Origin of the sequence: Eubacterium ramulus ATCC 29099 (genome assembly GCF_000469345.1) — a bacterium.
Classification (GTDB): domain Bacteria; phylum Bacillota; class Clostridia; order Lachnospirales; family Lachnospiraceae; genus Eubacterium_I; species Eubacterium_I ramulus.
Genome location: NZ_KI271153.1, coordinates 11,922 through 69,592, shown reverse-complemented (window position 1 = coordinate 69,592; position 57,671 = coordinate 11,922). Strand labels below are relative to the sequence as shown.

General features: G+C 43.4%; 56 protein-coding genes and 1 tRNA gene (1 of these 57 only partly in view). 12 read left to right on the top strand and 45 right to left on the bottom strand.

Translation table 11 applies throughout. The features are described 5' to 3' along the window. The 11 genes from dxs to HMPREF0373_RS16095 form a co-directional block, all read right to left on the bottom strand. A protein-coding gene (dxs, locus tag HMPREF0373_RS10975; protein ID WP_021739789.1) for a 1-deoxy-D-xylulose-5-phosphate synthase crosses the window boundary here: on the bottom strand, positions 1-1,182 show its 5' portion. 681 nt of this gene lie to the left of the window's left edge; only the first 1,182 of its 1,863 coding nucleotides appear in the window; its start codon is at positions 1,180-1,182; its stop codon lies off the left edge, out of view. A gap of 9 nt (positions 1,183-1,191) precedes the next feature. Next, positions 1,192-2,079, bottom strand: coding sequence for a polyprenyl synthetase family protein (locus tag HMPREF0373_RS10970; RefSeq protein WP_044964026.1), 888 nt, complete (start codon positions 2,077-2,079; stop codon positions 1,192-1,194). A 13-nt stretch (positions 2,080-2,092) separates the two neighbouring features. Continuing rightward, positions 2,093-2,320: an exodeoxyribonuclease VII small subunit gene (xseB, locus tag HMPREF0373_RS10965; RefSeq protein ID WP_021739787.1), complete on the bottom strand. Its 228-nt coding sequence runs from the start codon at positions 2,318-2,320 to the stop codon at positions 2,093-2,095. A 4-nt stretch (positions 2,321-2,324) separates the two neighbouring features. After that, positions 2,325-3,539, bottom strand: coding sequence for an exodeoxyribonuclease VII large subunit (xseA, locus tag HMPREF0373_RS10960; protein ID WP_021739786.1), 1,215 nt, complete (start codon positions 3,537-3,539; stop codon positions 2,325-2,327). Then, positions 3,536-3,931, bottom strand: a complete 396-nt coding sequence (gene nusB / locus HMPREF0373_RS10955; RefSeq protein WP_022036410.1) for a transcription antitermination factor NusB — start codon at positions 3,929-3,931, stop codon at positions 3,536-3,538. Before nusB ends, xseA begins: the two co-directional genes overlap by 4 nt. Before the next feature lie 87 nt (positions 3,932-4,018). Continuing rightward, the gene (locus tag HMPREF0373_RS10950) at positions 4,019-4,402 is read right to left on the bottom strand and encodes an Asp23/Gls24 family envelope stress response protein (RefSeq protein ID WP_021739784.1); all 384 of its coding nucleotides are present in this window, start codon (positions 4,400-4,402) and stop codon (positions 4,019-4,021) included. Between the two features lie 81 nt (positions 4,403-4,483). Further along, positions 4,484-5,956, bottom strand: coding sequence for a chromate transporter (locus tag HMPREF0373_RS16100; RefSeq protein WP_021739783.1), 1,473 nt, complete (start codon positions 5,954-5,956; stop codon positions 4,484-4,486). Between the two features lie 43 nt (positions 5,957-5,999). Next, complete coding sequence (gene ligA / locus HMPREF0373_RS10940) at positions 6,000-8,021, bottom strand: NAD-dependent DNA ligase LigA (RefSeq protein WP_021739782.1); 2,022 nt, start codon at positions 8,019-8,021, stop codon at positions 6,000-6,002. Next, on the bottom strand, positions 8,022-8,801 hold the full coding sequence (locus HMPREF0373_RS10935; RefSeq protein WP_081695259.1) for a pseudouridine synthase: 780 nt from the start codon (positions 8,799-8,801) through the stop codon (positions 8,022-8,024). A gap of 89 nt (positions 8,802-8,890) precedes the next feature. After that, positions 8,891-9,343: a hypothetical protein gene (locus HMPREF0373_RS10930; protein ID WP_021739780.1), complete on the bottom strand. Its 453-nt coding sequence runs from the start codon at positions 9,341-9,343 to the stop codon at positions 8,891-8,893. 126 nt (positions 9,344-9,469) lie between these two features. Then, complete coding sequence (locus HMPREF0373_RS16095; protein ID WP_021739779.1) at positions 9,470-10,897, bottom strand: SH3 domain-containing protein; 1,428 nt, start codon at positions 10,895-10,897, stop codon at positions 9,470-9,472. A 174-nt stretch (positions 10,898-11,071) separates the two neighbouring features. On the opposite strand from HMPREF0373_RS16095, the gene HMPREF0373_RS10920 reads away from it, so the two are divergent. Then, positions 11,072-11,143 (top strand) — tRNA-Arg (locus HMPREF0373_RS10920). A gap of 64 nt (positions 11,144-11,207) precedes the next feature. Then, positions 11,208-11,492, top strand: a complete 285-nt coding sequence (locus tag HMPREF0373_RS16520) for a PqqD family protein (RefSeq protein WP_167618686.1) — start codon at positions 11,208-11,210, stop codon at positions 11,490-11,492. Between the two features lie 51 nt (positions 11,493-11,543). Here the strand turns inward: HMPREF0373_RS16520 and HMPREF0373_RS17355 are convergent, their stop codons facing one another. Genes HMPREF0373_RS17355 through aroD form a run of 4 tightly spaced genes read right to left on the bottom strand, consistent with a single transcriptional unit; the run spans position 11,544 to position 14,892 of the window. Next, entirely contained in the window at positions 11,544-11,690 is a 147-nt protein-coding gene (locus HMPREF0373_RS17355; RefSeq protein WP_242831207.1) for a hypothetical protein, read from the bottom strand. Positions 11,691-11,695: 5 nt separating this feature from the next. Beyond that, positions 11,696-13,552, bottom strand: coding sequence for an NAD-dependent epimerase/dehydratase family protein (locus HMPREF0373_RS10915; protein WP_021739776.1), 1,857 nt, complete (start codon positions 13,550-13,552; stop codon positions 11,696-11,698). Between the two features lie 30 nt (positions 13,553-13,582). After that, positions 13,583-14,095, bottom strand: coding sequence for a shikimate kinase (locus HMPREF0373_RS10910; RefSeq protein ID WP_021739775.1), 513 nt, complete (start codon positions 14,093-14,095; stop codon positions 13,583-13,585). A gap of 32 nt (positions 14,096-14,127) precedes the next feature. After that, on the bottom strand, positions 14,128-14,892 hold the full coding sequence (gene aroD, locus HMPREF0373_RS10905) for a type I 3-dehydroquinate dehydratase (RefSeq protein ID WP_022036402.1): 765 nt from the start codon (positions 14,890-14,892) through the stop codon (positions 14,128-14,130). A 209-nt stretch (positions 14,893-15,101) separates the two neighbouring features. On the opposite strand from aroD, the gene aroE reads away from it, so the two are divergent. Beyond that, positions 15,102-15,971, top strand: a complete 870-nt coding sequence (gene aroE / locus HMPREF0373_RS10900) for a shikimate dehydrogenase (protein WP_167618684.1) — start codon at positions 15,102-15,104, stop codon at positions 15,969-15,971. 12 nt (positions 15,972-15,983) lie between these two features. Next, positions 15,984-17,015 (top strand): 3-deoxy-7-phosphoheptulonate synthase, encoded by a 1,032-nt coding sequence (locus HMPREF0373_RS10895; RefSeq protein WP_021739772.1) that lies wholly within the window; start codon positions 15,984-15,986, stop codon positions 17,013-17,015. Between the two features lie 176 nt (positions 17,016-17,191). On the opposite strand, the gene HMPREF0373_RS10890 is transcribed toward HMPREF0373_RS10895, so the two are convergent. The 14 genes from HMPREF0373_RS10890 to HMPREF0373_RS10825 form a co-directional block, all read right to left on the bottom strand. Continuing rightward, the gene (locus HMPREF0373_RS10890) at positions 17,192-17,818 is read right to left on the bottom strand and encodes a hypothetical protein (protein WP_021739771.1); all 627 of its coding nucleotides are present in this window, start codon (positions 17,816-17,818) and stop codon (positions 17,192-17,194) included. A 27-nt stretch (positions 17,819-17,845) separates the two neighbouring features. Beyond that, on the bottom strand, positions 17,846-18,388 hold the full coding sequence (locus HMPREF0373_RS10885; protein ID WP_021739770.1) for an NUDIX hydrolase: 543 nt from the start codon (positions 18,386-18,388) through the stop codon (positions 17,846-17,848). A gap of 101 nt (positions 18,389-18,489) precedes the next feature. After that, the gene (gene queF, locus HMPREF0373_RS10880; protein WP_022036398.1) at positions 18,490-18,987 is read right to left on the bottom strand and encodes a preQ(1) synthase; all 498 of its coding nucleotides are present in this window, start codon (positions 18,985-18,987) and stop codon (positions 18,490-18,492) included. Between the two features lie 107 nt (positions 18,988-19,094). Further along, positions 19,095-19,781 carry a 7-cyano-7-deazaguanine synthase QueC gene (gene queC / locus HMPREF0373_RS10875; RefSeq protein WP_021739768.1) on the bottom strand — a complete coding sequence of 229 codons (687 nt, stop codon included), beginning with the start codon at positions 19,779-19,781 and terminating at the stop codon, positions 19,095-19,097. A gap of 129 nt (positions 19,782-19,910) precedes the next feature. Then, the gene (gene folE / locus HMPREF0373_RS10870; protein WP_021739767.1) at positions 19,911-20,489 is read right to left on the bottom strand and encodes a GTP cyclohydrolase I FolE; all 579 of its coding nucleotides are present in this window, start codon (positions 20,487-20,489) and stop codon (positions 19,911-19,913) included. 18 nt (positions 20,490-20,507) lie between these two features. Next, on the bottom strand, positions 20,508-21,176 hold the full coding sequence (gene queE / locus HMPREF0373_RS10865; protein WP_021739766.1) for a putative 7-carboxy-7-deazaguanine synthase QueE: 669 nt from the start codon (positions 21,174-21,176) through the stop codon (positions 20,508-20,510). Positions 21,177-21,245: 69 nt separating this feature from the next. Further along, entirely contained in the window at positions 21,246-21,665 is a 420-nt protein-coding gene (locus HMPREF0373_RS10860) for a 6-pyruvoyl trahydropterin synthase family protein (RefSeq protein ID WP_021739765.1), read from the bottom strand. Between the two features lie 208 nt (positions 21,666-21,873). Further along, entirely contained in the window at positions 21,874-22,869 is a 996-nt protein-coding gene (locus tag HMPREF0373_RS10855) for an SseB family protein (RefSeq protein ID WP_021739764.1), read from the bottom strand. 13 nt (positions 22,870-22,882) lie between these two features. Beyond that, positions 22,883-23,347 (bottom strand): hypothetical protein, encoded by a 465-nt coding sequence (locus tag HMPREF0373_RS10850; protein ID WP_021739763.1) that lies wholly within the window; start codon positions 23,345-23,347, stop codon positions 22,883-22,885. A 121-nt stretch (positions 23,348-23,468) separates the two neighbouring features. After that, positions 23,469-24,167, bottom strand: a complete 699-nt coding sequence (locus HMPREF0373_RS10845; protein WP_044964055.1) for a S1 RNA-binding domain-containing protein — start codon at positions 24,165-24,167, stop codon at positions 23,469-23,471. A gap of 143 nt (positions 24,168-24,310) precedes the next feature. Beyond that, positions 24,311-24,937 (bottom strand): signal peptidase I, encoded by a 627-nt coding sequence (gene lepB, locus HMPREF0373_RS10840; protein ID WP_021739761.1) that lies wholly within the window; start codon positions 24,935-24,937, stop codon positions 24,311-24,313. 52 nt (positions 24,938-24,989) lie between these two features. Continuing rightward, positions 24,990-25,748 (bottom strand): exodeoxyribonuclease III, encoded by a 759-nt coding sequence (locus tag HMPREF0373_RS10835; protein ID WP_022036392.1) that lies wholly within the window; start codon positions 25,746-25,748, stop codon positions 24,990-24,992. A 170-nt stretch (positions 25,749-25,918) separates the two neighbouring features. Next, on the bottom strand, positions 25,919-27,076 hold the full coding sequence (locus tag HMPREF0373_RS17650; RefSeq protein ID WP_022036391.1) for a GNAT family N-acetyltransferase: 1,158 nt from the start codon (positions 27,074-27,076) through the stop codon (positions 25,919-25,921). Positions 27,077-27,092: 16 nt separating this feature from the next. Next, complete coding sequence (locus HMPREF0373_RS10825) at positions 27,093-27,746, bottom strand: DUF1847 domain-containing protein (RefSeq protein ID WP_021739758.1); 654 nt, start codon at positions 27,744-27,746, stop codon at positions 27,093-27,095. A gap of 198 nt (positions 27,747-27,944) precedes the next feature. On the opposite strand from HMPREF0373_RS10825, the gene HMPREF0373_RS10820 reads away from it, so the two are divergent. After that, positions 27,945-28,757: an MBL fold metallo-hydrolase gene (locus tag HMPREF0373_RS10820; protein WP_021739756.1), complete on the top strand. Its 813-nt coding sequence runs from the start codon at positions 27,945-27,947 to the stop codon at positions 28,755-28,757. 643 nt (positions 28,758-29,400) lie between these two features. Here HMPREF0373_RS10820 and prfA read toward each other — a convergent pair. The 5 genes from prfA to rho all read right to left on the bottom strand — a co-directional run bounded on the left by prfA (position 29,401) and on the right by rho (position 34,250). After that, positions 29,401-30,474 (bottom strand): peptide chain release factor 1, encoded by a 1,074-nt coding sequence (gene prfA / locus HMPREF0373_RS10815; RefSeq protein WP_021739754.1) that lies wholly within the window; start codon positions 30,472-30,474, stop codon positions 29,401-29,403. Positions 30,475-30,477: 3 nt separating this feature from the next. Continuing rightward, entirely contained in the window at positions 30,478-31,314 is an 837-nt protein-coding gene (gene prmC, locus HMPREF0373_RS10810) for a peptide chain release factor N(5)-glutamine methyltransferase (protein WP_021739753.1), read from the bottom strand. Continuing rightward, entirely contained in the window at positions 31,311-32,312 is a 1,002-nt protein-coding gene (locus tag HMPREF0373_RS10805; RefSeq protein ID WP_044964019.1) for a DUF1385 domain-containing protein, read from the bottom strand. Before HMPREF0373_RS10805 ends, prmC begins: the two co-directional genes overlap by 4 nt. Before the next feature lie 78 nt (positions 32,313-32,390). Further along, positions 32,391-32,591 carry a 50S ribosomal protein L31 gene (gene rpmE, locus HMPREF0373_RS10800; protein ID WP_021739751.1) on the bottom strand — a complete coding sequence of 67 codons (201 nt, stop codon included), beginning with the start codon at positions 32,589-32,591 and terminating at the stop codon, positions 32,391-32,393. 144 nt (positions 32,592-32,735) lie between these two features. Next, positions 32,736-34,250: a transcription termination factor Rho gene (rho, locus tag HMPREF0373_RS10795; protein WP_021739750.1), complete on the bottom strand. Its 1,515-nt coding sequence runs from the start codon at positions 34,248-34,250 to the stop codon at positions 32,736-32,738. A gap of 294 nt (positions 34,251-34,544) precedes the next feature. On the opposite strand from rho, the gene HMPREF0373_RS10790 reads away from it, so the two are divergent. From HMPREF0373_RS10790 to HMPREF0373_RS10780, 3 genes are all read left to right on the top strand, one after another. Further along, complete coding sequence (locus HMPREF0373_RS10790) at positions 34,545-35,699, top strand: NAD(P)-dependent malic enzyme (RefSeq protein WP_022035239.1); 1,155 nt, start codon at positions 34,545-34,547, stop codon at positions 35,697-35,699. 5 nt (positions 35,700-35,704) lie between these two features. Beyond that, positions 35,705-36,622 carry a TIGR01212 family radical SAM protein gene (locus tag HMPREF0373_RS10785; protein WP_021739748.1) on the top strand — a complete coding sequence of 306 codons (918 nt, stop codon included), beginning with the start codon at positions 35,705-35,707 and terminating at the stop codon, positions 36,620-36,622. 64 nt (positions 36,623-36,686) lie between these two features. Then, positions 36,687-37,202 carry a DUF4364 family protein gene (locus tag HMPREF0373_RS10780; protein WP_021739747.1) on the top strand — a complete coding sequence of 172 codons (516 nt, stop codon included), beginning with the start codon at positions 36,687-36,689 and terminating at the stop codon, positions 37,200-37,202. A gap of 84 nt (positions 37,203-37,286) precedes the next feature. On the opposite strand, the gene HMPREF0373_RS10775 is transcribed toward HMPREF0373_RS10780, so the two are convergent. The 11 genes from HMPREF0373_RS10775 to nifJ form a co-directional block, all read right to left on the bottom strand. Beyond that, the gene (locus tag HMPREF0373_RS10775; RefSeq protein WP_022035241.1) at positions 37,287-37,850 is read right to left on the bottom strand and encodes a flavin reductase family protein; all 564 of its coding nucleotides are present in this window, start codon (positions 37,848-37,850) and stop codon (positions 37,287-37,289) included. A 37-nt stretch (positions 37,851-37,887) separates the two neighbouring features. Next, entirely contained in the window at positions 37,888-39,543 is a 1,656-nt protein-coding gene (locus HMPREF0373_RS10770; RefSeq protein ID WP_044964016.1) for a putative manganese-dependent inorganic diphosphatase, read from the bottom strand. Positions 39,544-39,638: 95 nt separating this feature from the next. Continuing rightward, positions 39,639-40,754 carry a PucR family transcriptional regulator gene (locus HMPREF0373_RS10765; protein WP_021739744.1) on the bottom strand — a complete coding sequence of 372 codons (1,116 nt, stop codon included), beginning with the start codon at positions 40,752-40,754 and terminating at the stop codon, positions 39,639-39,641. Between the two features lie 133 nt (positions 40,755-40,887). Next, positions 40,888-42,000: an ABC transporter ATP-binding protein gene (locus HMPREF0373_RS10760; protein WP_021739743.1), complete on the bottom strand. Its 1,113-nt coding sequence runs from the start codon at positions 41,998-42,000 to the stop codon at positions 40,888-40,890. Positions 42,001-42,238: 238 nt separating this feature from the next. Then, entirely contained in the window at positions 42,239-42,673 is a 435-nt protein-coding gene (locus HMPREF0373_RS10755; protein ID WP_044964014.1) for a dUTP diphosphatase, read from the bottom strand. Between the two features lie 128 nt (positions 42,674-42,801). Beyond that, positions 42,802-43,692, bottom strand: a complete 891-nt coding sequence (locus HMPREF0373_RS10750; protein ID WP_021739741.1) for a hypothetical protein — start codon at positions 43,690-43,692, stop codon at positions 42,802-42,804. Positions 43,693-43,814: 122 nt separating this feature from the next. Continuing rightward, positions 43,815-44,822 (bottom strand): NAD(P)H-dependent glycerol-3-phosphate dehydrogenase, encoded by a 1,008-nt coding sequence (locus HMPREF0373_RS10745; RefSeq protein WP_021739740.1) that lies wholly within the window; start codon positions 44,820-44,822, stop codon positions 43,815-43,817. 194 nt (positions 44,823-45,016) lie between these two features. Further along, positions 45,017-45,661: a glycerol-3-phosphate 1-O-acyltransferase PlsY gene (gene plsY, locus HMPREF0373_RS10740; RefSeq protein WP_021739739.1), complete on the bottom strand. Its 645-nt coding sequence runs from the start codon at positions 45,659-45,661 to the stop codon at positions 45,017-45,019. Beyond that, positions 45,661-46,986 (bottom strand): ribosome biogenesis GTPase Der, encoded by a 1,326-nt coding sequence (gene der / locus HMPREF0373_RS10735; protein WP_021739738.1) that lies wholly within the window; start codon positions 46,984-46,986, stop codon positions 45,661-45,663. The genes plsY and der overlap by 1 nt, the downstream gene beginning before the upstream one ends. A 207-nt stretch (positions 46,987-47,193) precedes the next feature. Further along, complete coding sequence (locus HMPREF0373_RS10730; protein WP_021739737.1) at positions 47,194-48,621, bottom strand: DUF512 domain-containing protein; 1,428 nt, start codon at positions 48,619-48,621, stop codon at positions 47,194-47,196. A gap of 166 nt (positions 48,622-48,787) precedes the next feature. Then, on the bottom strand, positions 48,788-52,324 hold the full coding sequence (gene nifJ / locus HMPREF0373_RS10725) for a pyruvate:ferredoxin (flavodoxin) oxidoreductase (protein ID WP_044964012.1): 3,537 nt from the start codon (positions 52,322-52,324) through the stop codon (positions 48,788-48,790). Between the two features lie 601 nt (positions 52,325-52,925). Here nifJ and HMPREF0373_RS10720 point away from each other — a divergent pair. The 4 genes from HMPREF0373_RS10720 to HMPREF0373_RS10705 all read left to right on the top strand — a co-directional run bounded on the left by HMPREF0373_RS10720 (position 52,926) and on the right by HMPREF0373_RS10705 (position 57,508). Continuing rightward, positions 52,926-54,566 (top strand): ABC-F family ATP-binding cassette domain-containing protein, encoded by a 1,641-nt coding sequence (locus tag HMPREF0373_RS10720; RefSeq protein WP_021739734.1) that lies wholly within the window; start codon positions 52,926-52,928, stop codon positions 54,564-54,566. Positions 54,567-54,851: 285 nt separating this feature from the next. Further along, entirely contained in the window at positions 54,852-55,697 is an 846-nt protein-coding gene (locus HMPREF0373_RS10715) for a transporter substrate-binding domain-containing protein (protein ID WP_022036435.1), read from the top strand. 323 nt (positions 55,698-56,020) lie between these two features. Further along, positions 56,021-56,704, top strand: a complete 684-nt coding sequence (locus HMPREF0373_RS10710; protein ID WP_021739732.1) for an amino acid ABC transporter permease — start codon at positions 56,021-56,023, stop codon at positions 56,702-56,704. A 15-nt stretch (positions 56,705-56,719) separates the two neighbouring features. Beyond that, complete coding sequence (locus tag HMPREF0373_RS10705; protein ID WP_021739731.1) at positions 56,720-57,508, top strand: amino acid ABC transporter ATP-binding protein; 789 nt, start codon at positions 56,720-56,722, stop codon at positions 57,506-57,508. The last annotated feature ends 163 nt before the right edge of the window (positions 57,509-57,671 follow it).

Here is a 57,671-nt window from a genome sequence, read left to right as displayed (position 1 = left end):
AAATCCGCGCTGCAGGAAAGAAGAGTACACTGCAAACACCGGATGCATTCCGGCTGCTGCCAGTCCGGCTGCAAACGTCACGGCATGTCCTTCTGCAATTCCCACATCAAAAAAGCGCGCCGGATATTCCGCCCGAAACCGCTTCAGCCCGGTACCGTCCGCCATAGCTGCTGTGATTGCAACCACCCGGTCATCCTTTGCCGCAATCTTCGTAATAACCGTGGAAAACACATCAGTATAGTTCGGTTTTTCCTTTTTCACCAGTGGCTGTCCACTTGGAATATCAAAAGGTCCTGTACCATGAAACCGATCCGGATGTTCCTCTGCAGGTTGATATCCACGGCCTTTTTCCGTCTGCACATGTACAACCACCGCACCGTTAACTTTTTTTGCCTCCCGCAGAATCCGTACCAGATCCATCAGATTATGTCCATCCACCGGTCCCAGATAAGTGATTCCCATATTTTCAAAAATCATGCCCGGAATCAGCAGCTGTTTCAAACTGCTCTTTGTCTTTCGGATTCTGCGGACCACACGTTCTCCGTAAGGCAGACGCTCCAACGAATTGTGTACGCCGGACTTGAACTCCTGGTATGCTTCCGCAGTTCGCAAAGAGGCCAGATGCTGAGATAATCCTCCTACATTTTCCGAAATAGACATTTTATTATCATTCAGCACAATAATCATGTTGGTCTGAAGTTCTGCCGCATTGTTCAGAGCTTCAAAAGCCGGTCCACCCGTCAATGCACCATCACCAATAACAGATACCACATGATAGTCCTCTCCCAGAAGATCTCTGGCTCTCGCATATCCAAGACCTGCTGAGATAGAAGTAGAACTGTGTCCGGTGTCAAAAGCATCACAATCACTCTCAGAGCGTTTCGGAAAACCGCTTATGCCATCCAGCTGCCGCAAATGCTCAAATTCCCGCTTTCGTCCTGTCAGGATTTTATGAGTATAAGACTGATGTCCTACATCCCAGATCAGCTTATCCTCTGGAAAATTCAGTACCAGATGCAGCGCCATAGTAAGTTCCACCACACCAAGATTGGAGGCCAGATGACCACCTGTTTTTGAAATATGTTCGATCAGGAACTGTCGGATTTCTCCCGGCAGTTCCTCCAGCTGTGCCTCATTTAAATATTTTATATCATTCGCCTGATTGATTCGATCCAGTACCATTTTTATCCCCTATTTTTTTCTGTGAATTAAATATCTGATCAATTCATTCAGGAATACATTTTTCTCTGAAAGCGATGCCACTCCCTCTAATGCACGCTCAGATATTTTTTCGACATCCTTTTGGGCTTGTGCAAGCCCACGGATCGTCACATAAGTCGTTTTGTGATTTTTCTCATCACTACCAATAGGTTTTCCAAGTGTCTCCATGTCACTGGTCACATCCAGAATATCATCCTGAATCTGAAAGGCCAGCCCCACATCTTTTGCCACCTGCAAAATCACCTGCTGTTCTTTCTCAGAAGCACCTGCCAGCACTGCGCCGATCAGCATGGAAGCTTCTATAAGTGCACCTGTTTTTAAATCGTAGATAAAATCCAGTTTTTCCCGCTCCAGCGGTTGTCCCTCCGATTCCACATCTACCACCTGACCGCCCAGCATGCCATAGATACCGGCTTTCTGCGCCAAGATCTGAACAGCTCTTGCCACCGCAGGATTACCGACATCCTGCATCAGGCCTTTGCACGCTGTCTCAAAGGCAAAATTCAGCAGTGCATCTCCTGCAAGGATTCCCATTGCTTCACCATAAACCACATGGGTTGTTTTTCTTCCACGACGATAATCATCATTGTCCATCGCCGGAAGATCATCGTGAATCAGAGAATACGTATGGATCATCTCAATCGCAGCCATAAATGGTTCAATAATATCAGAGCTTCCGCCAAACAGCCTGTAAGTCTCCTGCATCAGCATTGGCCGCAGCCGCTTACCTCCTGCCAGAAAACTGTAATTCATGGCTTCCATAACTGTTTTCTGATATCCGCTCTCTTTCGGCAGATATTTTGTTATGATTGCCTCTACCTGAGTGGTATGCTCTGCAATTTCTTTGTTGATATCCATCATTCGCACCTCTCTATTCAAAGGGAACTTCTGTCCCGTCTTCTGTAATCTGAAGCATCTTCTTTTCTACAGTATCCAGCTTCTGATTGCAACGTTGTATTTTTTTCATTCCCTGTTCATACAGCATAAATGCATCCTCCAGAGAAAGTTCCGGATTTTCCATGTCCGCAAGAATATTCCCCAGCTGTTCAAACAGTTCTTCTAATGATTCTTTTGATTCCGTCGGTTCCATTGTTTCCATCTCTCTACACTACTCCGTTTTCTTCGGTTCTACAGACTATTGCCGTAATCTTTCCGTCCAGCAGTTGTGCCTGGATCGTATCATCCACCTGCACTTGCATCACGGACTGAATCGGTCTTCCATCCATCCTGCTCAAAAAAGCATACGAGCCCTGCAGCTTTTTCAGCGGTGAACATCCATCCAGCTTGGCTGCATACATTTCCAACTGATGTCGTTTTTTCTGCAAAAATTCCTGCATCTGCCGTTCCAGTTCTTCCTCCAGATCCGTCAGATACTGCCGCTTCTGCAATAGCTGATTTTTTGGATGCAATGCTTTTAACTGCAGCTGATACTCCCGGATTCTGCCTCTGGCAAATTCCATCCGTTGTTTCATCTGGTGGAACATTCTCTGTGCACTCATATCCAGCCGTTCCCGCACCTGTTCATAATCAAAAACCGCCAATTCCGCTGCAGCAGAAGGCGTCGGTGCACGTAAATCTGCCACATAATCGGCAATTGTGTAATCTGTTTCATGTCCTACAGCTGATATCACCGGAACCGAACATTCAAAAATAGCCCGTGCGACAATTTCTTCATTAAATGCCCACAGGTCCTCCATTGATCCACCGCCTCGTCCGACGATGATCACATCTACATTTTTCTGTTCCATCGCATAAATACCCTGCACGATGGATGCGGCTGCTCCTTCACCCTGCACAAGTGCAGGATACAGCAACAATTGTACATACGGATTCCTTCGATGGGAAATATTCTGAATGTCGCGGATCGCAGCTCCCGTAGGAGCAGTTACAATACCGACTCGTGACGCATAACGGGGAATGTCACGCTTATACTCCTGCGCAAACATTCCCATCTCCTCAAGTTCTTTCTTCCGCTCCATAAATTTCTGATACAGAATTCCAACACCATCACGGGTCACCTGCTGTGCATACAGCTGATACTGTCCGTCACGCTCATAGATGCGGATTTCTCCCAGCACGACCACACGGTCTCCCACATCCATATGAAAAGTAAGACCTTTGTCCACACTTCCGCGAAACATTACCGCTTTCAGTACACCGGTTTCATCTTTCAGGGTGAAATAAATATGCCCGGAACTGTGATATTTGCAGTTCGAGATTTCTCCGCGAACTGCAATATGTCCCATCATAAAATCCTGTGCAAACATGTTCTGAATATAAGAATTTACCTGTCCGACAGAATAAACATTCCTTCTCATGCCAGTCCGGATAAAATTCCGTTTACAAATGCCGGTCCCTGATCAGAACCATATGCTTTTGCCAGTTCAACTGCTTCATTAATGGAAACAGACACCGGAATATCTTCTTCATATTTAATCTCGTAGGCTGCCAGACGCAGAATTGAAAGCTCTGCTTTTGCCATACGGGTTGTCTTCCAATTTTTAGATGCAGCATTTAAACTGGAATCCAGATCATCCAGATGTTCCACAATGCTGTGTACCTTATTTAAAATATAGTCAGCTTCTTTCTGACGAATTTCTCCAAGTTCTTCCATGTACAGTGCAATCTGTTCATCCAGTTCCTCCGCACTGTGAAATTCTACTCCAAACAGAATTTTAAAAATCTGCTCTCTCTGTTCTCTTCGGCTCATGTTATCCTCCATCTATTATCTCCATCGGGAATCTGTTCCCGCGGCTGCCAAAAGGCAAATCTTTACTCACAAATCGAGTAGGTTGCCCTACTCGACTGCACTCTTCATGTCAACATCTGCGATTCTGACATTTACACCGGATACCTCAAGCCCTGTCATATTCTCAATTGCTGCTTTCACTTTTTCCTGTACGTTGCCGGATACCGCCGGAATTGCATAACCGTAAGCAATGTTAATCGTTACAAATACTTCAATCTTGCCTTCCTCTGTTACTTCCACACGGACACCTTTGGACAGGTTCTTCATTCCAAGACGGCTTACCAGCTCTTTTGTGATATTTCCGCCCATAGAGCATACACCCTCTACCTCAGTGGCAGCAAGACCTGCGATGATCGTGATGACTTCTTCTGCTATCTGCACTTCACCAAGTCCGTCTTCTTTGATTTTTAATCCTTTTCTATCTTCAGCCATGGAAAAACCTCCTATTTAAAATTCATTTTTAGATATTATTTATTAGTATACCAAATTATTTTCCATTTGAAAACTTATTTTTTACGGGATTGATGCAAACACATTACACATGGCCAGAGAAGCAGCCGCGGAAAACAGCACACTCTGCAACGGACGTACCACGCCACGTCTGCGCCAGAAAACATTCAATAAAATCACACCTATTGTCAATAATGCCATTCCGGCTTTCGGCCAGCCATACCATCCTGCAAGATTCACATTCTGATACAGCATGGAAGTACTGACAGATAAAAGCAAACCAGCTACAATCGGACGCATATACGTCTGCAAAACCTGAAAAATCCGCAGATTTTCAAACTGTTCATAAATATATACCACGGCGGAAAATGTACCACCGGAAGCGGCAATGCTACAGGCGAATCCACACAATGCCACAAAAATCCCGCACCAGACGCCGCCATCCTGACAACCAAGTATGTATCCCACTCCAGCAAGAATCTTGCACAAAATAGAACCCGGCAGTCCATTTGCCACTGAAGCAATCTGAAAATAAAATTCATCATGACTGATCATGCCGGTATTCACAAACATCCCATTCGCTACCGCCAAATAGGCATCGCCGCCGCCAAAAGAAAGAACCGCTGAGATCAGGCCACGGACAGCAAACCGCAGTGTATTACCAAAACAGAGCAGAGCCGGTACAGACAAAAGCATCAGCAATAATGTCCAACCAAGCTCTTCCTGCACCAGTTTTTTCAATGCCTTCCAGGAAAAAGAAATTTTCCCTTCAATTCCGTTGCACAGTCCATAAATTGACAGCGCGATCATGGTAAGGCGCAACCCAAACAGCACCTTTGAACTGCTGATCAGATGCATCTGTCCCACACACAGGCAATATGCCACTGTGATCACCGTTGAAAGGATAATCCTGCTCCACCGGAACCTGCCGCCGGTAAAAAAGATGATAAAAAACGCCGCACACAGCACATCAATCGTCGCTATATCAAACACAGGCGTCCGATTGATACCAAACAGCTGAAAAACATCTTTTCCTGAAGTCAGCAAAAACACCAGGAACATAAAGACGGTCCCGCTCTTTGCCATTCCTTTTTCCCGACATTCCCGAAAAGTTCCCTTTGCGTACATCAGCAACATATAAATGATATACGCAGTCACGCCTACAGAAGCGAACAGAATCTGTTGCAATATCCGCTCACCGGAACTGTTGATCAGCATCAGAATCAGCACCGTCAGAAAGGTTCCCGGCAGTCCCATCAGAACTGCTGACAAAAGCATTCCCGGTATGCCACACACCTTACGGCCCACACCTGCTGCCACTTCCACCGGCAGTGCTCCCGGTGTAATGTTTGCCACTACCACATCTTTGGTATACTCATCTTTGTCGATCAGCTTCTTTTCATACACCACTTCCGATTCAATCACCGGAACCAATGCGGTTCCACCGCCAAATCCGATGCATCCGATCTTAAACATGGTAAACAACAATTCTTTCATATTTAGATTTTTATCACTGTTTTGTTTCTTCTTCCTCATCTGATTACTTTCTTTTCAATCCGTGTTAATACATCATTTGTTTTTATGCAGTTTCAGGTTGAATCATCTGTAAAAATTCAGTTTCACTGAGTACAGGAATACCAAGATCCTGTGCCTTTGTCAGTTTACTACCGGCATTTTCACCTGCCAGCACATAACTTGTTTTCTTAGAGACGCTTCCGGCCGCCTTTCCACCATTTTTTTCAATCAGTTCCTGTGCTTCTTTTCGCCCCAGCGTTGGCAGTGTACCGGTTACAACAATGGTCATGCCTGCTAATGTATCTCCGGTTTCTTCCGCCTCGGACATATGCATATTGACACCTGCCTGCTGCAGCCGTGCAATGATGTCCTGATTTTTCTCGCTTGCAAAATATTTTAGAATACATTCTGCACTGACTTCTCCGATATCATTTACAGCAAGCAATTCTTCTTTTCCGGCTTTCTGCAATGCTTCAATACTGCCAAATTGGCGCATGATCGACTTTGCTGCTGCTTTTCCTACATTTTGAATGCCAAAACCGGTAAGCAGACGAAACGGTTCATTGTTTTTGCTGTTTTCAATAGCATCTAACAATTTATCTGTATTCTTTTCTTTTCCAATGATTCCCTGCTCGATCAGTTCCTCACGATGTTTTTTCAATGAATAAATATCTGCGATATCCTGCAGAAAACCTCTGCGCACCAGTTCCTCGATATAAACCGTTCCAAATCCTTTGATATCCATGGCATCTCTTCCGACAAAGTTGATGATATGCCGTTCTAACTGCGCTGGACAATCCGGGGATACACAACGGATATCAGCAGTGTCTTTTTCACGGACAGTTTTCGCTCCACAGACCGGACAGGTATCCGGTATCTGAAAACGCTGCCAGTGCTCCGGCCGTTTTTCTCTGCGTACTTCCTTGATTTTCGGAATAATCTCACCAGATTTGTATACCACGATCGTATCTCCGATTCCAATATCCAGATCATTGATAAAATCCTGGTTGTGCAAAGTAGCACGGGATACAGATGTCCCGCACAGACGCACCGGTTCAAAAATCGCTGTCGGTGTAATTCTTCCGGTTCTTCCAACGGAAAGTTCGATATCCAGAAGTTTTGTTTCCTTCTCCTCCGGCGGATATTTGTATGCGATCGCCCAACGTGGTACTTTGGATGTCGCCCCCAGAATCTCACGGTCTGCAATCGAATTGATCTTTACGACCGCACCATCAATATCATACGCCAGGTTTCCTCTGTTCTCACCAATCTTGCAGATGGCATCCCAGACCTCATCTGCAGTATGACAGACCCGATAATCATTAATAACCGGAACCCCCTGCTTTTTCAGATATTCATACCCTTCCACATGGGTTTTGAACTCCCGTCCACGGACTTCCTGCACATTAAAAATAAACATAGACAAATTGCGCTGTTTTGTAATGCTGCTGTCCAGCTGACGCAGCGTACCTGCCGCACAGTTTCGCGGATTTGCAAATGTCTTTTTCCCAAGCATCTCCTGTGTTTCGTTTACTTTTTCAAAATCCGCATTCTTCATATAGACTTCTCCACGAATTTCAATATAAGGCAGCGGATCTTTCATCTTTTTCTTTACATCATGGATTACTTTCGCATTGGCTGTTACATCTTCTCCCTGGATGATGCCGTCTCCTCTGGTCACCGCCAGTTTTAATGCCCCATCCTCATAGCGAAGCGCCATGGAAAGCCCGTCAATCTTATATTCCACCACAAATTCCGGATGCTCCAGCTGTTGCTGCATTTCTTCCACAAAAGCATAGACTTCTTCTTTGGAAAACACATCCTGCAGACTCAGCATCGGTACATTATGCCGCACCAACACGCCTGCGGTTCTCTTTGCCGTTCCACCAACCTTCTGTGTCGGTGAATCCGGTGTCACAAATTCCGGATGCTCCTTTTCTATTTTTTTCAGTTGCTGCATCAGCATATCATATTCATAATCTGTGATCTCCGGATCATCCATATTATAATACCGGTTGCTGTGATATTCGATTTTCCGGCGCAGTTCATCGATCTGTGTCTGCACCTCTTCCATTCTCTGCTCCATCTATCTCTTACCCCCGTTTCTCTTATGCTGTCCTTTCGGTGCACTATATGACTGTGCAGTCAGCTTTTTTAATCTTTGCATCTCCTCTGCCGTCAGTTCCCGGTAAGTACCCGGTGCAAGATCCCCCAACAGAACATTCATCACTCTGGTACGAACCAGGCGTGTCACCCGATATCCGCAGGTCTCACACATTCTGCGAATTTGCCTGTTATACCCCTGGGTCAATATAATACGAAAGGTTCGGTCATTCACTTTTGTTACTGTGCATGGTCTTGTATGTACGTCCAGTTCTTCCAGATACAGACCACCAGACATCTGCCGTAAAAACTCCGGTGTGATCTTCTGATCCACCGTCACTACATATTCTTTTTCATGATAATTTCCGGCCCGCATCATTTTATTCACCAAATCACCCTGATTCGTCAGCAGGATCAGCCCCTCGGAGTCTTTATCCAGGCGCCCCACCGGGTAAATTCGTTTCGGATAGTTGATAAAATCAATAATATTCTGTTTTTCCCGTTTTTCTGCCGTACAGACGATGCCCACCGGTTTATGAAAGGCAATCATAATTTCTTCTGTCTCCGGATGTACTTCTTTCCCACAGAAAATAACCTTCATCCCCGGCAACACCCGGTCTCCGTTTACGGCCTGACGGCCATCAATCCACACATTTCCGTTCTCAATCTCACGATCTGCCGCGCGCCGGGAACATATCCCGGCTTCGCTCAGATACTTATTAATACGGATTCCTTCCTGTTGTTCTCTCTTCATTATATCCATCTGCATTTCTCTTTCTCACTGATTTACTGATTCTGTATTCAAGCGGTTCTACTGCTTCCTCTTCTTAATTTCTGCATACTTTTCGTATGCTATGATTCTTCCGGATATCTGCAGTAAGTATACATTTTTCTCAGATTATCTGATTCAAAATCTACCATTTCCTTTGCCAGCTCTGTGGCGTAAATCCCAGCATTCCGATACTTGTGAATAGCATTTTTGAGTTCCTTTACACCACGTTCATTTCCTTTTCCAATGAGATCCGCCACATCCTCGGTTCTGTTCTGTAATGCCTGTTTCATACGGATTGCAGTTACCAGCATAGCTGTGGCAATTGGCTTTGGTTCCGACGGCTCACTGCCGTTTTCCCGCAGACGTATCCCGGCCTTTCGGGCAAACTGTTCCATTTTGTCTGCCTGTACATTCAGTTCATACGCAAACTCTTCATCATACACATCTTTGAGCACCTGGTTAATTGCCGCTACACCCATACCGGAGTTTCGGCAGATTTCCTGTAAAAGATAGTTTTCGTCTTTCTGTGTCATGACAGATACCTCCTCTTTTTGATTTAGTATTGTCCTGCAGCACAAAAACTATGCAGATTTCGAATCCCCGTTTTATACACATATCAAAAGGGAACAGTTAACCTGTCCCCTCTCTCTGTTTTTTACTTACTGCTGTTGGGTGGTAATGTACTCACTCTTGACATATCCAACGATATCACCGGTCTTGACTTTAACCCAGCCATTTGCTGTCACCGCCAGCTGGCGCAGTTCAGACCCCTGGAATGCAGATGCCAGTACGGCGGACTGTTCGTTTGGTTCCTGTCTGATATTCATGGTTTCCGTCGCATAGACCCATGCCTTTTGTTCAACTTCTGTGGTATCTGCCACCTGTGTCTGATCCGGCTGTGTTACTTCCGGCTGTTGTACCGGCTGATCTGTAATCGGGGGATTCGGCTGCTGTATCTGCTGCTCAGTCTGATCCTGCTGGGCAACCTGATTTGCTGCTTCCTGCGCTTTCTGCTCTGCCAGCTGCTGCTGCTGTATCTCCCACTCACTGACTGCATTCGGAATCGTTACTTCCAACAGATTTTGCAGATTTGCATCGGCATTTACCGCATCTTCATAACGGGTCTGCACGTTTGCCTGCAAAGCAATGATATCCGCTCCATTCTGGAAATCAGAAATCAGCTGACGGATCGTATCGTCAATCGGGTTCTCCTGATAACTCATATTAAAGGGGCTGTATACATTATCAATATAATACTTGCCCTGCTCGTTGGTCTTTACATAAAAACAGTCAAGCCCCGGAGCTGCAGTATCCACATTTTTGTATTTCAGATCAAATGCCACTATCACAATAAAAGAACTGTCATCTGCACCAGTCTTGGTATAACAGGTAATGTTATTGTATTTTTCAATATACTGACTGTACATGGAGATATAGCTTTTCTCCATGTCGGAAATTGGATTTGCAAACTCCAGCATCTCACCGGTATTTCCGGATGCATAAGATGCATAATAATTTTCCATCAACGTATTGATCTCAGCATACTGATCGGTTTCATATTCCTGTGCGGACAGTGCCTGGTTCTTATTCGCTGCTGCTTTTTTTGCTTTCATATTCTTAACACCTATGGCAGCTGCACTGACACCTACTACTACAACAAGACATCCAATGCCTACGAAAGCAATATTCCGACGCATAAAGGCAACAGATTTCTCCTTTTTCGCCTCTCTGGCATCCACACTTCTGCGCAATGTCTTTTTCTTTGACACAAATTCATGGGAAATCGGTTTTCCTTCAGCCATCCGGGACTTGTCCTTTACACTCTCTTCCGAAATAAATTCCAGTTCCTCCAGAATGTCCGATTTTTCCTTTTCTTTTCTATGATGATGTAACCGGTTTTCAAACATATGTTTCTGTGTATGATCTGTTTTTTTCTTTTTATCTTTTCTATCTTCCATTTTATTACTCTTCTTTCCGTTGCTTACAATATCCGGAATCTCATAAATATCATCGTCTGTATGATCTACTTTTTTATTATAATTTTCATTATTGTTCACAGAACTTTTTTTCTTATCAAAATCTGACATTTTTTACCTCCGATATTTCGCCTAACATCATACCACAGGGAAAAAACTACGTCTAGGCATTTTCCGAAAAGTTTATGAAATAGTCATAGAATATTTCAGATTTAACAAAAAATGTTTTGATTTTTTTCAAGTTATGTGTTATGATGTTTTCTGTTGAGTCAATCAACCAGTTAAGCAACCGTAGTCTAACGGATAGAACACAGGACTCCGACTCCTGCAATGTGGGTTCGATTCCCGCCGGTTGCATTTTCCCCCGGTTTCATGCCGGGGGATTTTTTATCTGATTATACCTTTGGAAATGGAGATTTTCATGTTAAAACAACAACAAGGCTATGTGTTAAGCAAAATCGGTCCTCACACCTATCTATTACCTTACGGACAGAGCATTGCCGATCAGAAACACGGCATAATAATAAACGAAACCGGTGAATTTCTGTGGAAGATGCTGGAAACGCCACAATCCATGGACACGCTCATAACTGCACTCGCCGGACATTATCATATGGACATAACAGCATTACAACTGCTTTCATCCACCGTCCCTGTATATTTTCTGTTTTCCGGATATATCCCAAAAACAGATATATTGCCGTAATTACTGTATTGACCAGCAGCAACATTATAATCAACCTGATATGTCTGTCCATCATTCTATCTCCACAGCCACGACCGGATATCCTTTTTTCTCAAATCGCTGCTCCACAAATACCGCATCCGTTCTTCCGGTATTTGTCAACAGAACATATAATTTTTCATCCGCACGCATTCCCATATAATCTGTACTTCGCAGCAACCCTCTCATATCACTGCAGATTTTTTATATCTTTCCGGCTGTTCCGAAACACACAACAGGGTATACTGTGTCAGATTGCGTCCCTGCGCGTGTTCATATGCCCTGACAAGCGATTCAAAAGCTTCCGGCTCCAGGATCTCACTGCCTTCCCGATAACGTGCTTCTTCCAGTGCCTTTATATACCGCTGTGCACGGAGAACCGCATTCTGGATCAGATAACTGACAACCGTCAGAAAATTTGCTTCTCCCAGTGTCATATGCTCCCAGCTTAATCCCCATACCATAATGATCAGCCGGATTTCTTCTTCCTCGTAAATAGCAGTTGCCATAAGCGGATACTCCTCAGCCATCGCTTTGTTAATATATACTCTCCGCTCTGCAAGTTCCTGATAAATATCCGGCATCTGCTGTTCCAGTCTGGATGTAATCTGGTAAATCTTTCCGATACTGTCCTGATGTCCGATCAGCTGTTGCTCCATAGCAGCCTTAATCCGAACATTTGTTGCATTGATCTCCTGCAAATCTGCAATTTGCCCGGTCAGATGCTCTTCCATCTCCAGACTTTCCCTTCGGATCATCCGGATCTGATCCCGCATATACCCAACGATCAGTCCGAGGATAAATAACTGTGCTATCCACACATATGTATTATAATCCAGCACTACTTCAAATCCTGTCCTTTGATACATCTGCCGGAACAGATATCCCGCAACTGCGCAGACAGCCGAAAAAGTTGCCTGCTGCTGTCCATAAATAATCGCAAAAACCAGTACATACAGCAGATACGGATCCAGATTCGTAAAATACGCACTGTCAGTCATCCTGTTATTCAACATAAAGAACGGAATGAAACATAACAAGTTTTCCACAAATGGAACTATAACCTGAAACACCCATTTCCATTTCTTCCAGAGAATTTTCCACCATGAATCCCGACTCTCCTGATACTTTTCAAACTGTTCTTCATGTTTTCTCATATAATCAATGGTCTGGCAGATAATTTCATCCAGTTCAAAAATTGTATGCATTCCAAATTCTTCTTGAAACCGCTTTCCACTGAGAATACAGCGCTTGTCATACTTTGAAACTGTCACAATGCTTGATCCGTTGTTCAGACATTTCTGAATCCGTCCTGCCAGTTCCACCTCACTGATCACACAGTCTGATGACAGATGATACAGATAAAATTTATGTTCCCTGCTCTTTACGATCTGAAAAATAAATTCTACAGCATCCTGCTCATAGAGCATGGCAAATTCATGATTGCTGTCTGCGCTGATACATCCGTCCCGCATACTTTCCAGGCACATCCAGGCACACACACTGTGAATCTCCGGTGCGCTTTCCGGAATGCAGAACAAATGATCCAGACGCAGGATCAAAAGATCTAATTTCCAGTTTTTTCTGTAATTGTTACAAATTTCTTCTGCCTGGATCAGCGTCGTTCCGCGATATCCCGTTGTCTCTGGTGGAATATCCTCCGTCAGTGCATTTTCATGATAGCCTTCATATACTTCATGAGAAGATAAAAAAATAAATTTACCCATCCGGATCGTAGAATATGCCACCAGCACATTCATAAGATCCGATGTGAAACGTACGGTCTCCCGTTCCTCGGACATCCAGCGGTAATTCGGATCAAAAGCCCCGGTATAGATTGTTATATCCGGACGAACACTTTCCATAATCTCTTGCAGATTTTCACTGCTGTAGGCAAAATTGTACCGTTCAAATACCGGTTCATATTTCTGTTTTTTATACCGGTCTCCTGTCAGCAGAAATATTCGGTGTCCTTCTTTTTTAAATTTCACAATCAAACTGTTGATCAGGCTTCCAGATCCGCCTATCAGTAATACATTCATATACCAGTAAACCTTTCCCGGATTTTATGTTCACATTTCGCCGGCCGCCGCCAGAATTTCCATTGCAATCTGCTCCGGTGTTTTTCCATCTGTTGACACACTGATGTCACAGGCTCCCGCATACAGGGCCCGACGCTTTTCCATCAGGGATGCAATATACTCCACATTCATATGACCGTTAAGCAGCGGTCGGTCTGTGCTGTTCTTTACCCGTTGGTATACTGTCTCCGGTGTTGCTGTCAGCAACACGATCCTGCCGCTCTCCTTCATCATCTGTGTATTTTCCTGCCGCAGTACCGCACCGCCGCCGCAGGATACGATTGCCGGAGCAGACTTTGCAATCTCGCATACAGCATCCGTCTCCCGGTCTCTGAAATAAGTCTCACCGTATTTTTCAAACATTTCATTGATAGACAAGGCATTTTTCTCTACGATCCATGCATCCATATCGATTTCTTTGGCCCCTGTCAGTTCTCGTAACTTATGCGAAATCGTTGTTTTACCAGTTCCCATAAAACCAATCAGATAAATATGTTGTTTCATCACAATTCTCCTCGTATCTCGATGTTTTTATCTTATTCCAGTCCCTTGTGGATTATCTGCAGAATATGTTCCAGCTGACCAGCCGGAATCTGTCCCGGTGCAGAAATCTCCCCAACAGCGCCAAAAGTGATGCAGGATCCGAAGATTTCTCCGGCCATACGACTGACTACTCCAAGAGCACCCATAGACATGGTAACAACCGGAAGCGTCGGATATTTCTGCCTGATGTCATTGGTCAGTTTCAATAAACGTACCACATCATCTGCATTTTTCGGCATTACTGCCAGTTTTGCCACATCAGCTCCACCCTGCTGCATCTGTTCCATCAGCATCCGCAGAATCCGGTCATCCGGAGTTTCGTCAAAATCATGGTGGGAAGCAATGACACGCACACCCATCCGCTGAAACCGGCGGATTTCTTTTTCCGGTTTTGTGGCCTCAAAAAACTCCAGATCTATAAGATCCGCACAACCACTTTTTGCTGCCAGTTCATTCAGCTTCAGGATTTTCCACTCTTCCATCTTGCGGCTTCCGCCCTGTTGTTTTGTCCGAAAAGTGAAAAGGAAAATGGTATGCTCCAGTACCGGACGTATTACCTGCAGCACTTCACTCACCGCATGGAAATCATCGACTTCTTCAAAACAATCCACACGCCACTCGATCATTTGCACCTTTTGTTCCGCCAGAAAACGAATATTAGTAATGACTTCTTCCTTTTTTAGAGCCACCACCGGCACACAGATCACCGGCTGACCATCTCCAATTCGTATTCCTTTTATTTCAAATGCATTTTGCATAATGTTCCTCCGTTCCATTATTTACGCTTAACATTTTCATTGTAACATGTTTTTTCGTAATGATAAACCTTAAAAGATTGAAAATATTGACTTTTTTTCTAAAACACCCTATCATAAGGACATATAAAACCGTTCATATTTACCAAATACCCATCATTATTATTGAAAAGCTTGAAAAATATGAGATACAAAAAGGCAGGGAAAAGATTATGGAAATTACCGGAAAAACAACATTGACCGGACTCATCGGAAGTCCGGTAGCGCACAGCATCTCCCCCCAGATGCACAATGAAGCATTTCGTCAGCTGGGACTGGATTATGTCTATCTGGCATTTGATCTTGCCGGCAGTGATCTGGGTACCGCAGTACGCGGTCTCAGAGATATCGGTGCAAAAGGCTTCAACGTAACTATGCCGTACAAAGTACACGTGTTAGAATACATGGATGAGCTGACACCAGCCGCCAAAATTGCACAGGCATGCAATACTGTCATTATTAAAGATGGCAAGCTGACCGGTCATACTACAGATGGTATTGGATTTATGTCTTCCGTATCAGATGCCGGACATGACATCATTGGGAAAAAAATGACAGTGCTCGGATGCGGCGGTGCTGCCACTGCAATCTGTACTCAGGCAGCTCTGGATGGTGTATCAGACATCGACATCTTTCAGCTGAAACTCCCGGAAGAATTTGACCGTGCACTGGCATTCGCAGACCGCGTCCGCGAACATACCTCCTGCAATATTCACATTTATGATTTTGCAGACACTGAGCAGATGCGCAAGAGCATTTCCGAAAGTGCCATTCTGACCAATGCTACCAACGTAGGTATGGCGCCACATGACGATCAGTGCCCGATCCCGGACGCATCCATGCTGTTACCGGGACTGATTGTATGCGATATCATCTACAATCCACGCAAGACAAAATTGTATCAGATGGCCGAAGCTGCCGGATGTTCCGTATTTAACGGACTGTATATGCTTCTGTTCCAGGGTGCAGCTTCCTTTGAATGTTGGATCGGACAAAAAATGCCGGTCGACATCATCCGTCAGAAATTTTTCAGCCATCAATAAAGGAGTAACATCATGAGTTTTTCTTATTTAAAACAATTACCGACACCGGAGGAGATTAAGCAGACCTACCCGTTAAATAATACCTGCAAAAAAATCAAATGTGAAAGAGATGAAGAAATCAGCCGCGTACTGCGTGGCGAATCAGATAAATTTCTTGTCATCATCGGACCATGCTCCGCAGACAAAGAAGAGCCGGTTATGGATTATATCCACCGCCTGGCAAGAGTAAACGAGCAGACGAAAGACAAGCTGATTCTGATTCCACGTATCTACACGAACAAGCCACGGACCACCGGAGAAGGCTATAAAGGAATTGCTACCCAGCCGGATCCGGAGGCAAAACCGGATATGATTGCCGGACTCATCGCAGTCCGCAGTCTGCATCTGCGTGCCATTGAAGAAACCGGGCTGTCCGCTGCAGATGAAATGCTTTACCCGGAAAACTGGGACTACATCAACGATCTGCTCTCCTACGTGGCTATCGGTGCCCGTTCCGTAGAAGATCAGCAGCATCGTCTGACTGTCAGTGGATTTGATGTGGCCAGCGGCATGAAAAACCCTACCAGTGGTGATTTTTCTGTTATGTTAAATTCTGTATATGCTGCCCAGCATCCTCACCATTTCGTACATCGCGGATGGGAGGTAGACACTACCGGCAATCCACTGGCTCATGTTATCCTGCGTGGTGCAGTCAACAAACGCGGGGTTGCTATCCCCAACTACCACTACGAAGATCTGATTCGCCTGAATGAAATGTATGAAAAAATGGATCTGGTAAACCCGGCATGTATTGTGGATGCAAACCATTCCAATTCCAACAAAAAGTACGAGGAACAGATTCGTATCGTCAAGGAAGTAATGCACAACCGCAAAGAATCTGCGATCATCAATAAACTGGTCAAAGGCGTAATGATTGAAAGTTATATTTGTCCGGGAAATCAGAAAATTGGTGAGCACATTTATGGAAAATCTATTACTGACCCATGTCTTGGATGGGAAGAATCCGAACAGCTCCTGTATGCAATTGCTGATTCTGTCCGTTAGCATTCAAGTCAAACCCATTTGACCCGGAATGTTTGATCTATTCAGTGTATGCGGACAGATTCGTTTCAGAATCACTGACATAAGCATCCCCCTTCCCCCCGCTTAGTGCTCTACACACTTGAAGCGTGGGGGGAAGGGGGATGCTTATTCTGCGATCAAATTGATACCAGCTGATTTTATTTTATCGGTAATTGCATTGAAAAAGTTGCAACCCACGGGTTCACAACCAATTCCAACCAAATTCCCATCGTATAAATACCAGTGTTACACAATAACAAAAATACAAACACCGCCAATGTCTTTCCATTCCGGTTCCTGTGCATAACGACTGCATTTCTCCGTTCCTTACGCAGTTTCTGCCATGCTACCAGTAAGAGGAGTAGTCCAAAATATGCCACACTATAGACAAGCATCTGCGGAAAACAAAATCCCAGAACCTGTCCGATACCTGCCAGTCCGTTTCTGTTCCAGAATGCACCTGTCACCATACCGCCGGACACCCCCAGCCATCCATACCAACCTGCGAACACCCACCGTCCCCAGGAAATGAAGAGGAAAATCTGCAGTATAATCCAAGGAATCCCCCGCAGGATTAAAACCTGCCCAAAAAAGCGTTCCCGCTGTTCTCCATCTGCCAGAATCTGTTGCCAGTCTGTATCCCCTGCAGATCCAATCCACCAGGCTGTATCCTGCCATATAAAATTGCTCAGAATGCTTCCAAAAAAGAAACAACCAAGAAAAAGTGCGATACCGATCTGCAGCATCGTTATTTTCCCTGGTTGTTGTACAGTATCTGTTATCATTTACCATCCCGCTGCTTTGCTTTTTCTCTAATCTATGCAGTATTTTCCATAATATGCCATAATTGCAGCGGCAGTTTTTGAATCCTGAATCTTCTGAGTCAGAACCATATCTTTTAATTCATCGATTGTGAAACACTCCACTTCCACAAATTCATCTTCATCCAGATGCTGCTGCGTCGGTGTCAGTTCTGTTGCCAGATATACATCGATGGTCTCATTACAAAAAGCAACTGTCGTGGATACCGTTATCAGAAGTTCCATCTTTGCTGCTCGATATCCGGTCTCTTCTTCCAGCTCACGGGCAGCGCATACAGATGTCGCTTCCTCCGTACTATCTCTGGAACCAGCCGGAATCTCCAGTGTCTCCCGATCTAATGCGTTCCGGTACTGACGCACCATCAGGATCCGTCCATCTTCTAACACCGGAAGTACCGCTGCCGCACCTTTGCGATGTGCAACGTAATCCCAATGCGCAATCTTTCCGGTTGGCGACTGCATCACATCATCATATACATCCACAATAGAACCTTTATATTTTAACACACGGTCAATTCGTTTCATCTCGTCCATTTATTTAATATTCTCCCACTAGGCGGTATCTTCTTTCCGGATCTATACCTGTATGATCCGAAAACATTTTACAGATACCGGATTTATATATTCTTATGACTTTATCGATTATCAACCTTTTCCGGATACAGATCATGGTTTGTCAGACGGTTCCATGCTACCTCTTCCCACTTTGTACCTGCTTTTCCGTAATTGCAATATGGATCAATGGAAATTCCACCTCTCGGTGTGAATTTTCCCCATACTTCAATATATTTCGGATCCATCAATTTAATCAGATCTTTCATGATAACATTGACGCAATCCTCATGAAAATCTCCGTGATTACGGAAGCTGAACAGATACAGCTTCAGTGATTTGCTCTCTACCATCCGTTCTCCCGGTACATAGGAAATAGTAATCGTTGCAAAATCCGGTTGCCCTGTGATCGGACATAAACTGGTAAATTCCGGGCAGTTAAATTTTACAAAATAATCATTTCCCGGATGTTTGTTCACAAATGTCTCCAGCACTTCCGGTGCATAATCATCCGGATATCGGACATTCTGATTTCCCAGCAGGGATACTCCTGCTGTCTCTTCTTTGCTTCTTCCTGTCATTGTTCCTTCTCTCCTTTTTTCTATCGGTCTTTTGCAGATAGCGACAGTTCTTTCTGTTTTTCCATCTGTCTGTACATCTCTGCAAATCTGCACTCCGTTCCAGTCAGCTAATCAAGTGCCGGATCTTTTACGCCATTTTTTTCAAAAGCAGCTGCCCGGTCAATACAGGTACCGCATTTTCCACATGGCTTCTCGCCGCCTTCGTAACAACTCCAGGTCAGTTCGTAAGGAACATTCAGCTCCAGACCTTTTTTCACCACATCTGCCTTTGTCCAATTTACAAAAGGTGCTTCAATGGTCACCTGGTTACCACTTCCAAGATAAATAGCATCTTTCATTGCCTGATTAAAAGCATCCGAACAATCCGGATAAGCACTTCCTGCCGCATCGTCACTGTGTGCACCATAAAAAATCACGTTGCAGTCTTTAGACAGCGCAATACTTGCTGCAGAAGATAAAAACAGACCATTTCGGAAAGGCACATAAGTTGATACCGGTTTTCCGTCTGTCTTAGTCAGCTGCTCTACATACGCTTCCTCCGGAATTTCTTCTGTAGAATGACTCAGCAAGGAACAGTTACTGTACTGGAAGATAGCTCCCAGATCCAGATATAAATGCTCCACACCATAATGCTGTGCAATTTTTTTCGATGCTTCAATCTCTTTTTCATGCTTTTGCCCATAAGAAACAGACAATGCAATTACATTTTCTTTGCCATACCGTTCAATTGCAAGGCCGAGGCAAGTGGTGGAATCCACACCGCCGCTGAATAATACTAATGCTTTTTCTGCCATTTTTCTTTCTCACTCCTTATTAATGTTTCGAAATATCTGATATTCCAATCGTAAAGCGGACATTCGCAATCCGCTTTCGCGTCATGCAATTGCATGACATACTTCTACTGCATACCTCTCAACACACGCTTATCGGTTCAGACGCATCTGAAGCTGCAAATCTGTCTGAAACCGTCCGCGCAATGTCGTCGTATATGTCTTTGCTGCCGTTTTTTTAATTCCGCGGGCAGTCATGCAGCTATGACAGCCTTCAATCAATACCGCTACATCATCGGAACCGGTGATTTCCTGCATAATCTCTGCAATGTCCGTACCAATGCGTTCCTGCAGCTGCAAACGTTTGGACACCATATCTGCAATGCGGGCAATTTTACTCAGACCAATAACTTTTCCATTTGGTACATATGCCACCGTTACTTTCATATCATACATCAATGCCATATGATGCTCACAGTAACTGAAAATATCGATATCCTTTACAATCACAAAATCACTGTTTTCAGAAGAAAAGGTCAGATCCTCCTCAAATGTCTTGTCAAACATCTGTGCAATCTCGTGATTGGTATAATTCATGCCTTCAAATACTTCCTCATACATGCGTGCTACACGATCCGGTGTATCTTTCAGACCTTCTCGGTCCGGATCATCTCCCAGTGCGATCAGAAGCCCACGGATGTGCTCCCGCACTGCATCTTTATCTATTGCCATTGTATCTCCCTCTCTTTCCTACACACCACGCATTTCGCTGTCCCAGATGATCTTATGCATCTGTAGCTGCATATTCACATCGTTCAGGCGGTTGTCTTTCATAAAGTTTACAATATTTTCCAGTTCAATCTGTCCATAGACCGGACTCAGATATACATGACATTTTTCTGTCAGATCGTATTCCCGGATCACATCCCTTGCCCGGCACAGATCTTCATAATCTTTCACCACAAATTTCACTGTATCCTGTGCACGAAGCACTGCAAAATTTTCCGGCAGCATATATTTTTCCATACCACTGCCCGGCAGCTTGTAATCCATGGTAAAAGACGGTCCGTTCGGAATCTCTGCAAACGGCTGCAATGGTACACTTCCATTTGTTTCAATCTCAACCCGCAGGTTCTCCTCCTTTGCCATTGCTTCCAATAATTCTCCTATCTCTTCCTGAAGCAGTGGTTCTCCTCCTGTGATAGTTACATTCTTTATCTCCATACTACGAAGCAATTCCAGAATCTCCTCTGTGGAAGTCCAGTGAAATTTTGCGTCCGCCTCATTTGCCCATTTTGTATCACAGTATGTACAGTTCAAATTACATCCCTGCATCCGGACAAACACTGCCAGCTGTCCGGCACGGGTGCCTTCCCCGTTGATACTGCTGAATATTTCTACTACTTTATAATTTGTCATATGATTTCTATATTACCTCTACCCTTTTTCAACTTTTGTTGCTCACCACCTGCATAGGTAGGAGTCATCTCACATCTGATATACAGCACAGTTATTTGGAGTCTCATACACGGCTATTTCCTGTACGGCATATCCTTTTAATGTCATTTTCTCATAAAAGAATTTTGCAAAATTCTCTGCTGTTGGCCGAAACGGCACTTCGATCAGGCGGAACTGTTCATCCTTCAACGCCTGAATGGTCAGCGACTTTAAAGTTCCGCTCTCGTAAATCAAAGCATGGTCGTAAAAATCTGCAAGTTCCTTCAGATCTCTGCGAATGTCACCAAAATCCGTAACCATTCCACGCAGCTGTCCTTCTTCATGTAATTTATCTGCTTTTGCTTCCATCACGATCCGCCAGCGATGCCCGTGCAGATTACTGCATTTTCCATCGTAACCGGCAAGGAAATGCGCGGAATCAAAACTTTCTTCTATTCTGATCTTATACATATTGTCTGTTCCTTTCAAAAAAAGAACCGTGATACTGTTACATACCACGGCTCAGATCATAGTTCATAGATATTCTATCTAATCTAGCCCTGGTTTTATTTTACGACAGGATGGTACAAACGAACTGTCTATGCTTTTTTCAGGAATGCTGAAAAACATTCTCATTGTAAGATACGCGTCATGAAACACATGACATATGATTCTAAATTTACGCTTCTTCCTTCTCTTCACGTACAAGATCCAGCACTGCAGAAATTTCATTTCCGGCTGCCGGTGCAGTCTGCAGTTCCTCACGTTTTCCGTTCTCACCAAATCCGCACAGAACATTCTCTTCGCCCTGCGGTCTTTGCTCGATGGTAAAATAATGCATTTCATCATTCTTCGGATTCCATACGATATACATAGAAGCAGCCATATGCGGAGCAAGATTCTGCTTCGGAAGCTCAATACTTGCCACACAGGTCTCCTCATCAATATCCAGAATCATGATATCGAAATCCTTCTCGGAATACGGAAAAGGAATTTTGTCCCCGTACGGCTGACGGTATAACGCCGCCATAAACCGGCCCTGCTGTTCTTCGAGTTTCTTCATAAACTCTGCTTTTTCTTTATGCACAGCCCCTGGAATAATTCCCCACTCGCATGTTCTGCGGGCAAATAATTCGAACTGGGCACGACTCATTTTAATATCTTTTTCCTGTCCCTGCACACCTGGCTTTGGCTGCGGCTGCGTCTGTGCTGCCTTCACCTGTTTCATCGCATCAATAAATTTCGGATGCAGGATCATCTTGTCCGTATCCGGATTCAGGATAATACCTTTCAGATTCAACTGCGGTGCAGAACCGATACGAAGCAGTTCATCAATGGTCACATTCAGAATTGCCGGATATTGGGCATTTGTTTTCATCTGTTCTATGGATGTATATGCCGGTGCAAAGTGCTCCCCATTCTGATTCTGTACAATGATCGGAAGCATACGTGGTGCTATCTTGGTATCGACTTTTTCGCCACGTTTTGCCTTTTCAATCACTTGTTTTTTTACATCAGGTGGAAAATCTGCCGGCACAAGAAATCTGGCATCACGCATAACTGCCATTAAATTTGCCATTGTCTGGTTTGTTTTATCTGCCAGAAAGGCTTTCATCGCTTCCTCAACAGCCTCATTTTTTAATTCCTGAATGCCTGTTTTATTTTCTTTTTCCATTATTCTTACCCTCTCAACTCTCCATCATCCCACAGATCATAAACTGGTTCAGATTGTAATCTTTGCTGTTTTCCCGGATACGAATGATATTTTCTCCGACAAACATGATTTTTGCCCGAAAGAATCCCGGACTGGCTTCAAACAGCCTGGTCTGGTGTATATGAATATCGCACCGCTTATCAAGAAAATAAGTAAACGGATTCACTCCGTCTTCCCAATCACGAACTACCAGTTCCTGTTCCTTCTTCAGCTTCCGTTCATTCATTTTGATCTCCACGATATGTTTGACATATGCCTTTGCTACCAGCCCCTTTTTATCCCGGAACTGAAACAGAATATAATCCTTGCCGGAAGAAATAATTCCGACACGGGCATATCCCACATCCTGACCCACCAGTGTAATCGTACACCATTTACCATGCATCGATGTACAGTCAAAATATTTTCCAGGTTCACGCACAAGCTTATTCGCCGCCATGAGTAACCTCCAACTTTCCTCAATTTTCTCTTAGCAAAAACGGACGTTCCCTGCTCTGCAAATAGTGTACAGCCACAGATATTCTTATGATCACATCCGCATCACAGGTATTCTTCACCGATTATTGAAACTTGAAATTTTTTAACAAATCTCCCATAGAAGTTCCAATTTCTTCAGTTTCCGGAATTTCTACCTGAACTTCTTCCTCTTCTTCTTTTTCCTGAAGAAGTGCCTTCATGCTCAGGCTGATTTTTCCATCTTTGTTTCCGATGACTTTCACCTGTACTTCCTGTCCCTCTTTCAGAACAACAGACGGATGCTTAATACGATCCAGAGAAATCTGGGAAATATGCACCAGACCGGATACGCCGTCTCCGAGATCTACAAATGCACCGTAATCTTTGATGGTCTCAACTTTTCCTGTGAGTACTTCACCTTCTTTAATCTCTGCTACTTTGAGTTTTTTCTGTGCATCGCGCTCTTCCTTTAAAATCTCTCTTGCAGATAATACAAGCTTGTCATTCTCTGCATCTGCAGTAATAATGCGTACTTTCAGTTCTCTTCCGAGCCACGGATTCAGGTCATCCACATGGCTCAGGCTCAGGCGGGATGCCGGAATGAATCCGCGGATTCCTTCTACCAGAGCAATCACACCTTTATTTACAATACCGGATACTGTTACATCCAGTGTTGCCTGCTCTGCATACAGTTCTTTGATTTTCTCCCATGCAAGCAGCGTATCAGTATCTTTCTCTCCGTCTCCCATCACTTTATAGGATTCTTCCAGTTCTTTTTCAAAGTCTTTCATAGATTCTGCCATTGTTTTTTCTTCCTTTCTGTCAGCCAACGCTGTCATTTCCCAGTCTTTCACTTCTTGTATCTTATCAACCATTTTGATTTGGATGTCAAAGCATCCATCCTTGTGCAAGCACAGGTGGACTTAGGTCTTTTAACACGGTAATCCTATTTTAAAATTGCAAATTTCGAATAATATTTAAAAATTGCTTTTCCTTTAATTTGATCTTTCCGGACAAAACTGTATTGCTCCGCCTCTTCCGGTGTGGATGCAAGCCCTTCCTTAATGGCTTCATTTGCCCATAACCGACCGTCTTCCGAGTCATTTCGATTGTCTCCCAGGACAAAATAACAGCCTTCCGGCACTTCAAAGGTATATCCGTCATTCTCCCAGATCCAGGTTTCTTTCAGATAATCCTCCTCCAGAGGTTTTTCTGAACCGTCAATGTAAATATGTCCATCACGGATTTCTACTGTCTCACCGGGAAGTCCGATCACACGCTTAATATAAATTTGTGTTTCATCCACCGGATACTCAAATAGAATAATATCTCCACGTTGCGGTTCTTCAAACCAGTATGCAAACCGGAATCCAATGAGCCGGTCATGTGTCATGATCGTATTCTCCATAGATCCGGATGGAATCTTTGCATTAATAATGATAAACTGTGTCAGTACAAACACAACTACAATCACAATTGCAAACATCCGCACCCAGCTAAAAACTTCTTTTCTTGCATTTCGTTTTTGTTCATCTTCCAGACGTCTTCGCTCTGTCTGCCGCTCTTTTGCCATTTACTATTCCTGCCATTTCATATTTAATTATCCTGCCTTCCGGCATTCCCTGCTATTCAAACCTGATATCAAGTTCCACCGGGCAGTGATCTGATCCCATAATGTCTGTATGAATCTTCGCATCCTGAAGCAAATCTTTTAATGCCTCAGATACAATAAAATAATCGATTCTCCATCCGGCATTCTTTTCCCTTGCCTTAAACCGGTAAGACCACCAAGAATAAATTCCTGTCTGCTCCGGATAAAAATACCGATAGGTATCAATCATACCACTTGCCAGTACATTGGAAAATTTTGCGCGTTCTTCATCCGTAAATCCTGCATTTTTCCGGTTGGTTTTCGGATTTTTCAGATCGATTTCCTGATGAGCCACATTCAGATCTCCGGCATAGATCACCGGTTTCGTTTCCTCCAGCGATTTCAGATAAGCGAGAAAGTCATCTTCCCATTTCATGCGGTAATCAAGACGTGCCAGTTCACTCTGAGAGTTCGGCGTATAAACTGTCACGAAGAAAAAATTTTCATATTCCAGTGTGATCACACGACCTTCACGGTCATGTTCTTCCATACCGATGCCATAACGCACAGATAACGGTATTTTCTTTGTAAATACCGCCGTTCCGGAATAACCTTTCTTCTCTGCATAGTTCCAATATTGTTCGTAACCCTCCAGTTCCAGCTGAATCTGTCCTTCCTGGAGTTTCGTTTCCTGAACACAAAAAATATCTGCGTCTGCTTCATGAAAGAAATCCAGAAATCCTTTCTGTACACAGGCACGCAGGCCATTTACATTCCATGAAATTAATTTCATTTTAAACTTCCTTTTATTTTTCTCCAAATGACTCGTTTAGAAAGATTCCGAGAGTACATTCTTATGAGATTTTTCATATATCCTATAAATTGACGCATTTCACGTAATTTCACACTGAATTAGTATAGCATATTCAAGAGCAGACAGCAAGATAACATTTTTACGGAAACTTATTGCGGTTCCTGTCTTTTCGCTGCTTTTTTTCTCAATTTTGAAAACCAGATCATCGGTTCCGGATGTTCCGGACGGTCACACAGACTTTTTTCCATCCAAACCATATTATACCATCGGTCAAACTTATAGGCACACCGATGAAATTCTCCCACCATCCGATAACCCATACGTGTATGAAACGCCACACTGTCTTTTGTCAGATACTTATCTGGTTCCTGATCCGGATATGCGATACAGGCATTTGCACAAACAATATTCTGATTCTTCAACCATTCTTCCAGTGCATCATACAGTAATTCACCAATGCCCTGTCTTTTCACATCCATCCTGACATAAATTGAAGTTTCCACCGCCCAGTCATAAGCAGATCGATCATGCAGCGGACCTGCATAAGCATATCCGATAATTCTTCCATCCTGCTCTGCAGCCAGATACGGATATTTTGCCAAGGTACGCTCCATTCGCTGCGTAAAATCCGTCAACGTCGGTACTTCATATTCAAAAGTGACTGCTGTCTCTCGGATATAAGGTGCATAAATGTCCAGGATTTCTTTTGCATCTGCCGGTGTAGCGATTCGAATCCTGACCATAGAACCAGTTGCTTCATCTTCTGACATCACAGTTTTTGCCACCAGGGCTGCCTCACTATTTCCCAGTGCCTTTGTTTCATCGGTTTTCTCATAGGCAAAACGTGGAGAACCATCATCTGTATAAATAATTCCACGTTTTTCAAACCCGTTTTTCAAAATCAGATGCTGCATCACTTCATTGTCTTCATGGGTATCAATCCGCAGATGTGTAATCTTCCCACTGGAAAAATCCAGCGCCTGCTCCAGAATACCATGCGCCCCCGGTGCCGAAGCTACCCGATGAAGTGTACCATAGAGACTCTCATCTTTCCAGCTTCCCTGTTCAATCCGCTGATAAGTAGGGTCTTCCCCGATAATCAGAGCAAATACTCCCAGGATCTTATCCTTTGCATCATTCTCAATTACATATAGCTGCTGCTGCCTGATATCATTTCTCAATACTTCCTCCCGGGGGGAAGTACTGCCCCACTGCGTGGGATTTCCATGTTCTGCCATAAATTTTCTGGCATAAGCATAAATCATCAAAATCTCTTTGAAATCCTGGTTTTGTGCCAGTCGAATCACATTAAAAACCTTCTTTCTATTTCTCCGGATATAATTTTCCGTGATAATAACCATCTGCTGCATACAATGCTGCTACCGGATTGTGCCCAAGCACGCGATCCTTTACTACCAAAGTAGTTGTCAGTCCTTCTGAATATTTGTAAAACAGACTGTCATGCCCCACACAAAGCCCCATTACAATATTCAGATCTGTATGCTCCGCATTCAATATCTTTGCCTGTAAAATCGGATTGCACATGTTCACACCGGTATTTTCACAGGCTTTCGGTATACCGACTTCTGTTTTGCGCACGATACCTGCCTTACAGGCCACTCCATAGACTTCAAAGCCATGATAACGTAAGATATCCGTCAGTTTTCGTGTCTCACGGATCAGCCCCACACAGGTAGCTATTCCAATTTTCTTTGCTCCGATGCGCTTTGCAAACTCAATGGTCTCCTCCACGCGACACATCTGACAATAATAATCACTCTCCACACCCGCTGCTGCCACAGTGACTTTTTTATTTTCTTCGTCATCATATAGACGGATCACTTCCCCCAGCAATCTCTCATCCATATCGGTAGTCAGACAAAATTCAGGATAAAACCGATCCATTTTATTACAATTTGTTACGCCACAATCCACACAACTGTGAACAGTTTCACTTTTACGATTATACTCACCCATTTTTTTCCTCCAGAATCATACTTTATGCACTTTTATACATGATTTTATCACTATTTCTTGCAAAAATGCAAGTTTACTTTCTGTCTGGAAACTACTGCTGTTGGGTGATATACTGAAAATATCAAGAAAAATGAGTTCAAAAGTTTCTACATACACATAACTGTTTTATAATACTTGAGATTTAAGGAGAAGACTTATATGTTAGCAATCGTATTATCCGATAATATCGCCGATGGAGATTTTCAAGGTGAATGGGGATTGAGTATTTATATTGAGTATAATGGAAAAAACTTCCTGCTTGATACTGGTGCATCTAATTTGTTTGTACAAAATGCAAATAAACTTGGAAAATCAATCAAAGCTGTAGATTATGCTATACTGTCGCATGCGCATTATGACCATTCAGATTCAATGGCAACATTTTTTAATTTAAACAACCACGCCCCATTCTTTTTACGGAAAGGCTGTAAAGAAAACTGTTATTCAAAGAAACGGATATTTCACAAATATATTGGATTACCTAAACACATTTTAACGGATTTCCATGACAGAATAACCTATGTGGAGGAGGACTATGAAATTATACCGGGAGTTTATCTGATTCCTCACAAAACCCCCAATCTCAAATTGATTGGCAAGCGCGAACGTATGTACCGCCGGGAACATCATCAATGGATATATGACAATTTTTCACATGAACAGAGTCTTGTTTTTCGAACAGAAAAGGGATTGGTCATCTTTAACAGCTGCTGTCATGGCGGCGTAGGCAATATTATTCATGAAGTTGCAAAAACATTTCCGGCAGAACGAGTGTATGGTATTATTGGCGGATTTCATTTGTTTAACAAATCTGATGAAGAAATCGATGCCGTCATACGGCAAATAAAAGATGCCGGTATTAAATATGTCTGCACCGGGCATTGTACAGGGGGGCATGCTTATAAAATTCTCAAAAGTAATCTTGGCGACATGATACATCAATTGAATGTTGGTATGCAGATTGAACTATAATTTCCAAAAATATTTTCTATTCTAGTATATACATTTTCAAGCAAGCAAAGGGCAAATCGGAGTCACATCCGATTTGCTTTCCCCAATTCTGAAAATAACGTCATATTCAAAATTTCCCACCTCCAACTGTTTTTCTTATATATTAATTCCCCACAATTCTTATGATCTGGATGGAACAATATACAGATAAGCGTCTGCGTGAATTACAGCAAGATGTGATCCGCAATCGTTGGCACACTATTGAACTGGAAGTAGGATGTGATTTTCCGATTATCAGATGCCCTCTAGTTTCAAAAGGAGGGTGATGCCCTATGAACACAATGGAAATTCTCACTTTATTGCTAGTAATTTTCGCGGCTCTGGCTTACATAGACAATCATAACGATAAAAAGAAATAAACATCCTCTACCGCACAAAGTTTAGGATGCTTATTTCTTAATATACATTTTCAATTAAACAGAGGGCAAATCGGAGTCACATCCGATTACCTTTCTAAGTAGATTATACACAAGGGTGCTTGGTTTTTCAAGTAGCCTTTTTCATCATTTACCATATTAGCTTTCCCTATATGATGCCAACTCAGCGTCATAATCAATAAAACTTTTGCCCTAAAACTGGATAAAAGGCTTTACCCTGTGATAAATTAATTCTCATTCATCTTAGCAAGTTTTGCTGCCTGATCTGCTGCTATCAATGCATCGATAATCTCCTGAATGTCACCATTCATAATAGACTCCAGACGATACAGCGTCAGCTTGATACGATGATCAGTTACACGTCCCTGTGGGAAGTTATAGGTACGGATCTTTTCAGAGCGATCTCCGGTTCCTACCTGGCTTCGTCTTGCCTCTGCCTCAGCATCGTGTGCTTTCTGACATTCCATATCATACAATTTTGCACGCAGTACCTTTAATGCTTTGTCCTTATTCTTCAACTGGGACTTTTCATCCTGACAAGAGATTACAATGCCTGTCGGAATATGGGTCAGACGAACGGCAGAGTCCGTTGTATTGACACACTGTCCACCGTTTCCTGATGCACGGAATACATCAAATTTACAGTCATTCATGTCAATCTGTACGTCTACCTCTTCTGCCTCCGGCATAATAGCAACCGTAATCGTAGATGTGTGGATACGTCCACCGGACTCAGTCTCCGGTACACGCTGTACACGATGTACACCACTCTCATATTTCAAAAGAGAATATGCACCCTGACCGGTTACCATAAAGCTGACATACTTCATACCGCCGATACCGATTTCCTCCACATCCATGGTTTCAACTTTCCAGCGTTTGCTCTCTGCATAATGAACATACATACGGTAAACTTCTGCTGCAAACAATGCTGCCTCATCTCCACCGGCACCTGCACGTATCTCCACAATAACGTTCTTGTCATCGTTCGGATCTTTCGGAAGCAACAGAATTTTTAATTTCTGTTCTAATTCTTCTACTTTTTCTTTGGACTCAGCCAGTTCTTCTTTGGCAAGTTCACGCAGTTCCTCATCGCTCTCCTCCTGCAACATGGCAAGACTGTCCTCGATGTTCTGCTTGTTTTCTTTATATTCTTTGTATGCCTCTACGATGGGAGCCAAATCTGCCTGCTCTTTCATCAGTTTCTGGAAACGTTTCGGATCATTTGCCACATCGGGCTCGCTCAGCATACTGAGCAGTTCTTCAAAACGTACCAGTGTGTCTTCCAGTCTGTCAAACATAGTTTATCTCCTTCCTCTCACAACCCGGTCAAGTCCCGCCAGATCGCGAATCACTTCTATCTCCTTAAATCCATTTTCTCTCATATAGCTGCTGACGGCTTCGCCTTGATCATGCCCGATCTCATACAACAGATATCCGCCCGGTTTCAGATATGCCACACTCTCCTCTGTAATCCTGCGGTAAAAATACAGACCGTCCTCTTTTCCGTCCAGTGCTTTTATCGGTTCGTGATCACGTACCTCAGGCATCAGTGTCTCAATGACTTTGCTTGGAATATAAGGCGGATTTGACACGATCATATCATAGCTGCCACTGATTTCTTCAAACAGATCACTGTGTACAAATTCCACCGGCACCTGATTCTCTTTTGCGTTCTTCTGTGCAACCTTCAACGCATCCTCTGAAATATCCGCTGCTGTCACCTGTGTGTTTGAACAGAAAGACTGAATACTGATTCCAATACAGCCGGAACCGGTACACAGATCCAGAACCGCTGCTTCCGGCATTTCTTTCTGTATCACCCGAATCGCTTCTTCCACCAGCACCTCAGTATCCTGTCGTGGAATCAACACATGCTCATTTACACAAAAGGGTAATCCCATGAATTCCTGTTCACCGGTCAGATACTGCAACGGCATACGTCCGCAACGCTGTCTGGTCAATGCAAAATAGACCTGCTCCTGCACCGGATCCATAGCCTCCTGTTCATGCAGCAGATAAAAACTGCGGCTGATCCCGCACACAGCTTCCATCAGGAACCAGCTCTCTGCCGCCTCATTTTCCACACCGGCTGCCGCCAGCTGATTTGCCGCCTGCATTCTTGCTTCCCGGTATGTCATTGCTTCATCTCCTGCACTTTCTGTCCGTTGCCTTCTGGACTTACAGCAGCATTGATTTCCTCTGAAATGCCTTCTTCCGCACGGATTTCTGCAATGTACGCTCTCCAGTCAAATACTGCTTCCACAGAAGCGATACCGACCTCTATCATCTCATCATCCGGTTCCTTTGTCGTCAATCCCTGCATCCACAATCCTGGTTTGCTGATCAGATTGATCACCGGATTGTCACTGCGTCCCGCTACACGCAGCAACTCATAGGACACACCTGCAATCACCGGAACCAGCGCCAGACGCAGTACCAGACGTAATACATGGGAGTCCACACGGATAAACAGGAACAACACCACACTTAAAATCACCACAAACATCAGAAAGCTTGTTCCACAACGCTTATGCTCTTTGGAGCTTCTCCGTACATTCTCCACATTCAGTTCCATACCGTGTTCTATGCAGTTAATGCATTTGTGTTCTGCACCATGATACATGAACACCCGCTGAATCTCTTTCATTTTTGAGATTACTACTATATATCCGATAAAAATTGCCAGACGCAGGATGCCTTCCAACACCGCGACAATCATATCGTTCGCAATAAATCGGGAACAAAATACCGACAGGTAATATGGCAAAATCATAAAAATCGCAATGGCCAGAATCACAGACAGTGCCACCGTTCCGCCCATCATTGCATTTTCTTTTGCCTTCATTTTCTCCGGGCTGTCCTTTTGCTTCTCTTTTTCAGATTCATCCTCATCTTCAAAAAAAGAGGCTGAATACATCAAGGTAGACATTCCAAGCACCAGTGAATCAATAAAACTCAATACACCGCGTACCAGTGGAATCTTCTGCCATATCTCTCCCGGAACAATTCCCTTATATTCCTTTGTCATGACTTCAATCTCATGATCCGGCTTACGGACTGCCACCGCATACCGGTTTTTGTTCTTCATCATGACACCTTCCATGACGGCCTGACCGCCAATTCCAGAATAACGCATAGAATTTCCTCGATTTCCTATTAACAAAACAGGTTGAGATTTTGCAACCTCAACCTGATTTTCACACATATCTTACTATTATTTTAAGCCGTATTTCTTGTTGAACTTATCAATACGTCCACGTGCCTGAGCTGCTTTCTGCTGTCCTGTATAGAATGGATGGCATTTAGAACAAATCTCTACGTGAATATCGCTCTTTGTAGAACCTGTTACGAATGTGTTTCCGCAGTTACAGGTTACTGTTGCCTGATAATAATCCGGATGGATTCCTTCTCTCATTAATTTCACCTCGCATACCAAATTTCTTTGTAATTCTACTCTCGTCTATGAAAAACAATAAACTTGTTAATCTTTTGCACCGATACACTCTCGGTACACAGCTTTTAAATTGTATCATACAGTTTTATCTAATGCAAGCATTTTTTAGAAAATTTTACGTTTTTTGACAAGATCCACAAATTCTTTATTATTCTTCGTATGAACAAACATATTTAAAATATTTTCTACGGCCTCATCTGCTTTCATGCCATTGAACGCTTTCCGCATAATATAGACTGCTTCCTGCTCATCCTGATCCAGCAGCAGATCTTCACGTCTCGTTCCGGATTTTACAATATCAATAGCAGGAAAGATACGCTTCTCCGACAGACGCCGATCCAGAATCAGTTCCATGTTACCGGTTCCTTTAAACTCCTCGTATACCATATCATCCATCTTACTTCCGGTCTCTACCAGTGCTGTTGCAAGAATGGTCAGACTTCCTCCTTCACGCATGTTGCGAGCCGCACCAAAGAACCGTTTTGGCATATGAAGTGCTGCAGGATCCAGACCACCGGATAAGGTACGTCCACTTGGTGGAACTACCAGGTTATATGCTCTTGCCAGACGAGTAATGCTGTCCAACAGGATCATAACATCTTTTCCGTGCTCTACCAGACGTTTTGCACGCTCGATTACCATCTCAGACACCCGTTTGTGATGTTCCGGCAATTCATCAAACGTGGAATAAATGACTTCTACATTATCGCCCTCAATCGCCTCTTTAATATCTGTAACTTCCTCCGGACGTTCATCAATAAGTAAAATGATCATATGCATATCCGGATTATTATGTTTTACCGCATTCGCCACTTTTTTCATCAATGTGGTTTTTCCCGCCTTTGGCTGAGCTACGATCATACCACGCTGTCCTTTTCCTACCGGAGAAATCAGATCCATGATTCGCATAGCTGTTTCTTTCGGGGTTGTTTCAAGACGCAAACGCTCATTCGGGAAAATCGGGGTCAGATCCTCGAAAGCCTTTCTTCTGCTGGCCTCATACGGCGGATATCCGTTGACTGTGTTGATATACAACAAAGCACTAAATTTTTCACCCTGGGATTTGATTCGTTTATTACCACAGACAATATCGCCTGTTTTCAGATTGAAACGACGAATCTGAGAAGGAGCCACATATACATCATTGTCACCCGGCAGATAATTCTCACAACGGATAAATCCGTATCCGTCCGGCATAACTTCCAGAATACCATTTCCCTGCTCTCCGCTGTCCAAAGATGCCTCATCCTTACGGATTTCAGGCAGTTCTTCTTCCGACTGTTTTTCCGGATCATTCGTACTTCTGGTATCATTCACAGTTCTGCGCTCCGGACGTTCTCTGCGCTCATAAATACGTTTTCTGCTCTCATGCTCCGATTTTTCAGATTTGTGTTCTGTCTGCGTATGCTTTACACTCTCTGAATGCTTGTCTGCTTCCGATTTTTTTTCAGCATCATGTTCTGCTTCCCCGGCATGCGCCTTCTGTGCTTCCTTCTCATCTTCCTGCAGCATGCGTTCCACAAGTGCTGCTTTTTTCAGAGTTGAAATTCCCTTCAGCCCTCTGCTTTTTGCAAGTTCTTTTAAGACTGCCAGGGACAGGCTTTCGTATTTTTCTCTCATTTATAACCTCCGCCAAAGATATTTTGTCACGTTTATAAAATACTAAACTGTTAAAAATCGAACTGTTGCTATTTTTCCACGGTTCTTTCTATTGTGATGACCACAAGATCATCTGTTCTGTTTATCATTTCATAGTTTCATTGGATTTTCTTGTCAGAATCGACACGAATACTTGTCAGAACCGTATTATACACTAAAATCCTTTAAATAGGAAGTATTTTTTTGAATTCCTTGATTTGTGTTTTTTTTGATGGTATGATAGGCAGGAAAAATGATTACAAAGGAGCCACGAACATGGATTTAAAAGAAAAAGCATTAGCATTACATAAACAGTGGAACGGAAAGCTTTCCACGGAAGCAAAATCTCCGGTAAAATCCCGGGAAGATTTATCAATCGCATACACTCCGGGCGTTGCAGAGCCATGTAAAGTCATTGCAGAGGATCCTTCTGCTGCCTACACCTACACGATGAAAGCAAATACCGTCGCTGTTATCTCTGACGGAAGTGCCGTTCTTGGTCTCGGTAACATCGGTGCTCTGGCTGCTATGCCGGTTATGGAAGGAAAATGCGTACTCTTCAAAGAATTCGCAGATGTCAATGCAATTCCTATCGTACTGGACACACAGGACACAGAAGAAATTATCCGCACAGTTGCAAATATCGCACCTACCTTTGGCGGCATCAACCTGGAAGATATCTCTGCACCGAGATGTTTTGAAATTGAAGAACGTTTAAAATCCATGCTGAACATTCCAGTATTTCATGATGATCAGCACGGAACTGCCATCGTTGTACTGGCTGGTATCATCAATGCCCTGCGCGTTACCGGCAAACAGAAAGAAACTTGCCGCGTCGTTGTAAACGGTGCAGGTTCTGCCGGTATAGCCATCACAAAATTACTGCTTACCTATGGATTCAAACATGTGACTATGTGTGACAAGTTCGGCATCATCGGAAAAGATTATCCGGATCTGAACTGGATGCAGCAGAAAATGACAGAAGTAACAAACCTGGAAAAACAGACCGGTACACTGGCAGACGCTCTCCGCGGTGCTGATATCTTTGTCGGTGTATCTGCTCCGAATATTGTCTCCGCAGAAATGGTCGCTTCCATGAACAAAGATGCGATTCTCTTTGCCATGGCGAATCCGGTTCCAGAAATCATGCCGGATGTAGCGAAAGCTGCAGGTGCAAAAGTAGTCGGAACCGGTCGCAGCGATTTCCCGAACCAGGTAAATAACGTCATTGCTTTTCCTGGCATCTTCAAAGGTGCTCTGGAAGGACATGCACGTCAGATCACAGAAGAAATGAAACTTGCCGCTGCCAAAGCAATTGCAGATCTTGTCAGCGATGAAGAATTAAACGAAGATTTCATCATGCCTGAGCCATTTGATCCACGTGTATCTGATGTAGTCAGCCAGGCTGTAAAATCTCACATTGAAGCTTAGGATATATGAATCAGAATCATTTTTATTCACTGGACACCTATCTGAAAGAAACTTTTGGTGAAAAAGTATATCGTATTTCATTGAATGGTGGTATGACCTGCCCGAACCGTGACGGCACCAAGGGAACCCGCGGCTGTATCTTCTGCAGCCGCGGTGGCTCCGGTGATTTTGCTGAAAATCATCTGCTCTCTGTAAGTGAACAGATTGCATCCGGTCAAAAGAAACTGGCAGCTAAAACAAAATGCCGCAAATTTATCGCCTATTTTCAGGCGTATACAAACACCTATGCCCCTGTCTCTTATCTACGCCCGCTTTTTCTGGAAGCGATCCGCCATCCAGACATTGTTGTACTATCCATCGCCACAAGACCGGACTGTATCAATGATGAAATCCTCACACTGTTGTCCGAATTGAACCAGATCAAACCGGTGTGGATAGAATTCGGGCTCCAGACAATCCATGAGAAAACAGCAGATTTTATCCGCAGAGAATTTTCACTGGCATGTTATGAAACGGCAGTGACAGCCTTACACACCTGTAAAATTCCGGTGATCACCCATGTCATTCTCGGACTCCCCGGTGAGACAAAGCAGGATATGCTGGATACGGTAAACTATGTGGCACATTCTACGGTATCCGGTGTCAAGTTGCAGTTGCTTCATGTACTGTCTGATACTGATCTGGCAGATTATTATGAACAGCATCCATTTCCACTCTTTACGCTGGAAGAATACTGTGATTTTATCGCAGACTGTCTGGAACTGCTTCCCCCTTCCATGGTGGTACACCGCATTACCGGGGACGGTCCCCGCGCCCTGCTGCTGGCTCCCCGCTGGAGCACGGATAAAAAACGAGTGCTGAATACCATCCGTAAGCGTCTGCAAGAACGAAAGACCTATCAGGGAAGTAAATTTCAATCCTGATACTATGCTGTTGACATTCTTACTACAAGATATGCAGGAGAATATAGAAAGAAGGCATTGAACCATGACAGAATTAGACACCATGTACCGCGTTATGATCCTGTATATGCTGAACCTGGTCGAATATCCGCTGACTAACACACAAATCACAAATTTTGTTCTGGAAAAAGAATATACAAATTATTTCACGGTACAAGAAGCGATCACCAGTCTTCTGCAGACAGATCTGATCACTGCCGAATCCACCCATAACAATACCCGCTATCACCTGACAGACTACGGCCGACAAACCCTGGATTTTTTCCACACAAAAATATCCGATGCCATCAAAGAAGATATCCGTACTTATTTTCAGGCTCATCATTTTGATCTGCGACAGGAAACGGCAATTTTTGCCGATTACTATAAAGCAGCTAATCATGGATATGCTGTCCGTTGTCGAATTCAGAATCAACGCACTGACCTGGTAGATCTGACAATTCATGTACAGAACCGTGATCAGGCAGAGGCTGTCTGCCGTAACTGGAAACGGTCAAATTTTGATGTATATGAAATGCTAATGGACACTCTGATCCGATAAAAAGAAAAGAACAGGATATAGCAACTGGCTCTTCCGATTGCTATATCCTGTTCTTTTTTATTTAATATTTTTCATTCAGAGTTTCTATTTCTTTTTCACACTATAACCGAAAGACCCGATCTTCTCTCCAAGCTTAAAATATTCACCATGAGAATAAGCCGTCAGACCGATATCATTCAAATGAAATTTTCCCTTCTCATCCATATATTTCGGATCGACTGATACTGCCGTCACCTCCGCCAGAAACATATCGTGTGAACCAAGTTCCAACACCTGCTTTACTTTACATTCCAGACTTACCGGGCTTTCTGAAATACCAGGTGCGGAAATCGTCTTTGACTTACTCGGTGTCAGATTCATTTCTTTAAACTTATCTACATCCTTTCCGGACTTCACACCACAGTAATCGGTTGCAAAAGTCAGATCATTTGTAGTAAGGTTGATGACGAATTCTCCAGTTTCTCTGATAATATCATAAGAATAACGCTCTTTCCTAACAGAAATAGACACCATCGCCGGATCAGAACAGATTGTTCCGGTCCAGGCAACCGTAATAATATTCGGACGCTCTCCCGGTCTCTGACAGCTGATCATCACTGCCGGCACCGGATAAAGCATGTTTCCTGCTTTCCAATACTCTCTTTCCATCGCTCTCTTATCCTTTCTCACTTTATGATTGCAGACTCTACTGTTCCTGCATCGCTGACATAAACATCGGAATCAGCTGCTTCTTTCTGGATACAACACCTTTCAAGACATGATAATCGCCTTCTTTATGAACATGGTATGCTTTTTCTACTAAGTCATCTGCCTTTTCACCCGCACAGATAAGATAAGTTGTCTCTTCAATAATATTTGTCAGCATCACAAATACCATCTCGATTTTTCGTTCTACCAGAACGTCCCGCAAATATGGCAGTAATTTGTCACGCACCTGCTCCAGTTCTTCCTGGGTCATGGCACTGAGCTGACCGACACCAAACTCCACACCATCCTGGCTGAAAGTTTTGAAATCCTGATAGAAAATTTCTTCCGGTGTTTTGCTTCCGAAATCACTGCCGGCCTGGAACATTGCTTTTGCGTGCTCCTCGATATTGATATCAGCGATCTGTGCCAGTTCTTCTGCAACAGCCTTATCAAGCGGTGTGCAGGTCGGAGAACGGTACATCAGTGTGTCAGACAGAATTGCCGAACAGAGTAATCCTGCTACTTTTTTATCAATGGCAACCTTCTGCTCCTGATACATCTGATAGATGATTGTTGCTGTACATCCCAGTGGCTGATTCCGGAAAAATACCGGGGACATCGTCTCAAGACTTCCAATCCGGTGGTGATCAATGATCTCCAGAATATCCGCTCCACTAATGCCGTCTACTGCCTGTGTCTTTTCATTATGATCCACCAGAATCAACTGTTTTTTCTTCATATTCAACAGGTTTCGTCTGGAAATCATGCCGATGTATTTGCCATCCTCGTCCAGTACCGGAAAATCACGATGTTTTTCCTTGGACATAATCTCGCGTACCTCGTCAATATACTCTTCTGTTTCAAAAGTGACCAACTGTTCCCGGCGCATAAAGAATTTGATTGGCATGCTCTGGTTGATCAGACGGGCTGCTGTATAAGTATCGTAATCCGTTGTGATCAGTACGCAATGCTTCTCCTCTGCCATTTTTACAATCGTTTTCGGAACCTGTGGGCTTCCGGCGATCACAATACAGCTTGCATTGGACTCCAGTGCACAGATCTGAGCATCATAACGGTTTCCCATGATAACCAGATCATCATCCTCCAGAAACTGTTCCATGGTTTCCGGATTTGCAGAGCCAACCACTACTTTTCCTTTCATAAAGTATGCATGCTCATTGCCACACAGCATAGTTCCGTCCAGTGTATCCACAATATTCTGATACTGTGTCTTGGCACGGGACAAAATACTGTTATCATATACATCCATATAAGAAGTTGCAATATCACCTGTAATGATCAGACCCTCAAGATTATTCTCCTTATCCGTCACCGGAAGCGTTACAACATTCTGCTCCTTCATCATTTCCCAGGCACGTTTCAGAGAAATTTTGCCGCTGACACCCGGGGTCTTCCGAATCTCGATATCCTTTACCTGTGCCCCAACGTCTGTGATCAATCCAGGCGATTTTACCCCAAATGTATCCAGCACATATTTTGTCTCTTCATTCAGTTCACCGGCACGTTTTGCCTCGTATCGATTCCCGTCCGCCTGATTTTTCAGATTTGCATAAGCGATGGCAGCACAGATAGAATCTGTATCCGGATTCTTATGTCCTACCACCCAGACTTTCTTTTTTTCGTTTATACTCATATCTGATTTTTTACTCCTGTACCCTTTATTGCTTAACGTGTAAGTACCCAGCAACATACGTCACTGGGTATTATATTATTTTACCACTTCAGTTTTTATTTGGCAACTATGGATTGTGCTTCCTGTGCAATTGTATTTCGACGGGTACGAACCATCATTGCGATTTTGAATAACATCGCATCTTCAAAAGTCCGTATATCCAGACCAAGTTTCTTTTCGATACGTTCCAGACGATACACCAGCGTATTGCGATGAATAAAGAGCTGTCTGGCCGTCTCAGATATGTTTAGATTGTTGTCAAACAGATGATTGATCGTCGCCAGAGTCTCCTCGTCCAGTTCCACCTCTGCGTGCTCTCCCAGTACTTCTTCCAGAAAAAGATCACAAAGTTCCGGGGACAGCTGTTGAATAATCCGTCCAAGACCAAGATGACGGTAATAAAACACCCGCTCTTCGTCATAAAATACCGTTCCAATCTGCAACGCCGTACATGCCTGCTGATACCGGCTACGGAAGTCCAAAAAACTCTCTGCCGGATCCGAATAGCCCACCCAGGCATTGATCATGGCCTCTGTCTGAAGATTATCTATAATGCAGCGTGCATATTGTTCTGCCTTCATCTCCATGCCTTGAACATTTTTGATCAGCACGACACAGTCCTCTTCCACATCCACCAGATAATCTACATTATACAAGACAAACAGATTCTTCAATGTTTCCATGACAATCTCATCCTGTTCTGTCGCCAGACGTATCACATATAACAAATACGATCCGCTTTTCAGTCGGACTTCCTGATTTTCTTCCCGTATCTGCCGTTCAGAATAATCGCCATGCAGCATGCGGCGCAGAAAATTAGTCTCATTTACCGGCTCTTGTGCAGACAGGTACAAATTTCGGATCTGGCAGGCTGCCATCCGTCCAATGACATAGGAAGAGTCCTCACTTCCATTTTTATTGACCAGTAAAATGTGTTCTGTTTTCTCATTAATCTCGATTTTCAGGAAAATCCAGTCCTGGATCGTCTGACTTTCTGCCATGGATTTTCCAAACTGTGTCACAAACTCCTGCATCTTCATATCCGGTTCGGGACAGGTCGACGCCAGAAGTTTTCCTTTTTTTGAAAAAAGGACGAAATCCATTCTGGATATTTCTTTCATTTCACGCAATGCCTGCGTCAGTTTTTTCCCGGATATATGTGCTTCCGCCACTGTTCTTACCTCCCAAATCAATTATTGACGTACAGGGAAGGAACACCCTATACAACAAAACTGGGTATGATACTCATACCCAGTCTTATATCTACACAACTGCCTCAATGTACATACAATTGTATTTCATCTCTTAGTGTGAAATAATCTGCTCTGTCTCTTTGTCGAAAATATGTCCTTTGTCGATATCGAAAGCAACTGTCACATCATCACCATAGCGGCATGGTGTAGTGGAATCAACTTTAGCAGTCATTGTGACACCATTGGTTGTGTAGTACAGTAATACTTCAGAACCAAGCAGCTCATATCCGGTACATTTTGCTTTAATCGTATATCCTGCATGTTTTTCAATATACTCAGAATAATCATCCATATCATCCGGACGAATACCAAATACAACCGTCTTTCCGTCATATCCACCATCTTTTAATGCCTTTGCTTTATTTGCAGGCATTACATAAGTTGCATCGCCATTTGTCAGAGTAACTTTGTCACCCTCAATTTTGCATACGCAATCCATGAAGTTCATCTGCGGAGAACCGATGAATCCTGCAACAAACAGGTTGTTCGGCTCATTATACAGTTTCTGCGGAGAATCTACCTGCATGATGACACCGTCTTTCATAACAACGATTCTTGTACCAAGTGTCATAGCCTCAGTCTGATCATGAGTTACATAGATGATAGTTGCACCAAGTCTCTGATGTAAGGAAGAAATCTCAGAACGCATCTGTACTCTTAATTTTGCATCCAAGTTGGAAAGCGGCTCATCCATCAGGAATACTTTCGGCTCTCGCACAATAGCACGTCCCATGGCAACACGCTGTCTCTGTCCACCGGAAAGAGCTTTTGGTTTACGATCCAGTAATTTCTCAAGATCAAGGATTCTTGCTGCGTTACGAACTTTTTTATCGATCTCGTCTTTCGGAACTTTTCTTAATTTTAACGCAAATGCCATATTATTATATACTGTCATATGAGGATATAATGCATAGTTCTGGAATACCATGGCAATATCTCTGTCTTTCGGTTCAACATCGTTCATTCTTTTACCGTCGATATCGAACTCACCTTCAGAAATTTCCTCCAGACCTGCGATCATACGAAGTGTTGTAGATTTACCACATCCAGATGGACCTACGAAGATGATAAATTCTTTATCTGCTACATCAAGGTTAAAATCCTTTACGGCCTCAAAACCGTTTGGATATCTCTTATAAACGTGTTTCAATGATAATTCTGCCATTTTTAATTACCCTCCATAAAATAATTCTCCACAAAACCACTGCTTTGCTTTATGTTGTTATTTTAACAAATTGTGTTTCTTTTGTCATCAGGTATTTTAACAAAATTACCATCAAAACCTTGTTATTTCTGCCAGTTTTTTGTATATATCTCATAATTTTTCAGCATTACGCCGATAGGTTTCCCATTTTTTTGACATTTTAACGAACTTGTTTGTAAAGTGGACATTCAACCGCAGATTATTGTTTTCCGGTACTGCCAAAGCCACCACGGTTACTGTTTCCCAGAGCATTTACCTCCTGGAACACTATCTGTGGCTGATTTTGCATAATTCGGAACTGACAGATTCTGTCATTAAGATTTACAACCGTATCACGGGTCGCATATACCGGCATCCGCCACATATCTTCATCGCCACAGTAAGAACCATCAATAATGCCGCAGCTGTTCACCTGCAACAGGCCATAGTTTTTAAATGTGGAACTGCGTGGAACCACATGTGCCTCATATCCCTTCGGCAACTCCATGGCAACGCCCAGCGGAATCAACTTAAATTCACCAGCCTTTAATTCTACGGTCTCGCTGGCTCGCAGATCAATCCAGTCAGATTTTCCGTCGATATACTCCAGTTTATCAATTCGATCCGTAAAATATTTAATTCGAATGTTTTCCATTTTATCTTCCTCCATTTATTGATAAGCACAATTCTGATTACGTAATTACGCTAAGAAGACCTGGTATCCTCTGTAAACACCAGGTCTCCTACTGCTTTTATGTATTTTATATCAATGATTTTATCATCTTAATCCTGATATAAATAACAATCAAATTCTTCTGTATTGTCATTCAAGGCACAAGCACCATAAAGATCTTCCAGTTCTTCCGGAACTGCTACAAGTACATCGATATAATTATTATCCATGGACTCCGTCTCCGGCTGACTGATAGTAAACAGTTTTTCCACCGGATAATAAGTGTCTGGATTACCATCCATATCTTCATCGGACCAGAAACTGATCAGATCAGCCGTCAGGTATGACAGATTATACGTTTCAGGCAGATTGTTTTTGATATTTATAGAAATCAGATAATACACATATCCGGGTTCTGCCGTAAGTGTGGAAAGCTGTTCCAGTTCTCCATCGGTAGCCTCTGTGAAATAATCATTCACATATTCCTCCCAGTCTACCTCGCTGAGCTCATCTCCCAGATAATCCGCCCATGCATAATCTACATAAATGCGGTTTTGATATTCCGGATCAATCACTTCCTCTGTCTGTTCGTAATCCTGATCACCAATCTCCCATCCATCATTGAAAATATCCTGTACATGAGAAAACAGAACCGCTGCTACTGCCGAAATACCGACGATCATACATATCACAATAACGAAAATTTTTACTCCCATATGCTCTCTGATTTTGCTGTTATCGGATCTGTCAGCTGACTTCCACCCAGTTTCACGTTTCTCTTCCTCATGTGCATAGGACTTCGGACTGTGCTTGTAAGTATTTTTGGGTTCCTGATACCAGTCATGCTGATGCGGATGGCTCCCGGTATCATATCTGTCATGCATGTTTTGTTCCATATCCTCCCGACTGTCCAACCGGTTATACCGCGCACACTTCGGGCAAATCCCGCTGTACTTGTCATAATCATACACTTTACCACATTTTCCGCATTGTATCAGCATTCTGTCATCCCCCAATCATATGTTCTGTTATCTGCTTTTCCCGGATATTTTTTCAGTAAAGCGGACATTCGCAATCCGCTTTTGCTACTTGCTCATGAACGCAGTAAAACACACGCTGCACGCTACCACAGAATATCCTCATGTTCTGCCTTTTTATCCCTCAGCATCAGCTCCATTACAGCATCTTTAGCCGGCTGATTTTCGAAAAGCACAGCATTCACCTGTTCAATAATCGGCATATTGATTTCATATTTTTTAGCGAGGGCAATGGCAGCTTTCGCTGAATAAACACCTTCCACGACCATTTTGACCTCATCCATTGCCTGCTGCATCGAATAGCCACGACCGATCAACATACCGGCTTTTCGGTTCCGGCTGTGACGGCTGGCACAGGTTACGATAAGATCACCGATGCCGGACAATCCGTTCAATGTCTCGGTATTTGCACCCATAGCAACGCCTAAGCGGCTGATTTCCTTGATTCCACGGGTAATCAGAGCTGCTTTTGTGTTATCACCATAGCCAAGTCCATCTGCCATTCCGGCTGCCAACGCAATAACATTTTTCAGGGAAGCCCCCAACTCTATCCCCAGCATGTCCGGACTTGTATAGACACGAAACACTTCGTTCATAAAGAACGTCTGGACCTGCTCAGCAGACTGTTTTGTATGTGCACCTGCCACCACAGTAGTCGGTAAACCACGGCCAACTTCCTCCGCATGACTCGGACCCGACATAACTGCTACATCTGCCTGCGGAATCTCCTGTTCCACAATCTCAGACTGAATCATCAGGGTACTTTCTTCAATACCCTTGGACACGATAACAATTAACTGCCCCTCTGTGATAAACTCGGCCAGATTGTGTGCTGTACTTCTGGTAAAGGGTGATGGTACTGCCAATACAACCATTTCTTTTCCCTCTGCCGCAGTCTTCAGGTCCGTGGTGAATGTCACTGTCTCCGGGATTCTTACGTCCGGAAGCTTATCTTTATGCTCATGCTCTCTGGTCAGCATTTCCACTTCTTCTTCCAAAATTGACCATACGGTTACCTGATGTCCATTATGGGCCAGAACTACTGCCAACGCTGTTCCCCAGCTTCCGGCACCGATTACACCTATTTCTGCCATTTTCTGCCTCCCTGTTATCCGTTTTTACTATATACCAGTGAACTTACCCATTGTCTAAATCCAATGGATTTCCTGCTTCACAGACCTTGTAACCTATTATCTCCACAGGCGTTTATTCGGGTAGTCCCTGCCCTATGATATGTTTTTTCTTATACTATCATTGTATAATACATACCTATTATCCGCAACTGTCATTATTTTTTCGCCGGGCGGAATTTATTCTCCGTTCCGGTTGCCAGACGTTTGATATTCGTCCGATGCTGCCAAAATGCCAGTGCTGTCAGAATACCGGTAAGCACATAGACTTCCGGCAAAAACTGTGTAGCAATCTTCAGCCACCCCATCTGCCCAAACACAATGGTCTGTACAAAAAATCCACTGAGGATTCCAAGGGAGCCCAAAGACATAAATCCCGTTGGTACCACAGATGCAAAAAAGAGAATTGCACAGATTGGAACCATTCTCCAGTCAAATGTAAAAATGATTCCCACACTGCTGGCAATACCTTTCCCACCTTTAAACTTCATATAAAATGGAAAATTATGTCCCAGAACCGCACCAAATCCCGCATACAGTTCCAGTAACTTCACCGTGTCCGGATAACGGTCTTTTGCCACAAACCAAATAATGGCCATAGCTGCAACTGCCTTTAGACAGTCACCGAGAAATACGATCACGCCGGCTTTCCACCCAAGGACACGCAGGGAATTTGTCGTACCGGTATTGCCGCTGCCCTTGGAACGGATATCCACATGATGGGCATTTCCATACAGAACTCCGGTAGGAAATAAACCAAACAGGTAGCCTAACAGAGCACTGATGATTCGAAATACTACCATTATTTATCTTCCTTTCTCTCACGGATGATAAATTTCAGAGCCGTTCCTTTGAACCCAAAAGTATCACGGATTCTGTTTTCCAGATATCTCGTATAAGAAAAATGCATCAGTTCTTTATCATTTACAAAAATGACAAATGTTGGCGGTTTTACTGCAACCTGTGTAATGTAATACAGTTTCAGACGTTTGCCTTTATCAGAAGGTGGCTGCTGCATTGCCACTGCTTCTGTCATAATCTCATTTAAGACGCCGGTAGCCACACGCATTGCATTGTTCTCCAGAACCATATCGATCATTTCAAACATTTTGTTCAGGCGCTGCCCCGTCTTAGCAGATATAAACATAATCTCCGCATAAGACATAAAACTTAAAATTTCACGGATCTTATTTGTATGTTTATAAATCGTCTTGTCATCTTTTTCAATGGCATCCCACTTATTTACTGCAATAATGATACCTTTTCCCCGCTCATGAGCAATGCCTGCGATCTTCGCATCCTGCTCAGTGACACCTTCTGTGGCATCGATAACAATAACAACCACATCTGCGCGCTCCACCGCTGTTACCGCACGAATGATGCTGTAACGTTCGATTTCTTCTTTGATTTTATTTTTGCGGCGCAGACCCGCAGTATCAATAAAAATATACTCTTTGCCATTATATTTCACTTCTGTATCAATGGCATCACGGGTTGTCCCTGCGATATCAGATACGATAACACGGGCTTCGCCTGCCAGCTTGTTGACCAATGAAGATTTTCCTACGTTTGGTTTTCCGATAATGGCTACCTTTGGTCTGGAATCTTCCTCTTCTTCTTGGGCAGACGCCGGAAAATGCTTTACAACCTCCTCCAGCATATCACCGATTCCAAGGCGTGATGCTGCAGAAATCGGAAGTGGATCACCGATTCCAAGATTATAAAACTCATAGACATCCGACATATATTTCTGGAAACTGTCCACTTTGTTCACTACCAGAACCACAGGTTTGTGCGAACGGCGCAGCATATCAGCTACTTTCGCATCCGCATCCACCAAACCCTGGTGTACATCTGTCATAAAAAGGATTACATCCGCAGTAGCAATGGCGATTTCTGCCTGTTCACGCATCTGTGAAAGGATTACATCCTTGCTGTCCGGCTCAATACCGCCAGTATCTACCATAGTAAAGGAATGGTTCAACCATTCCACATCTGCATAAATACGGTCTCTTGTGACACCCGGTGTATCCTTTACGATGGAAATACGTTCTCCTGCCAGGGCATTGAATAACGTAGACTTTCCTACATTCGGACGTCCCACAACCGCTACAACCGGTTTACTCATATTTTATACCTCGTCTCTTTTCGAATTCTGTTTAACCTCAAGTTACTTCTATAGATCTGTAAAGCGAACATTCGCAATCCGCTTTTACCACTTGCCCATGAACGCAGACGCTTTGTAGCCTGTCAATGCGAGTGCTCAACTCCTGCCGCATAAAGCATCCGCTTACCCATTGCTTCGTTACGTCACGCACCAGAAGCTGGGAAATGCTTATTCTACGTTCAGGTTATGACCAAGCAGTTCCTCATACAGACACTGCCCGTCTGATTTTACAATATGAATCGGCACTTGTAAAGCGTTTTCCAATTCTGACAATGTCACATCATCCAAAAATACTTCTTCTCCGCTGCGCAGCAGATTACATGGAAGCAACAATACATCCCCCAGTTCCTGGCCCATCAGCTGTGCCTTCAGATCCTGTCCTGTCAACAGTCCCGACACGGTAATCATCTCTCCAAAGAAATCATTTCGAATCTGATATACATTGACTTTGATATCCGGATGCAGGCAGATGAACTTTGCTGCCAGCTTCCGCATCAACGGTGCCGCTGATTTTCCGGTAGCAATGGATACAATACGGCGATACCCGGATGTTCCCTCAGCAGCCACCTGTTTTTTCTTTCTGCCAAACAGTTGAAAACCTTCGGTTCTGCCGGAGCGTTTTGACTGAAACAGGTCTTTTTCTCCCTCTTCCTGTTCCAGCTCCAGACAAGCATCAAACTCGCTCGCCAACAATGGAATCATGCCCACACCATTTTCCAGCTGAATATATCCATCATAATTTTCTTCCGGTGGAAACGGTTCTTCTGCCAGCAGATACCATTCATCCGATGCCTGTACAAAATGTGTACCGTGTTTTTCATAGCATATTTTCTGCCATTTATGAATCATCTCCAGTACTTTTTTTGCATCCTCCTTTGTAAACGGCTCCAACGGATACAAACCATCCCGGAATTTTGTCAGTCCCACAGGTACCACAGAAAGACTTTCCATGTAGGGTAGATAGTCTGCCAGCTCCCGGATACTTCGTTCCAGCTCTGCACCGTCATTGACCCCTTTGCAAAGCACGATCTGGCCGTTCATCTCAATCCCTGCCTCATAAAAACGGCGAATTTTGTCCAGTGCTTCTCCGGCAAAACGGTTATGCAGCATCTTGCAACGCAACTCCGGATTCATTGCATGCACAGATACGTTGATCGGTGCCAGTTTATAAGTGATTATACGCTCCACATCTTCATCCTTCATATTGGTCAGGGTTACATAATTTCCCTGTAAAAAAGATAGTCTGGAATCGTCGTCTTTAAAATATAATGTCTCCCTCATATTAGGCGGCATCTGATCTATAAAACAGAAAATACATTTATTATAACAGGATTTATAATCATCCATCAGACCATTTTCAAATACAATACCCGGATCTTCATAATAATCTTTCTCTATTTCAAGTTCCCACTCTTCACCATCCGGTTTCCGGATCAACAGGTTCAATGTCACGTCATTGATCAGAAAATGATAATCAAACACATCCTGAATCGGCTTTCCGTTGACAGTCAGCAATACATCCCCGGCTTCAATTCCCATCTCATCCGCAATGCTGCCCGGTTCGACACTGTCGATCTTATGTTCTTTTTTCTTCATTCATTTCATCCTTTCATTCTGTACCATTGTAACCAATTTGTGATATAACATCAACCTTTTTTTCCAGCCCCTCCACTCCTGAAGACAGTAAAAGAGGCATGCCGCCGAAGCGGCATACCTCTTATTATCATTCGAAATATTTACAAATCAGACTGAGATGAAATTCTTACTCTTCTGTTCCGTAAAGTTTTACGAGTTTGTTCAGGTAAGCGTATCTTGCCTTTGCATTTTCTTCAGATTTCTCAAAGAGACGATCTGCTTTCTCCGGATCCTGTCTTACAAGAGCATTGTAACGAACCTCTCCATTCAGGAATGCTTTGTAATCTCCGCTTGGAGCTTTGCTGTCAAGAGTGAATGCATTCTTGCCTTCAGCAGCCAGAGCCGGATTGTAACGGAAGTTATTCCAGTAACCTACTGCTACTGCATTCTTCTCCTCTGTCTGAGCTTTGCTCATACCAATCTTGATACCATGGTTGATACATGGAGCATAAGCAATGATCAGAGACGGTCCCGGATATGCTTCAGCCTCAGCGATTGCTTTCACGCACTGATTCATATCAGCACCCATTGCGATCTGTGCTACATACACATAACCATAGCTCATTGCGATGGAAGCAAGGTCTTTCTTCTTAACATCTTTACCACCTGCTGCGAACTGAGCAATTGCACCGATGTTTGTAGATTTGGAAGACTGTCCACCTGTATTGGAATATACCTCAGTATCAAATACCATTACGTTGATATCTTTGCCACTTGCAAGGATATGATCTACGCCACCGAATCCGATATCGTAAGCCCATCCGTCACCACCGAATACCCACTGGGATTTCTTTCCAAGGAAGTCTTTCTGAGCAAGGATTTCCTGAGCTTTGTCACAACCGCATGCCTCTAACGCTTTGATGAGCTTGTCAGTAGCAGGTCCGTTTGTAACGCCGCATCCGTAAGTATCTAACCATTCCTGGCCGGCAGCTTTTACATCTTCGTTAGTTCCGTTAGCAACAACATCTTCTACTTTCTCTTTTAATGCACCTCTTAATGCATTGTTTGCGAGAAGCATACCATAACCAAACTCTGCAGCATCCTCGAACAGGGAGTTTGACCAAGCCGGTCCTTTTCCTTCCGGAGTTACTGTGTATGGTGTGGACGGTGAAGAGTTACCCCAGATAGAGGAACATCCTGTTGCGTTTGCAATGTACATTCTGTCACCGAATAACTGAGTGATCAGTTTTGCGTACGGTGTCTCACCACATCCAGCACAAGCGCCTGAGAACTCAAGCAGCGGCTGTTTGAACTGAGATCCTTTTACGGAATTTTCTTTGAATTTAGCAATAACTTCTGCTTTGTCCGGAACAGATACACCATAATCGAAGTAAGCCTGCTCTGCCTCATTAGCTTCGAAGTTCTGCATTGTGATTGCCTGAATCTTATCCGGGCAAACGTTTACACAGGAACCACATCCGGTACAATCGTATGCGGAAATTGTGATAGCGAATTTGTATCCCGGCATTCCTGTCATATCTTTGTACTGCATTCCTTCCGGAGCTGCAGCTGCCTCAGCCTCTGTCATAGCAACCGGACGGATTGCTGCGTGCGGGCAGACATAAGAACACTGGTTACACTGGATGCATTTATTTACATCCCATACCGGAACGTCTACTGCCACACCACGTTTCTCATAAGCGGATGTACCAGAAGGTGTGGAACCATCTACATAATCCTTGAATGCAGATACCGGTAATGTATTACCCATCTGAGCATTGATCTTCTTCTGAATGTTGTTTACGAAATCAACTGCATCCTGACGTGCGCCTGTTACTGCAGCACCTGTAAGGCTCTCTTCACCTGCTGTTTTCCAGCTTTCAGGAACTTCGATTTTAACAACGTGCTTAGCACCGGCATCAATTGCATCGTAGTTCATCTGTACGATCTTATCACCTTTTTTACCATAAGTAGCTTTTGCAGCTGCTTTCATCAGTTCGTTTGCTTTGTCAGCCGGAATGATGTTGGAAAGTGCAAAGAATGCAGACTGAAGTACTGTATTGATACGTCCGCCAAGTCCGATTTCTTTACCGATCTTGATACCGTCAATTGTATAGAACTTAATATCGTTCTCTGCAATATAACGTTTTACCTGTCCCGGAAGATGCTCTTCCAGTCCTGCCATATCCCATGAGCAGTTCAGAAGGAATGTTCCACCCGGAACCAGATCCTGAACCATGTTATATTTGTGGATATAAGCCGGGCAATGGCATGCTACAAAGTTTGCTTTGTTGATCAGATATGTGGAACGGATCGGATCTTTACCAAAACGTAAGTGGGAAATGGTTACACCACCTGATTTTTTGGAATCATAATCAAAGTAAGCCTGAGCATACATATCAGTATTATCACCGATGATCTTGATGGAGTTCTTGTTAGCACCTACGGTACCATCTGCTCCAAGTCCCCAGAACTTGCAGTTGATTGTTGTAGCCGGAGTTGTAACCGGATGCTCTGTAACTTCCAGAGAAAGATTTGTAACATCATCAACGATACCGATTGTGAATTTTTCTTTTTCTGTATTGTTATAAACAGCGATGATCTGTCCAGGTGTTGTATCTTTGGAACCAAGTCCGTAACGTCCTGTAAAGATCGGAACTGCATCGAATTTTGTATTCTTTAATGCAGCAACTACATCAAGGTAAAGTGGCTCACCCATAGCTCCCGGCTCTTTTGTTCTATCAAGAACGATCAGCTGTTTTACAGAATCCGGAATAGTATTAACCAGAGCTTCTGCTGAGAATGGTCTGTACAGACGTACTTTTACAAGACCTACTTTCTCGCCTTTTGCCATCAGATAATCAATTGTCTCATCGATTGTCTCACATACAGATCCCATAGCGATGATAACTTTCTCAGCATCTTCTGCACCATAGTAGTTGAATAATTTATAGTTTGTACCAAGTTTTTCATTAACTTTGTCCATGTATTCCTGAACAATTGCAGGCATATCATCATAAGTCTGGTTGCATGCCTCTCTTGCCTGGAAGAAGATATCCGGATTCTGTGCGGAACCCATCTGACATGGATGATTTGGATTTAATGCATTCTGGCGATATGCGTTGATTGCATCAAGATCTACCATATCTTTCAGATCTTCATAATCCCATGTCTCGATTTTCTGAATCTCATGAGATGTACGGAAACCATCGAAGAAGTTGATGAACGGAAGTCTTCCTTTGATTGCTGAGCAATGAGCAACCGGTGTCAGATCCATTACTTCCTGAACGCTGGACTCACAAAGCATTGCGCAGCCAGTCTGGCGACAGGCATAAACATCAGAATGATCACCGAAGATACATAATGCATGGCTTGCAAGTGTACGTGCAGATACGTTGAATACACCTGGTAATCTCTCACCAGCGATTTTATAAAGGTTTGGAATCATCAGGAGAAGACCCTGAGATGCTGTATAAGTAGTTGTCAGAGCACCTGCTGCCAGAGAACCGTGTACAGTACCGGCTGCACCAGCCTCGGACTGCATCTCTGTTACTTTTACAGTCTGACCGAAAATATTTTTTCTTCCCTGTGTTGCCCACTCATCTGTAGCTTCTGCCATTACAGATGACGGAGTGATCGGATAGATAGCCGCAACATCTGTATATGCATATGATGCATGAGCTGCTGCATGGTTACCATCCATGGTTTTCATAGAACGTTTCATTTCCATTCCTCCTAAATTCTTTTGATTTAGTTTTGTTAATTAGTTAACAATGCTTTACCCTTATCTTACAATATTTTCACAAAAAAGCAACATCAGTATATCCCAAAATTGTATATATTTCAATACAATTTTGTTTTTTTCTGCGTTCATCTTTGTGGCAACGTTACAAATCCCCGAAAACTTCCCCGAGAACTTCCAACGTGATAACCGTATTGTAACCTACTTTTCTGTTGAAAACAAGAACCTTGAGCGTATAATATTGCATACAATCTCATCACTCAACTTATTCATGTCTATCTTGAATTTTATTCATTTAAAATCATAAACCGTCATACCCAAGCATAAAGTTTCTATTTTAGAAACATCAGTAAAGCGGACATTCGCAATCCGTTTTCGCTACTTGCTCATGAACGCAGTCGCTTTGCCCCCGCAAAAAATGCAGCCACACCCCCAAAAAATTTTCTAAATGTTTTCTGTGATGCAAAAATCATTCTTCTGCGCATGTTTTCCTTGCTTTTATATATAATCTTGTGTACAATACCAGAGGTAAATTATTAGAAATAAAACACATATATAATAAAGAAGTTAAGGAGAAGAATTTATGATCAGTGCAAATAATGTAACATTACGAATCGGTAAAAAGGCGTTGTTTGAAGATGTAAATATTAAATTTACAGAAGGCAACTGCTACGGTCTGATTGGTGCCAATGGTGCCGGCAAATCCACATTTCTGAAGATTTTAAGTGGACAGTTGGAGCCAACAAACGGCGATATCTCCATCACCGCCGGCCAACGACTTTCCTTCTTGCAGCAGGATCACTTCAAGTACGATGCCTACACCGTTCTTGATACTGTTATCATGGGAAACAAACGTCTCTATGAGATCATGAAAGAAAAAGATGCCATCTACATGAAAGAAGATTTCACAGATGAAGATGGTATCCGTGCCAGTGAACTTGAGGCGGAATTTGCCGATATGGATGGCTGGAATGCAGAATCTGATGCCGCTACCATGCTGAACGGTCTTGGAATTGACACTGAATTCCACTACGCTACCATGGGAGATCTGCCAGGTCCGCTGAAAGTTAAAGTCCTGCTTGCACAGGCATTATTCGGAAATCCGGATATCCTGCTGCTGGATGAGCCGACAAACAACCTTGATCTTGATGCTATCGCATGGCTGGAAGAATTCCTGATCAACTTTGAAAATACTGTCATTGTCGTATCTCATGACCGTTATTTTTTAAACAAAGTTTGTACTCATATCGCTGATATTGACTACGCAAAAATCCAGCTTTATGCCGGAAACTATGACTTCTGGTATGAATCCAGCCAGTTAATGGTAAAACAGATGAAAGAAGCGAACAAAAAGAAAGAGGAGAAAATCAAGGAATTACAGGAGTTCATCTCCCGTTTCTCTGCAAATGCTTCCAAATCCAAACAGGCTACTTCCAGAAAAAAAGCACTGGAGAAAATCCAGCTGGATGAGATCAAACCGTCCAGCCGCAAATACCCATACATTGACTTCCGCCCATCCCGCGAAATTGGTAATGAAGTGCTTCTTGTAGAAGGATTAAGTAAAACCATCGACGGTGTTAAAATTCTGGATAACGTATCCTTTATCGTAAACCGCGAAGATAAAATCGCATTTGTCGGAAGCAATGAGCTTGCAAAAACTACTTTATTTAAAATTATAACAGGCGAAATGGAACCGGATGAAGGTACTTACAAGTGGGGTGTTACCACAAGCCAGTCCTATTTCCCGAAAGACAATACCAAAATTTTTGATACAGATCTTATCATTGTAGATTGGCTGACACAGTTCTCCGAGATCAAAGACGCTACTTATGTCCGCGGATTTCTTGGCCGTATGCTCTTTCCTGGCGAGGACGGTGTTAAAAAGATGCGTGTACTCTCCGGTGGTGAAAAAGTACGTGTACTCTTCTCCCGCATGATGATCGAAGCATCCAATGTACTGATTCTGGATGAGCCGACCGACCACCTGGATATGGAATCCATCACCGCTCTGAACAACGGTCTGATCAAATTCCCGGGTGTACTGCTCTTCGCTTCCCGCGATCACCAGATTGTACAGACAACCGCAAACCGCATCATTGAATTTATGCCAAACGGCTCAATCATTGACAAAATCACCACATACGATGAATATCTGGAAAGTGATGAGATGGCAAGAAAACGTTCTGTATATACAATGGCATCTTCGGATGAAGAAGATAACTAAATCCTTGTTTCTTGAACACACGGATTGCTTCGTGCTTTACACTCCCACAATCCTCTCAAAATAAGAAGGGGCTGAATTCATATTGTTTCCGATACTTACAATATGAGTTCAGACCCTTTTGTCATTCTGTAATAACAAAAATACCCCTATATTCTGTATGATCTATAGCGCGAATATCCTTGCTGTATAAAAACTTTTTTCATTTTTTTCTTGACTTTAGTATGGTAAATTGGTAACATGGTAGCATGTTTTAAGAAAGATTTATCAGAGGAGAGAGAAAAGAAGATGAAAAAGAAATTATTAGCACTCGTTCTTGCTGCGGGTATGGTCGCTTCCATGGCTGCATGTGGCAATACAAACAGCAGCGGATCTGCTTCCGCAGGCAACAGCAAAGATACCTCTGCAACAGCAGAAAGCACAGACAGCGATCTTGCTTATGTTAAAGACAAAGGTACTTTGGTGGTAGGTATCACAGATTTCGAGCCAATGGATTATCAGGATGAAAACGGAAACTGGATTGGATTTGATGCTGACCTTGCATCTGCTTTTGCCGAAAGTCTTGGCGTAGATGTTGAGTTTGTAGAAATCGACTGGGACAACAAAATCCTTGAATTAGATGGAAAAACCATCGACTGTGTATGGAATGGCATGACACTGACAGATGAAGTAACAAGTTCCATGTCCTGTACAACCGCTTATTGTAACAATGCACAGGTAGTTGTTGTTCCGTCTGACGTAGCTGATAAATATCAGGACAAAGACAGCTTAAAAGATCTCACTTTTGCTGTTGAATCCGGAAGTGCCGGCGAAGCACAGGCTCAGGAACTTGGCTTAAACTACACTGCTGTTACTGCTCAGTCAGATGCACTGATGGAAGTTGCTGCAGGCACATCCGATGCTGCTATCATCGATTCCCTGATGGCTGCCGCAATGGTTGGCGAAGGCACCGGTTATTCCAACCTGACTTACACCATTGGATTAAATGATGAAGAATACGGTGTCGGTTTCAGAAAAGGTTCTGATCTGGCTGCGGAATTAAATAACTTCTTCAAATCCAGCTATGCTGACGGATCCATGGAGCAGATTGCTGAAAAATATGGTGTACAGGCTGCAGTTGTTGAGCAGAAATAATCCTGTGATCACACAACATAGCCATTTGCTTATGTTGCTTATTCATAACCAAATAACCGCTATCCGGTCTTATCTGGTTATATCCTTGTTTTATTGAAAGATATTTGTTTGTTGAGTAATATTTGTTTGTTGAGAGATATTTGTTTGTTGAGATTTGTAAAATAAATAGTGATTTTTAATTAAAAACAGAGAGCGGAGTTTCCGCTCTTTGTTGTGCATAAAAATGTACCGTTCACACGTTTTTTCACGTAGGCATACGCATGAATTCAATGCATATGATGCGTGAGCTGTGACAAAAATATTTAGAGAAAGCAGGAACTATCATGGATTTTTCACAACAGCTGCCGATTGTCATTCATTCCTTAAATATCGGCTTTTTACAGACATTACGACTTTTTGTCATTACCCTGATTGGCGCATGTCCTCTGGGTCTTGCAATCTGTTTCGGTTCCATGTCCCGCATCAAACCAGTCAGTGCTTTTTTTAAACTTCTGATCTGGGTTGTCCGCGGTACCCCTCTGATGATCCAGTTACTGATCATCTACTTTTTCCCGGGACTGGTATTACATAACCCAATCTGGGGCGGCGGCGAAACCGGACGTTTCCTCGCAGCATCCGTTTCCTTCATTTTGAACTATGCCTGCTACTTTTCCGAAATCTACCGCGGTGGTATTCAAAGTGTACCGGTAGGTCAGGAAGAAGCCGGATTGGTTCTGGGCATGACCAAATCCCAGATTTTCTTCCGTGTAAAATTATTACAGATGGTAAAAAGAATCATTCCACCAATGTCAAACGAAATCCTGACACTGGTAAAGGACACTTCTCTCGCACGCATCATTGCACTGCAGGAGATCATCTGGGCAGGACAGGCCTTTATGAAAGGTTCTCAGGGTATTTCCGGACAGATCTGGCCACTGTTCTTCACCGCCATCTACTACCTTATTTTCAACGGTATTCTGACAGTGGTACTTGGAAAATTAGAAAAGAAACTGGATTATTTCAGATAAAAGGAGAAACTGATCATGAAAATTTTAGAAGCAGAACATTTATGCAAATCCTTTGGACAGACAAAGGTGCTGAAGGATATCAGCTTTTCTCTGGAAGAAAGCCAGGTACTGTCCATCATTGGTTCTTCCGGAAGTGGAAAAACCACGCTTCTGCGCTGCCTGAATTTCCTGGAACAGCCGGACAATGGTATGATCCGCGTCAAGGACAAAACTGTCTTTGATGCAGCAAATCCAACAACCATGCAGGAATCGGAAATCCGTAAAAACCGTCTGCATTTCGGACTTGTTTTTCAGTCCTTTAATCTTTTTCCTCAATATACAGCACTGAAAAATGTTATGCTCGCAAAGGAATTACTTGCCAAAGAGCGTCCGGACTATAAAGCACGAAAAAAAGAAATCCACGACGAAATTGAAGCACAGGCTGTCAGTCTTTTAAAGCAGATGGGACTTTCCGAACGGATCAACAACTACCCGCACCAACTCTCCGGTGGACAGTGTCAGCGTGTTGCAATCGCCCGCGCACTGGCCATGCAACCGGATATTCTCTGTTTTGATGAGCCAACTTCTGCCCTGGATCCGGAACTGACCGGCGAAGTACTGAAAGTCATCAAAGAATTAGCGGAAACCAAGACAACAATGGTCATAGTGACACATGAAATGGCCTTTGCCCGGGATGTGGCGGATCAGGTCATCTTCATGGATGATGGTTATATTCTTGAACAGGGTGATCCTTATCAGGTATTCGAACATCCAAAGGAAGAACGGACACGACAGTTTTTGTCCCGGTTCCACGACGGAGAGTAAAGCTTATTTGTCTTGTTGTTGGCTGAAATTTAATTTTTAATGCGAAAACGAAGCATCCTGTCGGAACGCTAGACGCTCACTACCCCTGACAGGATGCTTCGTTTTCGCTATTTACACAGTGAAATAATTAGCCATTCAAGTCGAACGCACGTGAGACTTGGTG

What these genes read in the sequence shown, in the direction of transcription:
- HMPREF0373_RS10970 (WP_044964026.1), bottom strand. Translation starts at nt 2,079, where the DNA reads ATGGATATCAACAAAGAAATTGCAGAGCATACCACTCAGGTAGAGGCA.
- xseB (WP_021739787.1), bottom strand. Translation starts at nt 2,320, where the DNA reads ATGGAAACAATGGAACCGACGGAATCAAAAGAATCATTAGAAGAACTG.
- xseA (WP_021739786.1), bottom strand. Translation starts at nt 3,539, where the DNA reads ATGAGAAGGAATGTTTATTCTGTCGGACAGGTAAATTCTTATATTCAG.
- nusB (WP_022036410.1), bottom strand. Translation starts at nt 3,931, where the DNA reads ATGAGCCGAAGAGAACAGAGAGAGCAGATTTTTAAAATTCTGTTTGGA.
- HMPREF0373_RS10950 (WP_021739784.1), bottom strand. Translation starts at nt 4,402, where the DNA reads ATGGCTGAAGATAGAAAAGGATTAAAAATCAAAGAAGACGGACTTGGT.
- HMPREF0373_RS16100 (WP_021739783.1), bottom strand. Translation starts at nt 5,956, where the DNA reads ATGAGGAAGAAGAAACAAAACAGTGATAAAAATCTAAATATGAAAGAA.
- ligA (WP_021739782.1), bottom strand. Translation starts at nt 8,021, where the DNA reads ATGGAGCAGAGAATGGAAGAGGTGCAGACACAGATCGATGAACTGCGC.
- HMPREF0373_RS10935 (WP_081695259.1), bottom strand. Translation starts at nt 8,801, where the DNA reads ATGGATATAATGAAGAGAGAACAACAGGAAGGAATCCGTATTAATAAG.
- HMPREF0373_RS10930 (WP_021739780.1), bottom strand. Translation starts at nt 9,343, where the DNA reads ATGACACAGAAAGACGAAAACTATCTTTTACAGGAAATCTGCCGAAAC.
- HMPREF0373_RS16095 (WP_021739779.1), bottom strand. Translation starts at nt 10,897, where the DNA reads ATGTCAGATTTTGATAAGAAAAAAAGTTCTGTGAACAATAATGAAAAT.
- HMPREF0373_RS16520 (WP_167618686.1), top strand. Translation starts at nt 11,208, where the DNA reads ATGTTAAAACAACAACAAGGCTATGTGTTAAGCAAAATCGGTCCTCAC.
- HMPREF0373_RS10915 (WP_021739776.1), bottom strand. Translation starts at nt 13,552, where the DNA reads ATGAATGTATTACTGATAGGCGGATCTGGAAGCCTGATCAACAGTTTG.
- HMPREF0373_RS10910 (WP_021739775.1), bottom strand. Translation starts at nt 14,095, where the DNA reads ATGAAACAACATATTTATCTGATTGGTTTTATGGGAACTGGTAAAACA.
- aroD (WP_022036402.1), bottom strand. Translation starts at nt 14,892, where the DNA reads ATGCAAAATGCATTTGAAATAAAAGGAATACGAATTGGAGATGGTCAG.
- aroE (WP_167618684.1), top strand. Translation starts at nt 15,102, where the DNA reads ATGGAAATTACCGGAAAAACAACATTGACCGGACTCATCGGAAGTCCG.
- HMPREF0373_RS10895 (WP_021739772.1), top strand. Translation starts at nt 15,984, where the DNA reads ATGAGTTTTTCTTATTTAAAACAATTACCGACACCGGAGGAGATTAAG.
- HMPREF0373_RS10890 (WP_021739771.1), bottom strand. Translation starts at nt 17,818, where the DNA reads ATGATAACAGATACTGTACAACAACCAGGGAAAATAACGATGCTGCAG.
- HMPREF0373_RS10885 (WP_021739770.1), bottom strand. Translation starts at nt 18,388, where the DNA reads ATGGACGAGATGAAACGAATTGACCGTGTGTTAAAATATAAAGGTTCT.
- queF (WP_022036398.1), bottom strand. Translation starts at nt 18,987, where the DNA reads ATGACAGGAAGAAGCAAAGAAGAGACAGCAGGAGTATCCCTGCTGGGA.
- queC (WP_021739768.1), bottom strand. Translation starts at nt 19,781, where the DNA reads ATGGCAGAAAAAGCATTAGTATTATTCAGCGGCGGTGTGGATTCCACC.
- folE (WP_021739767.1), bottom strand. Translation starts at nt 20,489, where the DNA reads ATGGCAATAGATAAAGATGCAGTGCGGGAGCACATCCGTGGGCTTCTG.
- queE (WP_021739766.1), bottom strand. Translation starts at nt 21,176, where the DNA reads ATGACAAATTATAAAGTAGTAGAAATATTCAGCAGTATCAACGGGGAA.
- HMPREF0373_RS10860 (WP_021739765.1), bottom strand. Translation starts at nt 21,665, where the DNA reads ATGTATAAGATCAGAATAGAAGAAAGTTTTGATTCCGCGCATTTCCTT.
- HMPREF0373_RS10855 (WP_021739764.1), bottom strand. Translation starts at nt 22,869, where the DNA reads ATGGAAAAAGAAAATAAAACAGGCATTCAGGAATTAAAAAATGAGGCT.
- HMPREF0373_RS10850 (WP_021739763.1), bottom strand. Translation starts at nt 23,347, where the DNA reads ATGGCGGCGAATAAGCTTGTGCGTGAACCTGGAAAATATTTTGACTGT.
- HMPREF0373_RS10845 (WP_044964055.1), bottom strand. Translation starts at nt 24,167, where the DNA reads ATGGCAGAATCTATGAAAGACTTTGAAAAAGAACTGGAAGAATCCTAT.
- lepB (WP_021739761.1), bottom strand. Translation starts at nt 24,937, where the DNA reads ATGGCAAAAGAGCGGCAGACAGAGCGAAGACGTCTGGAAGATGAACAA.
- HMPREF0373_RS10835 (WP_022036392.1), bottom strand. Translation starts at nt 25,748, where the DNA reads ATGAAATTAATTTCATGGAATGTAAATGGCCTGCGTGCCTGTGTACAG.
- HMPREF0373_RS10825 (WP_021739758.1), bottom strand. Translation starts at nt 27,746, where the DNA reads ATGGGTGAGTATAATCGTAAAAGTGAAACTGTTCACAGTTGTGTGGAT.
- HMPREF0373_RS10820 (WP_021739756.1), top strand. Translation starts at nt 27,945, where the DNA reads ATGTTAGCAATCGTATTATCCGATAATATCGCCGATGGAGATTTTCAA.
- prfA (WP_021739754.1), bottom strand. Translation starts at nt 30,474, where the DNA reads ATGTTTGACAGACTGGAAGACACACTGGTACGTTTTGAAGAACTGCTC.
- prmC (WP_021739753.1), bottom strand. Translation starts at nt 31,314, where the DNA reads ATGACATACCGGGAAGCAAGAATGCAGGCGGCAAATCAGCTGGCGGCA.
- HMPREF0373_RS10805 (WP_044964019.1), bottom strand. Translation starts at nt 32,312, where the DNA reads ATGCGTTATTCTGGAATTGGCGGTCAGGCCGTCATGGAAGGTGTCATG.
- rpmE (WP_021739751.1), bottom strand. Translation starts at nt 32,591, where the DNA reads ATGAGAGAAGGAATCCATCCGGATTATTATCAGGCAACAGTAACCTGT.
- rho (WP_021739750.1), bottom strand. Translation starts at nt 34,250, where the DNA reads ATGAGAGAAAAATACGAAAGCCTGTCCCTGGCAGTCTTAAAAGAACTT.
- HMPREF0373_RS10790 (WP_022035239.1), top strand. Translation starts at nt 34,545, where the DNA reads ATGGATTTAAAAGAAAAAGCATTAGCATTACATAAACAGTGGAACGGA.
- HMPREF0373_RS10785 (WP_021739748.1), top strand. Translation starts at nt 35,705, where the DNA reads ATGAATCAGAATCATTTTTATTCACTGGACACCTATCTGAAAGAAACT.
- HMPREF0373_RS10780 (WP_021739747.1), top strand. Translation starts at nt 36,687, where the DNA reads ATGACAGAATTAGACACCATGTACCGCGTTATGATCCTGTATATGCTG.
- HMPREF0373_RS10775 (WP_022035241.1), bottom strand. Translation starts at nt 37,850, where the DNA reads ATGGAAAGAGAGTATTGGAAAGCAGGAAACATGCTTTATCCGGTGCCG.
- HMPREF0373_RS10770 (WP_044964016.1), bottom strand. Translation starts at nt 39,543, where the DNA reads ATGAGTATAAACGAAAAAAAGAAAGTCTGGGTGGTAGGACATAAGAAT.
- HMPREF0373_RS10760 (WP_021739743.1), bottom strand. Translation starts at nt 42,000, where the DNA reads ATGGCAGAATTATCATTGAAACACGTTTATAAGAGATATCCAAACGGT.
- HMPREF0373_RS10755 (WP_044964014.1), bottom strand. Translation starts at nt 42,673, where the DNA reads ATGGAAAACATTCGAATTAAATATTTTACGGATCGAATTGATAAACTG.
- HMPREF0373_RS10750 (WP_021739741.1), bottom strand. Translation starts at nt 43,692, where the DNA reads ATGCTGATACAATGCGGAAAATGTGGTAAAGTGTATGATTATGACAAG.
- HMPREF0373_RS10745 (WP_021739740.1), bottom strand. Translation starts at nt 44,822, where the DNA reads ATGGCAGAAATAGGTGTAATCGGTGCCGGAAGCTGGGGAACAGCGTTG.
- plsY (WP_021739739.1), bottom strand. Translation starts at nt 45,661, where the DNA reads ATGGTAGTATTTCGAATCATCAGTGCTCTGTTAGGCTACCTGTTTGGT.
- der (WP_021739738.1), bottom strand. Translation starts at nt 46,986, where the DNA reads ATGAGTAAACCGGTTGTAGCGGTTGTGGGACGTCCGAATGTAGGAAAG.
- HMPREF0373_RS10730 (WP_021739737.1), bottom strand. Translation starts at nt 48,621, where the DNA reads ATGAAGAAAAAAGAACATAAGATCGACAGTGTCGAACCGGGCAGCATT.
- nifJ (WP_044964012.1), bottom strand. Translation starts at nt 52,324, where the DNA reads ATGAAACGTTCTATGAAAACCATGGATGGTAACCATGCAGCAGCTCAT.
- HMPREF0373_RS10720 (WP_021739734.1), top strand. Translation starts at nt 52,926, where the DNA reads ATGATCAGTGCAAATAATGTAACATTACGAATCGGTAAAAAGGCGTTG.
- HMPREF0373_RS10715 (WP_022036435.1), top strand. Translation starts at nt 54,852, where the DNA reads ATGAAAAAGAAATTATTAGCACTCGTTCTTGCTGCGGGTATGGTCGCT.
- HMPREF0373_RS10710 (WP_021739732.1), top strand. Translation starts at nt 56,021, where the DNA reads ATGGATTTTTCACAACAGCTGCCGATTGTCATTCATTCCTTAAATATC.
- HMPREF0373_RS10705 (WP_021739731.1), top strand. Translation starts at nt 56,720, where the DNA reads ATGAAAATTTTAGAAGCAGAACATTTATGCAAATCCTTTGGACAGACA.